Source organism: Kitasatospora kazusensis (assembly GCF_039529945.1).
Taxonomy (GTDB): domain Bacteria; phylum Actinomycetota; class Actinomycetes; order Streptomycetales; family Streptomycetaceae; genus Kitasatospora; species Kitasatospora kazusensis.
The window spans coordinates 170,824-227,354 of the sequence record NZ_BAAANT010000008.1 but is presented as its reverse complement, the minus strand read 5'-3'; the positions used below and the strand labels follow the sequence as shown (position 1 = coordinate 227,354).

Below are 56,531 nucleotides of genomic sequence, written 5' to 3'. Positions count from 1 at the left end.
ACGAGCCGCTGGTCGACTACATCTCACCCACCGGCGGCGGCTACTTCTTCGTCCTGCCCGGCGTCCGGGACGACGCCGACTGGCTCGGCCGCGGGCTGCTGGCGAGCTGACGACACGCCGGTCCGCCCCTCGGACGTCCGAGGGGCGGACCGGGTGGTCAGTTGGGCGAGCCGTCGGTCCCGGTCCGCCAGGCCTCCAGCCCGGCCAGCGATGCGGCCCTGGCCTGGTGCAGCTTGCGGGTCGCCAGCTCGCTGGGCGGGGTGTCCAGCTGCCGTACCCAGCCGCGTCCGGCGGAGGCCAGTGCCGCGCCGACGATCACGGTGCCGGTCAGCCCGATCAGCGCGCCGGCCCCGGTGAGCGCCGCGCCGGCGATGAGCAGGTGTCGGTTGACCTGGAAGCCGCCGATGAAGTTCTGATTGGTCGCCATGCTCCAACCATCGGCGAAGCCTGTTCCGCGCGCACCCGGAGTACTCCGCCGGAGCGGTTCGCGGGGCCCGTCCGGCCCCGGGCGCGCCGAGCGGGCGCACCCGGCGCAAGGGCTCTAAGGTCGCGGGCGAAGGCTCTCTCCAGGAGGACGCCATGACCGGACCAGCGCACCTCGATCTCCGGGCGCTCGCCGACGAACACGCGGCGAAGGCCGCCGCCAGCCCGCACGGCCGCAGCGCGCACCTGCTGCTGCACGACGGCGTACTGCGGCAGACGATCATCGCCCTGACCGCCGGCTCCTCGCTGGACGAGCACAACGCACCGGCCGCCGCGAGCCTCCAGGTGCTGCGCGGACGGGTCTCGCTGACCATCGCGGGCCGGCGCCAGGAGCTGGCGGCCGGTCAACTGCACCCCGTTCCGCAGGAGCGGCACGGGCTGCTCGCGCACGAGGACGCGGTCGTGCTGCTGACCACCGTGACGGTCTGACGCCCCGGGGCCGGGGCGGCCTCGTCCGGGCGGTCCGGGCCCGGGCGGCGTCCGTCACCGGGCAGCACGCGGTCCGCCCCCGGGTTGCGCGGTCCGAGCGGCGTCCGGGTGGTTCAGCCGGACGGGTGGCGGCCGAGTACCCGCTCGGCGGCGAGTTCCAGCCCCCGGAGGAAGTCCGGCCCGCTCGGGGCCCGCTCGGAGTCGAGCAGCCACTGCACGGCGTAGCCGGCCAGCAGGGCCTGGTAGAAGGTGCCGAGCAGCAGCTCCTCCTCGGTGTCGGGGACCTCCCGTACCCCCTGGAACATCGCGGAGACCGCCAGTCCGGCCATCCGCTGGACGCCGCCGAGCGCCTCCTTCAGCTCCGGGGTCCGGTCGATCTGCGCGATCGCCTCGTACTGCGCCGCCCAGAGCCCCCGGAACTCGACGAAGGTCTCGCCCACCCGGTCCCAGGTCGCCGTGAAGCGCTCCTCGGGGGTGGCCGCGTCGTCCGCGTCCCGCTGGACCGCCGCGTCCACCGCCGCGCCCCACTCCCCGGTGGCCTCCATCATCGCCGCGTTGAGCAGCGCCTCCTTGGAGCCGAAGTGGTACCCGATCGCCGCGAGGCTGACGCCTGCGGCGGAGGCGATGTCCCGGGCGGTGGTCCGCCCGTAGCCCTTCTCGAACAGGCAGCGCTTGGCACCGGCCAGCAGGTCTTCACGGTTTCCCATGGGCCGAGCCTAGGACAGGATCTGTACGGATGTCTTGCACGACGGAGTAAGACGTCCGTACAACGCGACGCGGCCCGGGCCGCCGGCCAAGTGGCCAAGGCAACACACCTGTTCATCGCCGGTGCGACTTCTGCTCTTTGACCACCGTTTCCCGGCCGGTGTATACGTTCGGAGCTCGCGCCAGGCATACTGGCCAGGGGCCGGGCAAGCTCGTCCGGCTCTGAAACGGCGAGAATTCCGAAGGGACCGGTGGTCAGGGATGCTGCGGAACGGTCTGGAGCCCTGGCACCTCCTGGTGGTGCTGGCTGTGATCATCCTGCTGTTCGGCTCGAAGAAGCTGCCCGAGATGGCGCGGGGGCTCGGCAAGTCAATGCGCATCCTGAAGGCCGAGACCAAGGCCCTGCGTGAGGACGACGCCCCCGGCGAGGGGAACGGCACCGCCGCCTCCACCCCGGCGGATCAGCCCCGTCCGGCGGTGAGCCCGGTGAACGTCACCAAGGCCGAAGAGCCCAGCAAGTCGGCGACGAACATCTGAGTCGGACACCACACCGACATTCCGAGCCCCTGCCCCGTCAGCTGACGGGGCAGGGGCTCAGGTCGTTTCCGGGGCCGCCGCTGCTGCGGCGCGGGCCCGCTCAGTTGCCGTTGAGCCAGTCCAGGAGGGCGCCCTGGTCGGCCTGGCCCGTGCCGCTCTGGTCCGACTGCCCCTGGGAGGGGGCGGCCTGCGGGTGTGCGTTCAGCAGCGGGTTGAGCTTGCTCAGCCAGTTCTGGGTCGTGGCGGCGTCCACCGCCCGCTTCCTGACGAGGTCGCGGATCAGCCGCTGGGCGTTGCGCAGCGCGGGGTCGGCGTCCTGCGGCTGGTGGTCGGCCAGCGCGGCGGAGGCGTCGTCCAGGTAGCCGAGCAGCTCGCTCTGCTTGTCGCGCTCCTTGGTGAACTGCGCCTGCGCGACGGCGGCGCGGAGCGCGGCGAGCGCGGCGGCCGGGCCCGGCTTGGCGCTGGGCGTCGGGCTCGCGCTGCGGCTCGCCGACGGCGTGGCGGCGGAGGGCTGGGCGGCCGGGGTTACGGCGGCTGGGGCGCTGCCGGCCGGAGCGGCCTTGGCCGTGCTCGTGGCGGGCGAGCCGCCGAAGGCGAAGGCGGCGATCGCCGCCGCGCCCGCCACGACGGCGAGGCCGATCCCCACCGGCAGCAGCGGGCTCCGGCGCGACGCACGTACCCGGTCCGCCGACGGCTCGGACGGCGACCCCGTCGGTGCCATCGGCGGCAGCGGCGGCAGCGGCGGCAGCACCGAGGTGCGCTGCGGATCCTGGTAGGCGGGGAAGCCCCCCGAGGGGGCGCCGTGGGCGGGGAAGGCCTGGGTCGCCGGGAACGGGGCGAACGGGGGTGCCGCCGGGAGTACGACCGGGGGCAGGGCCTGGGTGGGGGCCAGCAGCTCGGCGGTCCGGTCCGGGGTGGCGGCGGCGGGCAGGGCGGCCAGGAGTTCGGCCCGGGCCGCGGCCGCGTCGGCGGGGCGGTCCGCCGGGTTCTTGGCGAGCAGGCGCAGCACGGCGGCGTCCAGGGCCGGCGGCACCTCGGGGCGGCGCAGCGAGACGGGCGCGGGCTGCTCGCTGACGTGCTTGAAGGCGATCGCCACCGGTGCGTCGGCGGTGAACGGCGGTTCCCCGGTGAGCATTTCGACCAGGACGCAGCCCAGGGCGTAGAGGTCGGCGCGGCCGTCCACCTCGGAGGCCGTGGCCTGCTCGGGCGAGAGGTAGGCGGCGGTGCCGAGCACCGTGGCGGTCTGGGTCAGCTGGGAGCTGGACGAACTCGCTCTGGCGATACCGAAGTCGACGACCTTCACCCCGCCGTCGCCGCTGATCATGATGTTGCCGGGCTTGATGTCCCGGTGCACCAGACCGGCGGCGTGCGCGACCTCCAGCGCCTCGCAGACCGCCGCGGCGATGCCGACGGCCCGCTCCAGCGGCAGCCCGCCCCGGGCTGCCTGCTGGTGTCCGGCCGGGCGGCCCTCGGCGAGCAGCTGGCTGAGCGAGTGGCCGTTCACCAGCTCCATCACGATGTACGGCGAACCCTGGTCCACGCCCGAGTCGAAGACCATGACGATGCGCGGGTGCGCGAGCATCGCCGCGTGCTGGGCCTCGCGGCCGAAGCGTTCGGCGAACCGCGGGTCGTCGGCGAGGCCGCCGTTGAGCACCTTGACCGCCACCGGCCTGCCGAGCACCCGGTCGTACCCCCGCCAGACGGTGGCCATGCCGCCGACGCCGAGTATCTCCGTAAGTTCGTAACGCCCGTTCAGCGCGCGTCCGATCACCTGGCACCGCTCCCCTCAGTTCCGCCGGCCGGAGGCTTCGGGTCGCCTCGTGCACCTGTGCACGATAGCCGCCGCACCCGTCGGCCATCGAACGCCCTTGGGAGCTCGGCGAGTACGCCCGGCGCACGCCTCCCGGCCCCGGCCCGGGGGCGTGCCGGGCGGGCGGTGGACACGGGGGAGCCCACCGACCGCCCGGGGTCTTGGGGTCAGCGCAGGGCTGCTCCACCGACGAGGCCGGGCAGCGCGGGCAGGGCGCCGTCCGGCGTGCCCGTCCTGCCGGGCGGGGTGCTCCTGGGCCGCTCGGCGGTGGGGCCGGCGCTCGGCTCGTTGCCCTGGCCGCCGTTGCCCTGGCCGGACCTGGCGATGACGGCCTTGCAGTACGCGTCGACGTGGTCCAGTCCGCCCGAGACCGCGAGCAGCGGCGCGAGCAGCGGCTCGGCGAGCAGCTGCCGGGTCTTGCCGCCGGCCGCCTCCCGGTCGACGAGCGTCTCGCAGAGCCGGACGAGCTGCGCGGTGGTCTGCTCCCGTACCGGGCCGCTCGAACGGCCCGGTGCGTCCGGGCCCGAGCTGTCCTGGCCGGGGCCGGCCGAGGTGCCCGGGTGGTCCGGGTCCGCCGAGGAGCGGTCGGTGCTCTCGTCGGAGGGTTTCGGGGTGCCGGTCGCCCCGGGCCCGTCGGAGGCGCGGCCGGAGCCGGGGCCGTCGGAGCCGGGAGCCGTACCGGTGCCCGAACGGCCCGGCAGGACGCGGGCCGGCGAGGACGTGGTGACCGGGGTCTGCCGGGCGGTCGGCGTGGTGTCGCCGGCGGGGCTCCCGCCCAGCGCGACGGGCAGCGCCCCGGTACCGGCCGCCACCGCCGCCACCGCGACGCCGCCGATCGCGGTGATGGCGAACGCGGCGAGCACGGCCTTCAGGCTGAAGGCGCGGGTCGGCGCGGCGCCGGCCATCGTGCGCCTGCGGGTCTCGTGGGCCGGGGCGCGGCGCGCCTCGCGGAAGGCCGCCATCGCCTGCCGCTCCCCCGGCAGCTCGGCGTCCCCGGTCGGCGGGGCGGCGGCAGCGGCGGCGAGCAGCCCGGCCAGCGCGGAGTGACCGGCGACGGGGGCCTGACCGGCCGACGAGCCGACCACGGCACCGCCGAGCAGCTGCTCGGCGGTGTCTCGGTCGATCCGGCGGGATCGGTTGGTGCTCATCTCATGTCCTTCAGCGTCGCGGCCCGAGGTTGTGTCACACCTTGCGGAGAATTTCCTGAAGAAGCCGGAGAGGTTCCTGAGTGGACGCCGCGCACCGGGCGGGCGGCCTGCGGAGGGACGGCCGGCGGCGCGGCCCCGGCCCGCGCCGGTACCCCGCCGGCGGCCCCGCCGGTCGGCTCCAGCAGCTTCGCGAGCTTGCGCAGGCCCCGGTGGGCCGCCATCCGGACGCTGCCGGAGCGCTTGCCGAGCACCTGGGCCGCGCTCTCCGCGTCCAGCCCCAGCACCACCCTGAGCAGCACCGCCTCGGCCTGGTCCCGGGGCAGCCGGGAGATCAGCGCGAGGGCGTCCGAGGTCGCGACGGCGTCGAGGGCGGTGCCCGCCGTGTCCTCGGCCGCCACCAGTTCGGCCAGGTACTCGAAGGGGAGGTCGGCCGTCGGGCGTCGCCGCACCCGGCGCAGGTGGTCCATCGCACGGTTGCGGGCGATGGTCGCGGCCCAGCCCCGGAAGCCGTCGCCGTCGCCGCTGAAGGTGCCCAGGTCGCGGGCGATCTGCAGCCAGGCCTCGGAGGCGATGTCCTCGGCGTCCTCCGGACCGCCGCCGACCAGCACCCGGAGGTAGCGGAGCAGGCCCGGCTGCACGGTGCGGAACAGCAGCCGGAAGGCCTCCTCGTCACCGTCCTGGGCCGCCCGTACGGCTGCGGCGAGGTCGGCCCGCTCGCCCGGCGAGCCCTTCGCGCCCGGCTCACCGGGCTCGTCCGGATCGTCCGCTTCGTTCATCCCGCCCCTCCCGCCCGGCAGCGGGCCGGCCGGCGGCCGGGCGGGCGGCCCGCCCGCGGGCTCGCCGGGCGGGTACGGAAGGTCCTGCGGTGTCGGCCGCCCCACTGGGGTCGGACGCCCGCGCGATATCGGGCCGCCGACGACATCGTCGGCGCCCGGCCCCGGAGGTTCTGCACTGTGCACCCGCCACATCATGCGGCATCCCGCCCCGCCGTCGGCCCGTCGGGGCGAAGTAGGGACCGGGGAGACACAGGGCCCGGCCTGCGGGGACGAAAGTCCTGACAGAGACTGTCATTCGCCTGCTGCCGCCAGAGGTGCCCCGGTCATACGTTGTAAAGGACGGCAACGCCTCCCCCACCTGCCCCGCCGCTCCGGCCGGCCCGGGCCGTACGGCCCCCGCGCGGACGCCGCCGTCGCCGCCCCGGCGCCCCGCGCCCCCGACACCCCCACCCCTGGACGACGCAATGACGACTGCCCGTGAGCTCTTCGCCGAAGGGATGCGTGAACACTTCGCGCCGGCCCTGCGCGCGATGGGGCTCACCGGCTGGCGGCACTCCTTCAGCCTCCCCGACGACTCGTACTGGGCGGTGCTCGGGATCGAGCTCGGCACCGTGGACGACCGGGTGGTCCGCTACACCGTCAGCCTCGCCCTGACCGCCAAGGACGTCTGGGCGGACCGGGCCGCCTGGTCCGGACGGCCGCTGCGCCCGAACCCCAACGCACCCACCGGGCTGGAGGACTGGCACGCCCGGATCGGCGAACTGCTGCCGGTGGGCGACGAGGTCTGGTGGGAGGTCTCCCCCGGCCCGCGCTGGCTGGTCGCCGTCGAGGACTCCGTCGCCGCCGTCCGCCACTACGGGCTGCCGGAGCTGTCGCGGCGGCTGTCCGCCGCGCACAGCGCGGACTCCGGCGTGGAGACCTACCTCTCGCTGCGCCAGCTGGACGCGGTCAACGCGGCGCTGCTGACCGCCGCCGTGGCCCGGATCCAGCGGGCCGAACTGGCCGACAAGACACTCGTCCTGACCGGTGCCTGGAGCAGGTCCGACCCGGTCTCGCGGGAGGTGCTGGCGGGCGTGGCCGACGGGTTCCTCTCGGTCGGCGACGAGCGCTTCGGCCGGGTCCGCTGCGTCGACACGCTCGGACGCGAGCTCTGGACCTTCTGACCGGCCGGTAACAACCGGGGAACCATCGGCGGTCCCACCGGTGTCGTGACCGGTACGGGGGCGGAGCGCCCCTGTCCGGAAACGGGGGGAACAACGGACATGACGACGGATCCGACGAACCAGGACCGGCAGCTGGTGTGGGACGGCTGCCTCAACGTACGGGAGCTCGGCGGCCTGCCCACCCTGGACGGGCGCCGCACCCGCCGGGGCGCGGTCGTCCGCGCCGACAACCTGGACCGGCTGACCGCCGAAGGCTGGACGGCACTCCAGCAGTACGGCATACGCACCGTGGTCGACCTGCGGGACGCGGCCGACCACCGACCACTGCTGCCCCGGCCCGAGGGCATCGAACTGGTCCGGGTGCCGCTCGACGAACTGGCCGGGTCCGCCTGGTGGGAGCGGTTCGGCGAGCTGGACGGCACCCCGCTCTCCTTCCTCCCGTACCTGGAGCACTGCCCGCAGGCCGTCACCGCCGTGGTCGCGGCCGTCGCCGACGCCGGGCCGGGCGGCGTGGTGGTGCACTGCGGCGCCGGACGGGACCGGACCGGGCTCGCGGCGCTCGTCCTGCTCGCGGCGGCCGGCGTCACGCCCGCGGCGATCGTGTCCGACTACCTGCTCAGCGCACCGAACCTGCGCCCGCTCTGGGCGATGCTCGCCCGGCCCGACCAACAGCTGGCCATCGACGCGGTGCTCGGGCGCGCGGGCACCACGGCGGAGGCGGCGCTGTCGGATGCGCTGCGGGCGTTCTCGCCCGATGCGTATCTTCCTGCGGAGGGGCTGGCTGGTGTGCGGGGGCGGTTGCTGGGGTGAGGGGGCGCTCCGCGGGGATGACCGGGTGCGTTGGCAGCGGAGCTGCGGCGGGAGGCCGGGGGTGGGTGCGGGCGCGTACCTTCCGGGTTCGCGCAGTTCCCCGCGCCCCTGGAGCGGGGGGTCAGAAGCCTGAGGTGGTGGTGCTGACGATCCTGACGCGGCCGTCGGTGCGGGCTTCGAGGGCGGCGGCGAGGCGGAGGGAGCGGCTCGGGCCGAGGAGGGTGAGGGCCTCGTCGGTGGTGACCCAGCGGTAGGTGTCGAGTTCGCCGGCCGGGAGGGTGATGGGGGTGTCGGCCGGGATGGTGCCGAGGTCGAAGAGGAAGTGCACGGCCGGGTGGGCGAGGTCGGCGGAGGGGTGCGTCCAGGCGACCGCGAGCAGTTCGCCGGGCTGCTTGACGATGCCGGTCTCCTCCAGCAGCTCGCGCTCGGCGCACTGCTTCGGGTCCTCCCCCGCGTCGACCGAGCCGCCGACGAACTGCCAGTGCTCGCGGTACCCGGCCTTGACGATCAGCACCCGGCCCTCGGGGTCGCTGATCAGGCAGCCGGCCCCGGCGTAGACCCGGGTCAGCGAGGCGAGCCACTCGTCGCGGCTGGTGAGCGGACTGTCCGTCATGGGGCTCCTTCGAACACGGTGGTGGCCCCACCCTCTCGCACCGCGGCGGGAAACTCCACGGACCCCGGCCGGGCGGCCGGGGTCCGTGGAGTTTCGGGCCGGGTCAGTGGGCGGAGTGCTTCTCCGCTCCACGGTGGCGGTGGCCCGGCAGTTCGGCGTGGTGGGCCGGGCCGGCCAGCGGGGTCACCGAGCCGAAGGCCCGCCGCCCGCCGTGGCTGAAGGCCACGTCACCGGGGTACGGGCCGGTCTGCGCCGTTCTCGGGGCGTCGGCGGGGAGCATGGGGCTGCCCGGTTCGGGGCTGGCGGCCATGCCTCGGCGTTCGAGGATCTCCTGGGTGCCGCGGCGGAGCTTGGTCGTCGGTCGCTTGGTCATCTGTCGGCCTCCCTTCGGCGTCCGTTCACCGGGCCGGAGTGCGCGGTGGTCCGGGCGCATGGGTTGCTATGCCCGGATTCTAGCTGTTTGCGGCGATATCGGAGGGGGGCACGGACAGCCCCCGCCGAGCCTGGCCCTGCGGTACCCAGGACAGGCACGGCCCTGGTTCGCCCGGCCGCCGGCCCGGAGGGTGGTGGCAGAACCCGCCCACCGCACCAGGGAGCACACCATGACGTACCCCGCCCTCGCCGGCCGCACCGCCGTCGTCACCGGAGCCGCCAGCGGCATGGGCGCCGCGACCGCCCGGCTGCTGGCCGCGAGCGGTGCCCGGGTCGCCCTGCTCGCCCGCCGCACCGAACGGCTGGAGCAGCTGGCCGCCGAGATCACCGCCGCCGGCGGGCAGGCCCTCGCCGTCACCGTGGACGTCACCGACCGGGCCGCCGTCGACGCCGCCGCGGAGCGGGTGCACGCGGCGTACGGCCCCGCCGACCTGGTGGTGGCGAACGCCGGGGTGATGCTGCCCAACCCGCTGACGGCCGGGCGGGAGGACGAGTGGAGCCGGATGGTGGACACCAACCTCACCGGCGCGCTGCGGACCGTCCGCGCGTTCACCCCCGACCTGCTCGCGGCCGCCGCGGCGGGCCGCAGCGCCGACCTGGTCACCGTCTCCTCGATCGCCGCGCACGTCGTCTTCCCCGACTACGCCGTGTACGGGGCGACCAAGGCCGCACTGACCCACCTCGCCGCCTCGCTGCGCACCGAACTCGGCCCGCGCGACGTCCGGGTGACCAACATCGAGCCGGGCCTGACCGACACCGAACTCGCCGCGCACATCGACAACCCCGAGCTCGCCGAGCAGCTCGGCGGGATGTTCGCCGCGATCCCCGCGCTGACCTCCGAGGACGTCGCCGACCTGATCGGGTACACGGTGAGCCGCCGCCGTGAGCTGAACCTGCGTCAGGTCGTCGCACTGCCGACCCGCCAGGCGTAGCGCTACGCCGGGCCGCTCAGGGTCGTATGGGAGCATGCGGCGTGGCCACGGTGATACAAGACGAAAGTCCGACCCTGGTACGGGTGGTCCCGGAGAACGGACGGGTCCGGCACCCGGCCGCGCTGATCCGTTGCCTGGTGGGCTTCACCGCCGTCGGCCTCACGCTGCTGCTCGCCGTCGGCGCGCGCGGCATGGCCGACGGCCTGGAGACCGACATGGCCCAGGGCGCCGGTCTGGTGCCGGGGGCGCTCGGACGGTTCGTGGGGGTCGTCTCCGCCGTCGCGCTGCTGCTCCTCCCGCTCGCCTTCACCGTCGAACGGCTGGTCCGCGGCGCCGGACGCCGGCTCACCGACGGCGTGCTCGCCGCCGTCCTCGGGTACGGGCTCGCCTACGGGCTCGACCTCGCGGCCGGCGGCCTCACCGCCCTCACCCACGCCACGCCCGGCGGCGGGCGGACCGACCCGGTGTACGGGTACCTGGCCCCCGTACTCGCCTTCATGGCGGCCACCGGGACGTACGGGCTGCCCCGCTGGCGGACCGCCCTGGGCAGCACGCTGGCGACGGCCTGCCTCTCCGGCCTGGTCACCGGGTACGCGACCCCGCTCTCGCTGGTGCTGTCGCTGCTGGTCGGCTGGGCCTCGGCGCACGCCACCGTGTACGCCCTGGGCAGTCCGACCTGCCGCCCCACGCCCGGACAGCTGCTGCACACCCTCGGCCAGGCCGGGGTCCGCCCGCTGCTGGCCCGCCAGACCGAGCCCGGCCGCTACCTGGTCACCCAGCGCGACGGGCGGCCGGACCTCGACGTCCTGCTGCTGGACCGGCACGCCCAGGCCACCGACCTGTTCGCCCACCTCTGGCGGCTGCTGCGGCTGCGCACCGCACCGCGCCCGCGCGGCCTGCGTCCGCTGCGCACCGGCCTGGAGCACGAGGCCCTGCTCGCGTACGCCGTCACCGCCGCCGGGGTGCGCACCCGGGAGCTGGTCTCGACCGCCGAGTTCGACCCGGGCCGCGCCCTGGTCGCCTACCGCCACCTGCCCGGGCGGGCCCTGCCGGACCTCGCCGACGAGGAACTCACGGACGGGCTGCTCACCGACGCCTGGCGGCAACTGCTCCTGCTGCAACGCCGCCGGATCGCGCACCGGGCCCTCGCCTCGGACTCGCTGCTGGTCGGCCCGGACGGCGCGGTGCACCTGGTGAACCTCGCGGACGGCGAGATCGCCGCCGGGGAGCTGCTGCTGCGCCTGGACATCGCCGGGCTGCTGGCGGCCCTGGCGCTGCGGGTCGGCGCCGAACGCGCCGTCGCCACCGGGATCGCGGTACTCGGGGGCGACGCGGTCCGGGCCGCGCTGCCGCTGCTCCAGCCGATCGCCCTCCCGCAGTGCACCCGCGCGGAGCTGAAGGGCCGGCCCGGAGCGCTCGGCGCCATCCGCGAGGCGGCCCTGCGCGGGCAGCCGGAGCTGCCGGTGCAGCCCGTCCGGCTGGAGCGGCTGCGGCCGCGCACGGTGCTCACCGTGGCCGCCGCGATGCTCGCCGGGTACCTGCTGCTGGAGTTCCTGTTCAGCAGCAACCCGGTCAGCGCCGTCGCGGGCGCGGACCCGCTCTGGCTGGCCCTCGCCGCCGGGGCCGCCGTGCTCAGCTACCCGGCGGCGACGCTCGGCTTCATCGGGTTCGTCCCCGAGCGGCTCCGCTTCCGGCCCGCGCTGGCCGCCCAACTGGCCGGTTCGTTCGCCGGCCTGGTGTCGCCGAGCGGGGTCGGCGGAGTGGCGCTGAACACCCGTTTCCTCCAGTGCAGCGGCGTCCCCACCGCGCAGGCGCTGTCCAGCGTCGGCGCCTCCCAGCTGATCGGGCTGGCACTGCACATGCTGCAGCTGGCGTTCTTCTTCACCCTGCTGGGGCGCGACCCCGGCTCGGCGCTGAACCTGCACCCGGCCGTCCTGGCGACCGGAGCGGCGATCGCCGCCGTGCTGGCCGTGTCCGCCTTCGCCGTCCCCTGGGTGCGCCGCCGGCTGGCGGGCCTGCTCGGCCCGCTGCGGGCCGAGATCCTGCCCCGGCTGCTGGACCTGTTCCAGCAGCCGGGCAAGCTCGCCGCCGGTGTCGCCGGACAGCTGCTGGTCTCGATGACCAAGGTGTTCTGCCTCTACTGCTGCACCCTCGCGGTCAGCCGACGGCCGGGCTTCCCGTCCGTCGCGGTGACCTTCCTGGGCGGCAACGCGGCCGGTTCGGCCCTGCCGACACCGGGCGGGGTGGGCGGCGTCGAGAGCCTCCTGAGCGGGGGCCTGATGCAGTTCGGTCCGATGGACCAGGGCGCGGCGATCGCGGCGGTGCTGCTCTTCCGGCTGCTGACCTTCCTGCTGCCGATCCTGCCCGGCTGGGCCGCGTTCGCCTGGCTCCAGCGGCGGAAGGCCCTCTGAGCCGGGCGGGCGAGGAACCGGGCGGGCGAGGAACCGGGCGGGCGAGGAGGCGACCCGGGCAGCCGCCGCAGCAGTGCCGGCGAACGGTCGGGCCGGGGCGCGGGCCAGGGGCGTAGGCCGGGGGCGCGGGCCGACGTGTCCGGATATGACAGAAACCAGACATTGTGGCCATGGCCGAGGGCAACGAGGATGGCTCCGTGCCCAGTACCCGCCGCGTCGTCATCGCGGTCTTCCCCGACGTCGACCTCCTCGACGTGACCGGCCCGGCCGAGGTCTTCGCGCTGGCCAACCGGGAAACGGGGAGTCAGGCGGCCTACCAGGTACGACTGGTGGGCCGCTCGCGCGGCGAGGTGACCACCTCGGCCGGCGTGCGGCTGGTCGCCGACCTCTCCTTCGCCGAGACCCTCGCCGAGAACGCCGGGGTGCTGGACACGCTGATCGTCCCCGGCGCGGTGGACCCGGGCCCCGGCGGTTCGGTGGCCCGGATCGACCGGGACGTCGTGGAGTGGGTGAAGGCGGTCGCGCCGCAGGCCCGCCGGGTGGCCTCGGTCTGTGCCGGTGCCCACCTGCTGGCGGCGGCCGGGCTGCTGGACGGCAGGACGGCCACCACCCACTGGTCGACGGCCGCCCAGCTGGCCGCCGACCATCCGGCGGTGACGGTGGACCCGGACCCGATCTTCGTCCGCTCCGGGACGGTGTGGACCGGGGCCGGGATCAGCGCCTGCATGGACCTCTCGCTGGCACTGGTGGCGGAGGACCTGGGCGAGGAGGTCGCCCTGGCGGTCGCCCGGCAGCTGGTGATGTACCTGAAACGGCAGGGCGGCCAGAGCCAGTTCTCGGTTCCGCTGAGCCTTCCCCCCGCCGCCCGGAGGGGTATCGACGAACTGCGGATGTTCATCGCCGAGCACCTCGACGGCGATCTGTCCGCAGCCGCGCTGGCCGGACGGATGTGCCTGAGCGAACGGCACTTCGCCCGGGTCTTCCGGCAGGAGACCGGCACCAGCCCGGCCTCCTACGTCGAGGCGACCCGGGTGGAGGCGGCCCGCCGCCTCCTGGAGGGCACCGACCAGGGCCTGGAGCTGGTCGCCGCCGGCTGCGGGTTCGGCTCCGTGGAGACCCTGCACCGGGCACTGCGCAAGCACCTCGGTACCACCCCGGCGGCCTACCGCCGCCGCTTCCGCACCACCGGCCGGCCCGGACAGCCGGCCCACTGACCCGCTGATCCCTCCCGGGCAGGCGGGCACCTGGGCACGCGTACGGCTTCGCGTGTCCGTACCCCTTCCGAAAGGACTTCTCCGATGACCGTCTCCACCAGCCTGCGTGACGTGATCGGGCTCGACAACCAGCTGCCCCGGCTGGCCGACAGCACCCTGATCATGATCGATTTCCAGAACACCTACCGGCGCGGTGTCATGGCGCTCGAAGGCGCCGAGCAGGCCCTCGCGGCCGCCGCCCGCCTGCTGGCCGCCGCCCGCGCCGCCGGCACGCCGGTGATCCACGTCGTCAACGACGGGGGCGAGAACACCCCGTACGACATCCGGGCCGAGATCGGCGCCATCAGCGACGAGGTCGCCCCGGTCGACGGCGAGCCGGTCGTGGTCAAGGAGTTCCCCGACGCCTTCCACCGCACCGATCTGGAGAAGACGCTGCGCGAGCTGGGCGCCGGGACCGACCTGGTCCTGGCCGGCTTCATGACCCACATGTGCGTCACCTTCTCCGCCCAGGGCGCCTTCAACCTCGGCTACCGCCCCACCGTCGTCGCCGAGGCCACCGCCACCCGGAGCCTGGCCGCCCCCGACGGCACCGTCCTGTCCGCCGCCGCCCTCCAGACGGCGGCCCTGACCACCATCAGCGACGTGTTCGGTCCGATAGCGCTCACCGTGGAGGACCTCACCGCCTAGGAGCGCGCCCGCCCCCGGGCCGTGCCCCGGCCCGGTGCACCTTTCCCGGCCGGGGCGCTAGCGGTACTCGTCCTCGTCGAGGTCGACCACCCGGATCTGTTCGGCGGCGTCGGCCTCGTTCACGGCGGCGGCGGAGCCGAGGGAGCGGCGTTCGCGGAGCTGCTCGTACCCGTCGGCCGGGCGGTCGCCGAGTTCGCGCTCCTCGTCGGCCGTCTCCGCCGTCGCCGGGGACTCCTCGGCGAAGTCGTCGTAGTCCTCGGGGAATTCGGGGTTCTCGGGGTTCTGCCGCATGGCGTCCGTCCCTGCTGCTCGGAGCCCCGCCGGGCCCTGGTGACTCCTGGGGCCCCGTTGGGCCCTGGTGGCTCTAGTGCCGCGTCAGGCAACCTTCGCCCCGTCGCGACGCCCGGCACACACTCTCGCCGCACCGGCCGAAAGTCCAAGTACGTCCAGTACGAGGGCTTCCGGCCGGCACGCCGAGAGCACGCACCGGACGCCGCTCCTTGACGGGCAAAGGTTGCCTGACGCGGCACTAGCAGTATCCGACCCGGGCCCCCGCTCGGCGCTCCGTCCCCCGGCCGTCGGCGTGTTGCCGCCGGGTCAGCCCGCCCCGCGGGTGGCCCGGCCCGCCAGGTCGCGCAGGTAGGCGGCCAGCTCCGGCGGCTCGTGCACCTCGAACTCGCAGCCCAGGGTGACCAGTCGGACGGCCAGCCAGTCCAGCCGGTCGGCCCGGGTGTGCAGCCGGCAGCTGCCCGCGTCGATCGGCTCCAGTTCGGCGGCGGCCGCGCCCAGCCGGTCCGCCAGCTGCTCGCGGGGCGCGTGCAGTGTCACCACCGCGCGGAAGGTCGGGGCGAGGTTGGCCAGCTTGCCGGCCACGTACGCGGCGGCGTCCTCGGCGGGGAGTTCGCGCGGGGCCACCCGGGCGCCGGTCTGCCGGGCGTCCTGGATGCGGTCGACCCGGAAGATCCGCCAGTCGTCCCGGTCGTTGTCGAACGCCACCAGGTACCAGCGCCGGCCGGCCGCGACCAGGCGGTGCGGTTCGACCAGGCGCCTGGTCTCGGCGCCGTCGCCCGCCCGGTAGCCGAACCGCACCCGCTCGTGGCCCGCGACGGCCGAGGCGAGCGCCGTCAGCACCTCGGGGTCGACCCGTGGCCCGCCGCCCAGTTGGAGGGGGACGGTCGCCGCGTTCAGCGAGCCGACCCGGTGCCGCAGCCGCGCGGGCAGCACCTGCACCAGCTTGGCGAGCGCCCGGACGGACGCCTCCTCGATCCCCTCCACCGCGTTGCCCGCCGCCGCGCGCAGCCCGACCGCGATGGCGACGGCCTCCTCGTCGTCCAGCAGCAGCGGCGGCATCGCCGCGCCCGCGACCAGCCGGTAACCGCCGATCGATCCCCTGGTCGCCTCGACCGGGTAGCCGAGGTCGCGCAGCCGCTCGACGTCGCGGCGGATCGTGCGGGGGCTCACGGCCAGCCGCTCCGCCAGTTCGCTGCCGGGCCATTCACGCGGGGTCTGCAGGAGCGAGAGCAGGTTCAGCAGGCGTGCCGGGGTGTCCGTCATGCCTCCCAGGATGACGTACCAAGCGGACAGCTTCTGACCTATTGGCGGTCTACCTTCGGGGTGTCCGCACCCCCTGTCCCCCCGGGAGAACCCGATGCAATCCGCGACCACCTCCGATCGCCGGCGCTGGCTCGCGCTCGCCGTGGTGATGACGGCCAGCCTGATGGACCTCGTCGACGTCACGATCGTCAACATCGCGATGCCGAGCATCCAGCGCGACACCGGCGCGAGCTTCAGCGCGCTCCAGTGGATCACCGCCGGGTACGCGCTCGCCTTCGCCGTCGGGCTGATCACCGGCGGGCGGCTCGGCGACATCTTCGGCCGCAAGCGGCTGTTCCTGCTGGGGATAGGCGGGTTCACCGCCGCCTCGGCGCTCTGCGGGCTGGCCTCCGGCCCGGACATGCTGGTCGCCGCCAGGATCCTGCAGGGCGCGACGGCGGCCCTGATGGTGCCGCAGGTGCTCTCGATCATCCACGTCACCTTCCCGGCCCACGAGCGCGGCAAGGTCTTCGGGATGTTCGGCGCGATGGTCGGCCTCGGCGCCACGCTCGGGCCGATGCTCGGCGCGGTGCTCACCGAGGGGAACCTGTTCGGGCTGGGCTGGCGGCCGATCTTCCTGGTCAACCTCCCGATCGGCGTCGCCGGCCTGATCCTCGGCAGCAGGTACGTGACGGAGTCCCGCGCCCCGCAGGCGCTGAAGCTCGACCTGGTCGGCATGGCACTGGCCGCCACCGGACTGCTGATGCTGCTCTACCCGCTCACCGAGGGCCGGGAGTCCGGCTGGCCGCTCTGGGGCTTCCTGTCGATGGCCGGCAGCGTGCCGCTGTTCGTCCTGTTCGTCGCGTACGAGCGGGCCAAGGCCCGGCGGGACGGCTCGCCGCTGGTCGAGCTGTCGCTGTTCCGGGTGAAGAGCTTCGCGGCGGGCATCGGCGTCCAGCTCACCTTCGGCGTCGTCACCGGCATCTTCTTCCTGGTGTGGACCCTGTACATGCAGCTGGGCCTTGGCTGGAGCCCGCTGCGGGCCGGCCTGACCGGCGTGCCGTTCTCGGTCGCCGTCGCGGTGGCGGCGGGCGTCTCGGTGCAGAAGCTGGTGCCCCGGTACGGACGCAAGGTGCTGCAGAGCGGGGCGCTGGTGATGGCGGCCGGCACGCTGGTCTACCTCGCGGAGGCCCACTCCTACGGGATGGCGGTCCACCCGTGGCAGATGGCGCTGCCGCTGGTCGTGATGGGCGCCGGGATGGGGCTGATCGTCGCGCCGCTCACCGACTCCGTGCTCTCCGAGGTGCCGCAGGACCACTCGGGTTCGGCGTCCGGGCTGATCAACACCACCCAGCAGCTGGGGTTCGCGCTCGGCCTCGGCCTCTCCTCGGTCGCCTTCTTCGGTGTGGTGGACGCGGCGCAGCCGGGCCGCCGGGGCGGCGGGCCGGTGTTCGTCGACGCGTTCACGCACTCGCTGTGGTGGGTGGCCGGCGGGCTGCTGGCGGTGTTCGTGCTGATGTACGCGCTGCCCCGGCCGGCGGCCCGGCAGGACGCGGTGGCAGCGGACGGGACGGCGGACGCGGACGCGGCTGCCGGGGCCGGGGAGCGGGCGGCGCGGGTGCCGGTCGGGTGACCACGGGCAGGCCGGGGGTGCGGGAGAGCCCCGCGCGGTCGGAAGGTGCGGCGAAGCCGCCTTCCCGGCCGGCGCGGGGCTCTCCCGCACCCCCGGTCAGTGGGCGACGAGCTGTGGCGGGGCGGTGCCGACCACGACCACGGTGGCGCCGAGGCGCTCGTCGGCCCAGTCGAGGAAGTGCAGGTCGTCGAGGCGGCTGCGCAGCGGGGCGCCGTGGGCCTCGCCGAGCGGGAGGGCGGAGAGGTCCGTGCCGCCCATGGTGTCGAGGGTGACCCGGCCTATCTTGATCAGCGCCTCCTTGCGGACCCACTGCCGCAGGAACGCGTACGCCGGATCGGGGTGGCGCTCCACCTGCCGGCGCTCGGCCTCGGTGAGCACGCGCTGCAGCACCCCCGGGTCGGTGCCGCCGCGCTGCGGCAGCTCGACGTCGACGCCGACCGGGCCGTAGCCGGCGGCGGCGGCCACCGCGCCGCGGGTGTGCGAAAGGCTGATGTGGATGTCGGGGTGCTCCGGCAGGTAGGGCTTGCCGTGGCCGGGCAGCCCGCAGTCGGGGCAGTACTGGGCCAGGGTCATCGGGCCGGGCCGGCCGAGCAGGCGCTCGGCGCAGAGCCGTACCAGCAGGTGCGCGGCGACGAAGTTGCGGCGGTCCTCCTCGTGCCGGAAGCGGGCGGCCCGCTCCGACTCGACGTCGGTGAGCGTGAACCGGTCCGTCTCCGGGTGCCCGAGCACGTCGGCGTTGGCCGCGACCATCACAAGCGGACCACCCCGTCGGTCCGTCATGTCGTCCATTCCCTGCCCTCTCCCAGACACCCGCGCCGGGCCCCGCCCCTGCCTCGGAGCGGTCCTGGACGCGTCGGAAACCCTACCCAACCGGTACGGGCGGCCCCGGGCCGCCCTGAACGATCTCACTCCCCCGGTCGTCGCGCGGCGGTCCGGGGCAGCTTCGTGCCGGCTCCCGCGAGTCGGCCGGGACGGCCCGTCCGGCCGCGGGCGGCGTGGTAAGGGTGCCGGGCCCGTCCGGTGCCGCATTGCGCGGGTCCGGCCCGCCTTCGAATCGAAGGCTTTCGGATCCGCCCGAATTCCACCCCGATGACAGCGGGCTTCCGGTTTACGAAGCGCCGGTATATGGACGATTCGCCCAGGTGGGGCCGGTCGGCCGAGGCGGCACCGAAGGTGCGGATGAGAATACGGAACGTAGTGATTCAGGAGTGTGCACAAGTAGTTGAAGAATCGTATATTCCTACAAATGCGGGGGGGCTCACGTAGTAGCGTTGCCGACTGCTGCCTGACACGCAGTCGTGACATACGCGGGGGAACGGGGAGAGGTATGCATGAGCGCTAGTGAACCTGACGAAGTACGGTTCGAATTCGGCCTGCTGGGTCCGCTGACCGCCACCGCCGGCGGGCAGGAGATAGCGGTGGGAGGGCCTCGCCAGCGCACCATCCTGGCGAGGCTGCTGCTCGCCTGGGGCCAGGTGGTCTCGGTGGACAGCCTGGTCGAGGAGGTCTGGGACGGCCGGCAGCCGAGCACCGCGCGGACCCAGGTGGCGATCTGTGTCGCCGCCCTGCGCAAGGCCTTCAAGGCCGCCGGGCGCGAGGACGGCCTGATCGAGACCGTCCACCCCGGCTACCGGCTCCAGACGGACGGGTGCCGGCTGGACGTCCGGGACTTCGCCGGACTGGCCGAGCGGGCGGCCGCCGCCCGGCAGGGCACCCCGGCCGAGGCCGCCGAGCAGTACGGCCAGGCACTCGCCCTGTGGCGCGGGCCCGCGCTGGCCGGGGTCAACGGACGGGAACTGGAGGAGGAGGCCGCCCGGCTGGAGGAGCAGCGGCTGAGCGTCTACGAGGCGTGGACGGGGATGGAGCTCGTCCTCGGACGGCACCAGGAAATGATCCCCCGGCTGGTGGCGGTGGTCCGGGAGAACCCGCTGCGCGAGCAGCTGCGGCAGAACCTGATGCTGGCCCAGTACCGCTCGGGGCGGCGGGCCGAGGCCACCGAGACCTTCCGCGAGGGCCGCCGCCGGCTGATCGACGAACTCGGGCTGGAGCCGGGCCCCGAGACCCAGCGGCTGCACGCCGCGATCCTGCGGGACGCGCCCGAGCTGACCGCGCCCGCGCCGCCGGCCGCCACCGCCCCGGCGGCGGCCGAGGGCCAGGACGAGCCCGAGGTGCGGGTGGTGGCCGCGCAGCTGCCGCCCAACATCCCCGCCTTCGTCGGCCGGGGCGAGGAGCTGGCGACCCTGGACGGGCTGCTCGCCGACCGGTCCCGGGAGGAACCCCCGGCGCTGGGCTTCGTGACCGGGGTCGCCGGGGTCGGCAAGACCGGCCTGGTGGTGCACTGGGCCCACCGGGCCGCCGACGCCTTCCCCGACGGCCAGCTCTACGCCGACCTGCGCGGGCACGACGAACACCAGGAGCCGGTCACCGCCGGCGCGGTGCTCCGGCGCTTCCTGCGCTCGCTCGGCGTGCCCGGCGAGCAGATCCCGGCCGACCAGGGCGAGCGGGCCGCGATGTACCGGAGCATCCTGGCCGACCGCCGGGTGCTGGTGGTGCTGGACGACGCCCGCACCTTCGGCCAGATCCGCGACCTGCTGCCGGGCAACGGCCGGTGCTGCGTCCTGGTCACCAGCCGGGAGCAGCAGGACCACCTGGCGGTCGGTCACGGCGGCGTCCGGGTCAACCTCGGGGTGCTGCCCGAGCTGGAGTCGCTGGAACTGCTCGGACGGATCGCCGGGCCGGAGCGGATCGCCCGGGACGAGGCGGGCGCCCGCAAGCTCGGCTGGCTCTGCGACCACCTGCCGCTCGCGCTGCGGATCGCGGCCGCCCGGCTGGCCTCCAAGCCGCACTGGACGGTCCGCCACCTGGTGACCCGGCTGGCCGACGAACGCCGCCGGCTGGACGAGCTGAGCGCGGGCGAACTGGAGGTCCGGGCCAGCTTCGGGCTGAGCTACCGCTACCTGCCCGCCGACGCGGCGCAGCTGTACCGGCGCCTCGGCCTGCTCGACGTGCCCGACTTCAGCGCCTGGGTCGGCGCCGCCGTGCTGGACATCCCGCTGCTGGACGCCGAGGACCTGATGGAGCAGCTGGTCGAGGCCCAGCTGCTGGAGGCGGTGAGCATCAGCGCGACGGGGGTGCTGCGGTACCGGTTCCAGAACCTGCTGCGCCTCTACGCGCGCGAGCGGGCCGGTACGGAGGAGTCCGGCACCGACCAGCGGGACTCGCTCGACCGGGCCTTCCGGGGCTGGCTGACGCTGACCGAGCAGGCGCACCGCCGCGAGTACGGCGGCGACTTCTCGATCATCCACGGCACCGCCGAACGGCTCCACCTGGACGAGGACCTGGTCGACGAACTGCTGACCGTCCCGCTGGACTGGCTGGAGGCCGAACGGCCCGCGCTGGTCGCGGCGATCGGCCAGGCCTGCAAGCAGGACATGGACGAGATCGCCTGGGACCTGACGACGTCGAGCCTGATCCTGTTCGAGACCCGGAGCTACCACGAGGACTGGCAGCTCTGCAGCGAACGGGCGCTGGAGGCCACCCGGCGGGCCGGCAACCGGCGCGGTGAGGCGGCGATGTGCGCCGAGCTGGCGGCGCTGAAGATGTACCAGCGGCGCTTCGACCAGGCGGCTCCGCTGTTCACCACCGCGATCGAGCTGTTCGAGGAGGTCGGCGAGCCGCACGGGCGGGCACTGGCGCTGCGCAACATGGCGATCATCGACCGGCTCCGGGGGGATCTGGGGCTGGCGATGGAGCGGCTGGAGGAGGCCCGTCCGGCCCTGCGGGCGGCCGGTGACACCTCGGTCGAGGCGCACGCGCTGAACCAGATGGCCCAGATCGAGCTGGAGCTCGGGCGGCAGGACTCCGCCGTCCGGCTCTCGCTGGAGGCCGTCCGGCTGGCCGAGACCATCGGCGAAACCCGTGGGAAGGCCCAGACGCTCAACCGGCTGGCCGGTGCCTACCTCAGCCAGGAGCGCTTCGAACTCGCGGAGGAGACCTACCGCGAGGTGCTGCGGATCGTGCGCGAGAAGCGGGACAGCCGCGGCGAGGTGCACGCGCTGCTCGGGCTGGGCGAGACCCAGCTGGGCAGCGGGCTCGCGGACCGGGCGGAGGTGACCCTGCTGGAGTCGCTGGCGCTGGTGCAGCGGCTGGACGACCCGATGGTGGAGGGCCGGGTCAACCTGGCGCTCGGCCGCAGCCTCCAGCGGCTGGCCCGTCCGGGGCAGGCCCGGCGGTCGCTGGAGACGGCCCGGGAGATCTTCCGGCAGGTCGGCTCGCCGCTCTGGGAGCAGCAGGTCGACGCGGAACTGGCCGTCACCGGGAGCACGTCGGACGATCCGTCAGATCCGGATCCGGTGGATCCGGAAATGGAGGAAAACCCCCACCCCGAGTGGGAGTTAACCCACATTGTGCGGACCGCCCCCACTGCGTAGCGTCAAGGCCGAGCCGCCGTGAACGGGCGGTGGGACAGCCGAGAGAGGACGACCACCGTGGGCGAGGCCGCCAGCGCGATCATTGCCAGCGCCGTGATGCTGAGCAGCACCATCCTGGTGGTCTTCGGACTGCTCTGGCACTCCACCACCCGCTCGCGCGGCGAGCTGGCCGGGCAGCCGGTGCCGCTGGCGCAGTTGGCGCCGCCGCACCAGCCCTGTGAGCGGGCCGCCGCCGGCCAGGAGCAGCTGCGGGCCGAGCCGCTGGTGTCCCGGCTGCGGACGTACCGGGCGGGGTCGCTCAGCGCTCGCCGAGCATCCGGTGCACCAGGCGGGTGTGCACCTTGGTGAGCGCGACCACCAGCCACGGGAAGAGCAGCGCGGCGGCGACGCCGGCCGCGAAGTGCACGGCCACGGCGCCGACCGGAGTCGGGCCGCCCCAGTCGGGGTCGGGGTAGGGGCGCCAGCCCCAGATCGGGTAGCTGAGATTGCGGCCGCCGATGATGGCCGTCCCCAGCACCAGGACGAACGCCAGCCCGCTCACCGCCATGTTGGTGAAGAAGAAGCCGATCCGGCGGCCGATCCCGGTGCCGCCCTGGGCGGGCGCCACCCGGTGCCCCAGGAACCAGCGAACCCGGGCCAGTTCGAACCACGGACCGAACCAGACGGCCAGCGCCCCGAGGCCCAGCACGGCCAGCAGGGCCGGCAGCCCGGCGTTGTGCTTGTGGCCGGCACCCATCGCACTGATCGAGGCGAACATCCAGAGCAGCCCCAGCGGCGCGACGAGCGCGTGCAGCATCCGCCGCCAGGTGTCGGCCCGGAACGGGGTGAGCAGGAACCGCTTCACCCGGCCGCCGACGCCGGTCACCTGCGCCGCCTCAGCACTGAGCCGAGCAGGGGCCTGGTGGCCCTGCTCGGCGCGGTCGGCCTGCTCGGCTCGTTGAAATGTCTGCACCACGGTTGTGTACCTCCTGGTTTCCGGGCCGAACCGTCTGCCGGCCCCGCGTTTCGGTCTTTCGGTGTCGGCCCGACCGAGAGGGCCCACCCAGAGGCGCGGGGACTGCGCGAATCCGGTGGGTACGACGCGGCACCACCGCCTCGCGCAGCCCCCGCGCCGCTGGTCCGACGCGACGGGGTCTCAGGCCGCTGCCGACTCCAGTACGGCTGCCAGCACGGCCAGTTGCGGGTGACCCGGTCCGGCGGAGACCGTCTCGGGCAGCTCGTTCGGGTGCCGGATCCGCTCGATGGGGGCGTGGCCGTGCGGCACCGAAGGCGAACGCCCCGATCACTGGGTGCAGCCCGATCAGCTGGGTCAGCGCCGCGTACCCGAGCGCCCCGGCCAGCAGGATCGGCGGCAGCAGCAGCTCGCCGCCCGGGCGCTGCCCGGTCCGGCTCACCAGCCGGGCGAGGGCCGACCGGACGCACAGCACCGTGGCGGACGGTGCTGAAGGTGGCTTCGCCGACACCGATGCTCGAAACGCGGTTCGACTCGACGAGCGTGACGTCGATCCGGTCTCCGAACGCGGCCTTGAGGTAGGTGGCACTCATCCAACCGGAGGTACCACCACCGACGATGACAACCGACTTGATCACTGTGGGTCTCCTGCGACTCGGGTGTTGGGGCACTGGCTCTGGCGACGGGATGCACGGCCTGGTGCTCCGCCCGCTGCTGTCGATCCGTGAGACAGAAATTAGCCAGGCCCGTTTTCCCTTCGTTATCGGCGGCGTTCCGGCCCGGCGCGGCCGTTTCGTGGGGCCCTGCGAAGGGGCCCTGCGAGGGGCGCGAGAGGGGGCGCGGAAGGGGGCGCGGAAGGGGCGTGGGAGTGGCTGGGCCGCTGATCAGTGAGTGGGCGGGCTCCCGTACGCTCTGCGGTGCCAACGCGGAGCGGTACAGGGGGAGACAGCGATGAGCAGTGACGAGATAGGCCCGCAGCCGGAGCCCGTCTGGGCGGAAGCCCCGGCCCCGGCCCCGGCCCCCGGGCCGGCCGGCCGACAGGCACCGCCGTGGCCGGGCTGGGGCTACCAGCCCCCGCCGCCGCCCAAGCCCGGCGTGGTGCCGCTGGCCCCGCTCGGTATCGCCGAGATCCTGCGCGGCGTCTTCGACACCCTCAGGCACAACCTCGCGGCGCTCTACCTCCCGCTGCTCGGCGTGGTGCTGGGCGCGCTGGTGCTGCTGGGCGGCTACGGGGTCGTCGGCTACCTCTCGCTGCAGGGCCTCATCGACGATCTCCGGGCCCAGCCGGACTACCAACCGACCGACGCGCAGCGCCTCACCATCGTGGCGCTGCTGGCCGGCGGCCTGCTCCTGCTGGCCCTCTGCTCCCTCGCGCTCTCCACCGTGGCGGCCACCACCAGCACCGGGGTGCTGCGGCACGCCACGCTCGGCCGGCGGGTGACGGCGCGCCAGATCCGTACCGAGTCGGCGCGCTACCTCTGGCGCGTGCTGGGCGGGCAACTGCTGGTCGGCGCGGGCGGCCTGGGGATCCTGGTGGTCTCGCTGCTGCCCGCGGTACTGCTGGCCGGGTTCGACGCGGGCCCCGCCCTCATCCTGGTGTCCCTGCTCCTCGTGGTGCCCGCCGCGCTGGTCGGCACCTACGTGCAGGTACGGCTGGCACTGGTGGTCCCGGTGATCGTGCTGGAGGACAGCCGGCCGGTCGCGGCGATCCGGCGGGCCTGGCGCCTCAACCACGGTGCCTGGTGGCGCAGTCTGGGCATTCCGTACCTCGTCAACATGATCGCCTCGTTCGCCGGCCAGCTGGTCGCCACGCCGTTCGTGGTGATCGGCGCGGTGGGCATGTTCAGCACCGCGTCCACCACCACCGACGTCGACGGAGCCGTGTCGACCGGTGCGCCCAGCGGCGGCGGCATCGTCTTCTTCGTCGCCTGCATCCTGGTCGGCTCCGCACTGACGAGCACCCTCACCCTGCCGCTCGCCCCGCTGACCCACGGCCTGCTCTACCTGGACCGCCGGATCCGCCGCGAGAACCTCGCGCCCGCCCTCGCCACCGCCGCCGGCCTGCCCGGCTGGGCCCCGGCCGGCCCCCCGGCCGGCCCCTCTGCCGACACCCCGGCCCCGGGGGCCGGCCCCACCGAGGGGTGACCACCGGGGCCGGACGGCGGCCGGGGCGCGGCCGGTGGCGGAGTTCAGCCGCCGCTCCCCGCCCCGGCGACGGACGGCGCGACGGGACGCCGGGCGGGCGTGCGGGCGGCCCGGCGCAGTCCGAGCTGCCGGGACGGCCACCAGCTCGCCTCGCCCAGCAGGGTCAGCAGCGCGGGCAGGACCATGATCCGGATGACGAAGGCGTCCACCAGGACGGCCACCGCGAGGCTGAACCCGATCTGCCGCATCTCGGCCAGGTGGAGGAAGACGAAGCTGGCGAAGACCGTCACCATGACCACCGCCGCGCTGGTCACCACCCGGGCCGACTCCGCCGTGCCCGTCAGGACGGCCTCGCGGGTGGGGAGGCCGAGCACGGCGGCCTCCCTGATCCGGCTGACCACGAAGACCTGGTAGTCCATCGACAGCCCGAAGAGGATCACGAAGAGGAAGAGCGGCACGCGCGAGCCGATCGACCCGGTGGCCTGGTGGCCCAGCAGGCCCTGCGCCCAGCCGCCCTGGAAGACCAGGACGAGCAGGCCGAGCGCGGCGGACGCCGACAGCAGGTTGAGCACGACCCCGGCCAGCCCGATCACCACCGAGCGGAACGCGACGACCGTCATCAGGAAGGTCACCAGCAGCAGGAAGCCGATCACCAGCGGCAGTTTCGCGTCCTGGTGGGCGAGGTAGTCGGCGTCGCGCGGGACGTCCCCGGTCACGGCCACCTCGGCGCCCGGCAGCGCGCCGACCGTGGCCGGTATCAGGTCGTGCCGCAGGTCGGCCAGGGACCGCCGGGCCTGCTCGGAGCTCGGTGCGAACGGGACGGAGAGCACGAGTTGGCTGATCCGGCCGTCCGCGGAGACCTGCGGTTGCGCCACCTGCCGGCTGAACAGCGGGTCGGCCTGGGTACGTCGGCCCAGCTCGCGCAGGGCCGCCGCCACGGCGCCGGCGGCGGCCGGCTCGGCGCGCACCACGACCTGGTGCTGCACCCGCAGGTCGGGGAAGGCGGCGGTCAGCCGGTCGTCGGTGCGCATCGCCGGGATGCCGCGGGAGAAGGTGTCCTTGCCCAGCACGCTCAGCTTCAGGTCGAGCACGGGCGCCGCCAGGCCGAGCAGGACGAGTGACGAGACGAGCAGCGTGACCAGCGGGTGGCGGCTCGCGGGCCGGAGCACGGCCCGCCACACCCGGCCTTCACCGGCGGCCCCGGTGCGCCTGCGCCTCGGCGGCTCGGGCAGCAGCATCCGGCCGCGGCGGGCGAGCCGGCGCACGGCCCGGCGCTCGGCCCGGTCGGCGAGCTTGGCCAGCAGCGCGGGCAGCACGGTCAGCGAGGAGGTCATCGCGACCAGGACGACGATGACCGTCCCGGTGGCCAGCGAGGAGAAGATGACGTCCGTGGCCAGGTACAGGGAGGCCGTGGAGACGACCACGGCGAGTCCGGAGACCACGATCGCGTGGCCGGCCGTCGCCGCGGCGGCCTCCACCACGGCCTGCGGGCCGAACCGGCCGCCGGAGCGGGCCCGCTCCTCCCGTTCGCGCTTGAGGTAGAAGAGCGAGTAGTCCACGCCGACCGCCATGCCGATCAGCAGGATGACGTTGTTGCCGACCCCGGCGTCCGGCAGGACGTGCGAGGCCACCATCGCCAGCCCCATCGAGGCCGCGATCGAGGAGAGCGCGAGCAGCAGCGGCACACCTGCGGCGAGGACCGAGCCGAAGACCACCAGCAGGGTGACCAGCGTGATCGGCAGGGTGATCGCCTCGGAGAGTGCGAGGTCGCCGCTGCGCTGCCGGTCGACACCCTTGCTGATGGAGGGGCTGCCGGTCTCCTCGACCCGCAGTCCGGGGTGGTGCTGCTGGACGGCGGCGGTCTGCGCGACCAGCGGCGCGACGTGCAGGCGGCCGTCCAGCTCCGGGCCCCGCATGGTCACGGTGACCAGCAGGGTCCCGCCGTCGGCGGAGCGGACGGGCGGGTCCACCCGCTCGACCTCGGGCAGCCGCCGCATCCGGTCGGTGACGTCCTCGGCGGCGCCCGCCGCCGAAGCGGAGTCGAGCGGACCGGACCAGGCGCTGATCAGGACGTGCTCCACCGGCTTGCGCTGCAACTGCCCGGCCGTCGCCATCGCCTCGGCGCGGCCGGCCTCGCCCACCCGGTAGTCCTCGGTGGTGGCGTTGTGGGTGCCGACCGCGCTGCCGACGCCGAGGCAGAGCACCACGAAGACCAGCCATCCGGTGATCGCCCGCCAGGGGTGCGAGGCACTCCAGCCGGCCGCCCTCACCGTGATCGAACGCTTCTCCGTCATCGCTGCCCCCTCGGTCCGTCCAGCCGCACCGTCGTCATGTCCGACTGATACCTGTCAGTGGAGAATTACAGGTGTAGGTCGAATCCGTCAACCGAAGGAAACGACCGGGAGAAGCGAGTCCGGCCCGCGCTTGACCGGCCTTCCCTTCATGTGAAAGTCTCGACTGACAGGTGCTGTGACCTGGCGTCGGAGGAGGTGCACCATCAACAGCGAGGAGCTCTTGGCCCTGCTGGCCGCGGTGGGGCACGCGCAACGCCTCCGGATCATCGCCGAGCTCGCCGAGGGCCGGATGTACGTCAGCGAGCTGGCCCGGCGGCTGGGGATCTCCCGCCCGCTGCTCTACATGCACCTGGAGCGACTGGAGAGCGCCGGCCTGGTGGTGGGGCGGCTGGAACTCTCCGAGGACGGCAAGGCGCTGAAGTACTTCGAGTCGGCCCCGTTCGACCTCCACCTCGACGTCGCCACGATCCTCGCGGCCGTCCGGCAGGACGAGGAGGACCGGGCGGCGCAGGCGGCACCGGGCCAGGACAGCCAGAACAAATGAGGGGGACCCGGACATGACCGGTGCCATAGTCGCCATCGTCATCGTCTTCATCGTCGTCGGCGGCATCACCACCGGCGTGGTGGCGCACTTCCGCCTGCAACGGCACCGCGCCGACGCTCTCGCGATGGCCGGATACCGCAAGCTCGCCGAGGAGGCGGTCGCCCACCAGCAGGCCCTGCACGACCGGCTGGCCGAGCTGAACGCCCGGGTGGGGGCCGTCGAGCAGCTGCTCCGGAGCGTGGAGTGACCTCCGCCGCGTCCCGGCCCGGGACGGGACGGGCGCCCACCCGGCCGGGCCCCCTGCGGACCTGGCGGGCGGCCGAGCCCTGGCGCGCGGCCGGCTACCTGGCGAGCTACCTGGTGACGGGCCCCGCCCTGTTCGCGGCCTCGGCGGCGGCCCTGCTGCTGGGCGCCGTCCTCAGCCTCTTCACCTTCGGACTGCCGCTGCTGGTCGCGGCCGCCCTCACCGTCCGGGGCTGCGCCCAGGTCGAGCGGGGCCGGGCCGGCCTGCTCGGCGCGCCGATCCCCGCCGCCTACCGGGACGCCACCGGGCCCGGCCTGGCCGCCCGGATCCGGGCCCGCTGCACCGACCCGGCCGCCCTGCGCGACTGCGCCTACCTGGTGCTGCTCTTCCCGCCGCTGCTCGTCCTGGACGTGCTCGCGCTGGCGCTCGTACTGGTCCCGCTCGCGGGCGTCACCCTGCCGCTCTGGTACCCGTCCGCCGGCGCGTTCTGGCCCCGGATCGACACCCTGCCCGGCGCACTGGGCACCGCCGCCGCCTGCCTCGTCCTGCTGCCCTTCACCTGCTACCCGCTGGTGGCCGCGGCCCGCCTCCACCTGGCCGTCGCCGGGGCCGTCCTGCGCCCGCCCGCCGACCCGCTGGCCGAGGTCAGGCGCGTCCTGGCCGAACCCGGCCCGCTGGCCCGCGTCGGCGCCCCCGCCGACCCCGCCGACCCCGCCGACCGCTGAGACCGGCCCGGCCGTTCGCGCCGGTCATCCCGAACCCCGGTTCGTGTTTCGTGAACCCTCCTTTTCCGCCGACCGCCGGCGGGCAACCATGGGAACCGTTCAAGCCGCCCAGCGCTTGAAAGCGACCACGGAACCAAAAGGCCAGGGGAATCGAATGAGCAGGGAAATCCGCAAGAAACGCATCGTCCTGTCCACCGTGTCCTCGGATTCCCACACCTGGAATCTGGTGTTCCTCCAGCTGCTCCTGGAAGAACTGGGTTACGAGGTGGTGAATTTAGGATCCTGCGTGCCGGACGAGGTCCTCGTCGAGGCGGTCCGCACGCACGCACCGGACTCAGTGGTCATCTCCTCCGTCAACGGGCACGGACACATCGACGGCCTCCGGGTGATCACCGCACTGCGGGCCGACCGGAATCCGGCGGTGGCCGGGGTGCCGGTGATGATCGGGGGCAAGCTCGGCATCCGGGGAGCGGCCGACAGCGGCCTGGCGGACGAGCTGCTCGCCGCCGGTTTCAACGCGGTCTTCACCGAGGGTGCGGACCCGGACGAGTTCACCCGGGAGCTGGCACGGCTGGCCTCGGCCGACGGGCTCGCCCTCAGCGAGGGGATCGCGGCATGACCGGCGCGATCGGCACCACCGGCCCGGCCGGGCGGCAGCCCGACTTCCAGACCTACGTGGAGCAGGCGGCGGCCGCGGCGCAGCTGGTCGTACAGCCGAGGATGGGCATGTCCGGCCCGGCGGAGATGGCGGCGGGCCTGAGCGCCGTCGCAGCCTCGCGCGCCCGCACCGCCGGCACGATCACCATCGACTCCTACACCCGGGTCGAGGACATGCGGAGCGCCGGGGCGGCACTCGCCGCCGGAAAGCCGCTGAACGGATTCCCGATCGTCAACCACGGCCCGCACACCACCGCGCGGGTGGTGGATTCCACCGGCCACCGAATACCGGTACAGGTCCGGCACGGATCCGCCCGGCCCGGTCACATCTTCGAGGCGATGGTGGCGGCCGGCCTTTCCGCCTCCGAGGGCGGCCCGGTCTCCTACTGCCTGCCCTATTCCCGGATTCCGCTGGCGGAGGCCGTTCCCGCCTGGGTGGACGCTTCGCAGCAATTCGCCGAAACCGCCTCGGCCCGGGGTATGCGGGCCCATCTGGAGACGTTCGGCGGCTGCATGCTCGGGCAGCTGTGCCCGCCCTCGCTGCTGGTGGCGATCAGCGTGCTGGAGGCGGTGTTCTTCGCCCGCTGCGGCCTCACCTCGGTCTCGCTCTCGTACGCGCAGCAGACGCACGCGATCCAGGACATCGAGGCGCTCGCGGCGCTGCGCCGGCTCGCGCAGGAGTACCTGCCCGAGGAGGTCGCCCGGCACGTGGTGCTCTACACCTACATGGGCGTCTACCCGAGCACGGACAGCGGGGCGCAGCTGCTGCTGGACATGTCCGCGCAGATCGCGGTGCGCGGCGGGGCCGAGCGGCTGATCGTCAAGACCGCCGCCGAGGCGCACCGGATCCCCACCGTCGCGGAGAACATCACCGCCCTGGAGCGCGTGGCGGACCTGGGCCGGCACGCCCGCTCGGACGAGTGCGCCCTCCCGTGGGCCCGGCAGGTGGACTACGGCACCGTCTACACCGAGGCGTCCGCCCTGATCCAGGCCGTGCTGGCCGGCGACCCGGACCCGGGTACCGCGCTGCGGAAGGCCTTCGCCGCCGGGGTGCTGGACGTGCCGTTCTGCCTGCACCGCGACAACGCGGGGGCCGCGCAGGGCGCCATCGACGAGGACGGCAGGCTGGTATGGGCGAAGACCGGCGCGATGCCGCTGCCCGCCCGGGCCGCCGCCCGGCCGGCGGTCACCTCCACCCGCCTGCTGGGGATGCTGCGCCACACCGCCGAGGCCCACGACCGGGCCGGCGCCCTCGCCCGGGGCGGGAGCCCGTACCGGATCGCGGTGGTCGGCTCGGGCCCGCGCGGTCTCGCCGTGGCCGAGCGGCTGTCGGCCCGGCTGGCCGCCGAACAGCCCGAGCGTGCGGTCGAGATCAGCGTCATCGACAAGGCGGAGGTCGGCGCCGGGCGGATCTGGCGCACCGACCAGGACGGCTCGTTCCTGATGAACACGGCCTGCGGGGAGGTGACGATGTTCTCCGGCCCCTCGGACGACGGCCCCGCCCGGGCCGGCGCCGGACCCTCGCTGGGCGAGTGGTGGGCGAGCACCGATCCCGACTACCCCGGCCCGAACTCGTACGCCCCGCGCGCGCTCTACGGGCGCTACCTGGGCTTCTACCTGGACGCGGTGGAGTCCTCGCTGCCCGGCAACGCGACGCTGCGCCGGGTCGCGGACGAGGTCACCGCGGTGGAGTGGGAGGACCAGGGCTGGCGGCTCACGCTCGCCGGGGGCGGGGCCCTGCGGACGGACCGGGTGGTGCTGGCCACCGGCCACCCGGTGACCGAACTCTCCGGTGAGCAGGCCGAACTGGCGGCCTTCGGCGCGGCGCACCCCGGCGCCCGCTACATCCGCGGCGACAGTGCGGCCGACATGCCGCTGGAGACGATCGCGCCCGGCAGCCGGGTCGCCGTCCTGGGCCTCGGGCTCTCCTTCTACGACGTCGTCGCCGCGCTCACCACCGGCCGCGGCGGGCGCTTCGAGGCGGACGGGCGCGGCGGTCTGCGCTACCTGCCCTCCGGCCGGGAGCCCGAGCTGGTCGCGGGGTCCCGGTCCGGGGTGCCGATGCCCGCCCGCGGGCTCAACCAGAAGCGGCCCGACTGGCGCTACCGGGCCCGGCTGTTCACCCCCGAGCGGATCACCGCGCTGCGCCGGGGCGGCCCGCTGGACTTCCGCGACGACGTCTGGCCGTGGTTGAACGCCGAAGTCCAGCTGGTGTACTACGCCACCGCCGTCCGGGCCCGCTACGGCGGCGAGGCCGAGCAGCGCTGTCTCGACGCGGCCACCGCGCAGATCCTCGCCGAGGGCGCCACCGACGCCGAGCGGATCGCCCGCGACACGGCCGCGCGGTTCGGCGTGGCGGAGCCGGACCGGCTGGACGTCGACCGGCTGGCCCGTCCCTTCGCCGGCCTGGACTTCACCGGGCCCGAGGAGTTCACCGCCCGGCTGACCGGGCTGCTGGCGGCGGACATCGCCCAGGCCCGGCTGGGCAACCGGCACGGTCCGCTCAAGGCCGCCCTGGACGTGCTGCGCGACGTGCGGGGGACGATCCGGCTCGCGGTGGACTACGGCGGCCTCACCGCCCGGTCGCACCGGCGCGACTTCCTCGGCCGGTTCGCTCCGCTGAGCTCCTTCCTGGCCGCCGGGCCGCCGGTGGAGCGGCTGGAGCAGCTGCTGGCCCTGATGGCCGCCGGGGTCCTGGACGTCGTCGGCCCCTCGGCCCGGTTCGCGGCCGACCCGGCCACCGGGGCGTTCACGGTGGACTCCCCGCAGGTGGCGGAGAGTCTGCGGGTGTGCGGCACGCTGATCGACGCCCGCATCCCCGGGACGGACCTCGGCCGCGACCCCGCGCCGCTGACCCGCCAGCTCACCGCGGCCGGGATCTGGGTGCCCGCCGTCGATCCGGCAGACGACGGGCCGTCCGGTGCCGGCGGGGTGGCGGTCACCACCGCGCCGTACCGCCCGGTCGACCTGGCCGGCTCCCCCGTGGACGGGCTGTACGTGCTGGGCATCCCCACCGAGGGGCGGCGCTGGTTCATGCAGGTCGGCTCCACCCGGCCGGGCCCGTGGACGCAGTTCACCTCGGACGCCGACGCCATCGCCGCGGACGCCCTCGCCGGGGCGGCCGACCGCTCGCGGCTCCCCGCCCTGGAAGGAGAACGCCGATGACCCCCCGACCCGAGGCCCGGTGGCGGCTGCGCCGCACCGAGGCCCACCAGGCCTTCGCCCGCCAGCGCGACCTGCTGCTGGAGCTGCGCACCGACCTGGACGCGGCGCGGGCGGCGTTCGCCTGGCCCCGGCCGGCGGCCTTCAACTGGGCGCTGGAGTGGTTCGACGTCATCGCGGACGGCAACCCGCAGCCCGCCCTGGAACTGCTCCGGGACGACGGCTCGGCCGACCGGGTCTCGTACCAGGAGCTGTCGGCCCGCTCCGACCGGCTGGCGAACTGGCTGACCGGGCTCGGGGTCCGCCGGGGCGAGCGGGTGATGGTCGTGCTCGGCCAGCAGGCCGAGCTCTGGGAGACCGTCCTGGCCTGCCTGAAGATCGGCGCTGTCGTCATCCCCGTCTACACCTCGCTGACCCGCGCCGAGGCGGCCGACCGCCTCGGCCGCGGCGGCGTGCGGCACCTGGTCGCCCGCAGTGACACCACCGCCCTGTTCGACGGCGCCGAGCTGAGCACCCGGATCGCGGTCGGCCCGCCGGTGGCCGGCTGGCTCGACCACCGCGCCTCGCGGCAGGCACCCGGCCCGTTCCTGCCGGTGGCCGCGACACCGTCCACCGACCCGGCCTTCGGGTACTTCACCTCCGGCACCACCTCGGCGCCCAAGCTCGTCCTGCACACGCACGCCTCGTACCCCGTCGGGCACCTGTCGTCGATGTACTTCAACGGGCTGCTGCCCGGCGACCGGCACCTGAACTTCTCCGCGCCCGGCTGGGCGAAGCACTCCTGGTCCAGCTTCTTCGTACCGTTCGCGGCGGCGGCCACCCTGGTGGTACCCCCGGAGGGCGGCATCGCCCCCGCGCGGCTGCCCGGGCTGCTGGCGGCGCGCGAGGTGACCAGCCTCTGCGCCCCGCCCTCGTACTGGGCGCAGCTGGTCGACCACCTGGGCGCCGCCGCCCCACGGCTGCGCGAGGCCACCAGCGCGGGCGAACCGCTGCCGGCCGAGGTCGCCGACGCGGTCGAGGCCGCCTGGCGGGTGACCGTGCGGGACGGGTACGGGCAGACCGAGACCACCGCGCTGATCGGCACCACCCCCGGGATGCGGCGCAGGCCGGGATGGCTGGGCAGGCCGCTGCCCGGCTGGGACGTCGTGGTCGAGGACGGCGCCATCTGCGTGGACCTGAGCGGCGCGCCGGTCGGCCTGATGGCCGGCTACGACGGCGACGAGGAGCGCACCCGGCGGGCGGTCAGCGGCGGGCGGTACCGCACCGGGGACGTCGGCGAGGTCGGGCCGGACGGCTACCTGCGGGTGCTGGGCCGCTCGGACGACGTGTTCAAGTCGGGCGGCCACCGGATCTCGCCGTACGAGCTGGAGGCCGTGCTGCGCTCGCACCCGGCGGTGCGCGAGGCCGCGGTCGTGCCCACCGCGCATCCCACCCTGGGCCAGGCCCCGCACGCCGTGGTGGAGACCGTGCCCGGCCGGACGGTGAGCGCCGCCGACCTGTTGCGCCACGTCGACGCCCGGGTCAGCCCGGCGCTGCGGGTGCACAGCGTGGCGTTCACCGACCGGTTGCAGCGCACCGCCTCCGGCAAGGTCCGCCGCGCCGCGCTGACGGCCTGAGGTCCGCCGGGCCGGGGCCCGGGGTGCAAGCCCGGCGAGGTCCGGTCGCAAGACCGGTTCACGATTCCCGAACACCGTTGCCGTCCGCCGACGGAGGGGTTGCGCCGGCGGCGGACGGCCGCCACGCTCTATGTAATGACTCTGACGTATTACACACCTGCCCAGAGGTAAGAGTTCTGACCTCTTACTCACGAAGGAGCGCCATGTCCCCCTCAGTACCGGCCCACACCCCCCAGCGGCGTGAGGTCGAGGTGCTCACCGACCTGTTCGGCGACGGCCTCACGGACGGCCGGATCAGCTGGCAGCCCTACGTCCAGCCCGGCCGCGAGGCCGTCGACGTCCACTGGCTCTACAGCGGCCGGGAGACCGGGCCCGACGGCGCGGAGGCGTACATCGCGCACTTCCGCCCGGGCGCCCACGGCGACCTGCACCGCCACCTCGGCTTCGAACTGATGCTGGTCCTGGACGGCGAGCTGGTCAACGACAACGGCGACCGCTACCGGCCGGGCACGCTCGTGGTCGAACGCCCGGACAGCGTGCACCGGGTCACCAGCCCGGACGGCTGCCGGCTCCTGGTGGTCCGCGAGAAGCGCACCGTCGCACTGCTCCCGGGCGAGTCCCCCGACGCGGACCTGGCCCTGACCGGCGCGCCGACCCGGCCCTGAACCGGCCCCGCCCTGGCCCGGCCCCGCCCCGCCCCGTGCCCTGACGCCTCAAGGAGGCCCCCGTGTCCGAACAAGTCACCACCCAGCCCCGTACGCAACCCGCCGCCGCCGGCGCCACGGCCACCGGTCCGCTCGTCGGGCAGTCCGGCAAGGCGCACTCGCCGAACTACAAGTGGGGCATCCTCGGCATCGGGATCCTCGCCCAGGCGGCCTTCAGCGCCGCCTTCCAGGGCATCCCGACCTCGGGTTCGCAGCTCCAGTCCGCTTACCACCTGTCCGCCTCGCAGTTAGGACTCGTCCTGGCGGCCGTCACCTGCGGCGCGTTCATCACCGACGTGTTCTGGGGGATCATGTCGGACCGGGTCGGCGAGCGGAAGGTGCTGATCACCGGCCTGACCGGCACCACGCTCGCCCTCGCCGCCGTGACCGCGTTCCTCGTCCCCGACCACGGCAGGGTCCCGTCCTACCTGGTGCTGGCCGTGATGCTGTTCCTGACCGGCGCACTGGGCGGCAGCGTCAACGGGGCCTCCGGCCGGGCCGTGATGGGCTGGTTCCCGGTCGAGAAGCGGGGATTCGCCATCAGCCTGCGGGTCGCCGCCGTTCCGGCGGGCGGGGCGATCGGCGCGGCCGTGCTCCCGCCGCTCGCCATGGGCGGCGGATTCCGCTGGGTCTTCGGCTTCCTCACGGCCTTCTCCCTGCTCGCCACGCTCGCCGTGATCCGCTGGCTGGACGAGCCCCCGCTCGCGAAGACCCCCTCCGGGAGCCGGGCCGCCGCACTGCCGCGCAGCCCGCTGAAGCGCTGGGACATCTGGCGGATCGCCATCACCGCCTTCCTGCTCGACCTGCCGCAGTTCACCGTGCTGACCTTCGGCTCGGTGTTCCTGCACACCGTCAAGCACGTGCCGCTGGGCACCATCGCCGTCCTGCTGGTGATCGTCCAGGTGCTGAGCGCGGTCTCCCGGGTGTGGGGCGGGCGCTGGACCGACCGGCGCGGCGGACGCAACCGCCGCACCCTGGTCACGGTCTACAGCTGGGTGATCGCCGCCGGGTTCACCGGCATCGCGCTCTTCGAGTCCGCCCCGAGCTGGGTGGTCGCCGGGCTGCTCGTGGTCTCCGGCATCCTGGCCTGCGGCTGGCACGGGGTCCACTACGCCGAGATCGCCACCATGGCCGGCCCGGAGCGGGCCGGAACCGCGCTCGGCCTGGAGAACACCCTGGTGTTCGGCGGGGCCTTCGTCACCCCGCTGCTGATCCCGCTGGTGCTCTCCGGCTCCTCCTGGCCGATGGTCATGCTGCTGATCGGAGCACTGCCGGCGGTGGCCTCCGCGCTGATCATGCCGCGCGAGCCGAAGGCCGCCTGACCCGCGCCGACCGGCGTCCGGGGGGAGCGGTACGCTCCGGCCGCTCCCCCCGGACGCCGCCGGTGTGCCACCATCGGCACCCTCGGACTGCCGTCGCTCCCGGAAGGAGAAACCCCGTGTCCACCAGCACCGACCTGCGGTTCGACACCGGCCGCGTCTGCCTCGACCTGCTCGCCACGATGGGGGGCAACCTCGGACCGGACCCGGTGGAACGGCTGGACAGCCCGGAGCGGCTGGCCGCCTGGCTGCACGGCACCGGCATCGTCCCGGCGGACGAACCGCTGACGGTCGACGCGACCACGCTGGCCGCGTTCGTCGCACTGCGCGCCTGCCTGCACCGCGTCATCCACCGCGAACTGGCCGGCGAACCGGCGGCCGGCCACGACCTCGACCGGCTCAACCGGATCACGCAGGCCGGCCCGCCCAGATCCCGGCTGGTCAGATCCGACAGCGGCGCGCTGCACCGCCGGCTGGCCGCACCGCCCCACCTGGAGGAGCTGCTCGCGGCGGTCGGCGAGGACGCCGTCCGCCTGCTCGCCTCCCCCGAACGCGGACTGCTGCGCGAGTGCGAGGGAGCCGTCTGCGACCTCGTCTACCTGGACGCGTCCCGGGGGCACCGGCGCCGCTGGTGCTCGCCCGCGACCTGCGGCAACCGGCACAACGTCGCGGCGCACCGCGCCCGGAAGACCGAGCCGCACTGACCGGCCGTCAGCTCGCCGCCAGTTCCGCGGTGGCGCCGAGGCGCCGCAGATGCTCGGTGACGAACCCGGGACACGTCCGGCGGTTCCACACCACCTCGGTGACCACCTTGCGCTCGGTCCGCAACGGCAGCTCCACCAGCTGGCCGCCGGCCAGCCACGGCTGGACGGCCGCCACCGGCAGCAACCCGACGCCGAGGCCGGCCAGCACCGACGACTTCACCCCGTCCAGACTGCCCACCTGTACGGGCTCCACCCCGGGGAGCCGGCCCAGGAAGTCGGCGTCGGTGATCTCGCGGTACACGCAGCCGGGCCGCGTCAGCAGGACCCGCTTCGGGCGGGCCGCCGCGGCCGGGATCCCGACCATGCAGACGTCCTCCTCCCACAGCACCCGGCTGGAGACGAGTGCGGGGTCGGCCGCCTCGGAGCCGAGCCGGTCGTGCGTCCCGTTGACCAGGACGACGCTCGGACGGCCGGTGAGCACCTGCTCGCACAGCCGGGAGACCGTCGCCGTCTCCACCTCGACACTCAGGTCGGGGATGAACCGGCCCATCATCCGCAGGAAGACCGGCAGCCGGTAGGAGGTGACCGACTCGGTGGCCCCGAGCTGGAGCGGAGCGCTGCGGCCCTCCTCCGCCTCGACCACGGCGGCGCGGGCCCGCTTCATGCTGTCGAGGATGTTCTCCGCGTGCTCCAGCAGGGCCACCCCCGACAGGGTGAGCGGCTGGCCCTGCGACCGGCGGTCCAACAGCTTCGCCCCCAGGGCGCGTTCGAGGCTCTGGATGTGACCCGTCACCGTGGAGCGGGCGTAGGCGAGCCGTTCGGCCGCAGCGCTCATGCTCCCGGCCCGGGCCGCCACGACGAACGTCTCCAGCCAGCGTGTCTCCATGGTGTGTGCCCCCGTCGTCGACCGCCCCGGAACCCCTGACCGAAACAACCCCACCGGGAATAGAGCGTATTCCCACCAAGTCCGCCACTGGTCTCGACCAGAGCCCAACCCGACGCACCGTCAGCACCCTTGCGGCACCGACCGGCCGGGCCGAAACCACCACCCTCCGGCCACCCGCGACACCCTCCCACCTGCCGCCTTGCCCCACGCCCCCACGACCCCCCGGCCGACGGGCCGGCGGCCGCCACCACTGCCGGCGCCACGTCACTCTGTGACCGACCACACTCCACACCGGCCCCGGGAGCCCGCCCCCGCAACATCCCCGGCCGGCCGCCGGCACCCGGTCCAACCGGACAGTCCCACCAGCACCCCGAAACCCCGGGAGTCCGGGAGTCCGGAACTCGCGCGGACCAGCCCACAGGACGACGAAAGGCCCAGGTCAGAGATTCTGACCTGGGCCTTATCGGAGCCGCCTTCGGGATTCGAACCCGAGACCTACGCATTACGAGTGCGTTGCTCTGGCCAACTGAGCTAAGGCGGCACCGCTGCCTGCTGGAGCCATGACCCTGGGGTCGGACACCGCGTCGGCAACGGGCGCCAGTCTACACACTTTTCGGCGGTGATCCGTACGGGGTTCAGGCGGAGGAGACCAGGAGCTTCGCGGCGAAACCGGCGAACAGGACGGCTACACCGCTGGTCAGGCCCGCGGAGAGGCGCTTGCGGCGGCGGAAGGCGGTGGCGAGGGTGGTGCCCGCGAAGATCAGGGTGGAGAGGTAGAGCACGCTGAAGGTCTGCAGGATGCCGCCGAGCAGGCCGAAGGAGAGGGCCGGCTGACCGTAGGAGCGGTCGACGAACTGGGTGAAGAAGGAGAGCAGGAAGAGGATGGCCTTCGGGTTGAGCAGGCTGATCACCAGTGCCCGCCGGAAGGGGTGCTCCACCGTCTCCGCGGGGGCCGCGGCCGGCTCGGCCGCCGCGCCGGGCCGGTGCTCGCGCCAGAGCTGCCGGGCGGCCCGCAGCATGCCGAAGCCGATCCAGAGCAGGTACGCCGCGCCGCCGAACTTCACCACCGCGAACACCGCCGGGTTGGCCTTGAGCAGCGAGGCCGCGCCGAGCGAGGTCAGGCTTATCAGCGTGAGGTCGCCGACGAAGACCCCCGCGGCGGCCCGGTAGCCGGTACGGACGCCCTTGCGGGCGGCCACCGAGAGGACGTAGAGCGAGTTGGGGCCGGGCAGCAGGACGATGACCAGGGCACCGAGTACGTACGTTGCCAGGTCGTGGACTCCGAGCACGGTGCGACTCCTCGTACTAGCGCTGGGTGGGCGCATCATCGTACGTCGCGGTGGCGGCGGCTCCGCCAGTAGGTTTCGGCGGAGCGGGCCCGCCCGGGTGCTACTTGGCGCAGCGCGTCCCCGCGGCCGGCGCGTCGCCGCCCAGCAGATAGCGGTTGACCGCGTCGTCCACGCAGCTGTTGTGGCGCCCGTAGGCGGTGTGCCCGTCCCCGTCGTACGTCAGCAGGCGGCCCGACTCCAGCTGGCCGGCCAGCGACTGCGCCCAGGCGTACGGCGTGGCCGGGTCGCGGGTGGTGCCGACCACCACGATCGGGCCGGAGCCCGCCGCCTTGACGGTGTGCGCCGCGCCGGTGGCCTTGACCGGCCAGTACGCGCAGGACAGCGCCATCCAGGCCATGTCCTGCCCGAAGTGCGGCGACACCGCCTCGAAGGCGGGCACCGCGCTGCGGACCGCGTCCGGACCGGCGAACGGCGCGGGCAAGTCGAGGCAGTTGACGGCCATGTTGGCGAACATCAGGTTCGGGTAGCCGCCGTCCGGCGAGCGCTCGTAGTAGTCGTCGGAGAGCTGGAGCAGCTTGGTGCCGCTCCCCGACTTCGCATCGGCGAGCGCGCTGCGCAGCTGCGGCCAGAGGGCCTCGGCGTACATCGCCTGGATCACACCGGTGGTGGCCTGGGACTCCGACAGCGTGCGGCCGGAGTCGGTGGGCAGCGGCTGGGCGGAGAGCTGCTTGAACAGCGCGTCGAGCTGCTGGCCGGCCTGCTGCTCCGTCCCGCCGATCGGGCAGTCCTCGTGCGTGACGCAGTCCTTGGCGAAGGCCGACCAGGCGGTCTCGAAGCCGCCGGCCTGCGCCTTGTTCCCGGCGACGGCGTCGAGCGAGGGGTCCATCGCACCGTCCAGCACCATCCGGCCGACCCGGCCGGGGAACAGTCCGGCGTAGGTGGCGCCGAGGAAGGTGCCGTACGACTTGCCGAGGTAGTGCAGCTTGTCGTCGCCCAGCAGGGCACGCAGCACGTCCAGGTCCCGGGCCGACTCGACGGTGCTGACGTGGCCGAGCAGAGCCCCGGACTTCTGCTGGCAGGCCGCCGCGAACTCCTTGTCGGCCGCCACCAGGGCGTCCGTCCTGGCCTGGTCCTCGGGGGTGATGTCGACCGCCGTGTAGGCGTCCATCCGGTCGTTGGCGAGACAGGTCACCGGGCTGCTGCGGCCGACCCCGCGCGGGTCGAGGCCGACCAGGTCGTACGCGGCCCGCACCCCGGAGTCGTAGCCGTTGGCGACGGACTCCAGGTAGTCGACCGCGGAGCCGCCCGGGCCGCCGGGGTTGAGCAGCAGGGAGCCGAGCCGGGTGGCGGTGCCGGAGGCGGGCTTGCGGGCGGCCGTGAGCGTGAGGTCGCCCCCGGTGCCGGGGTGGTCGTAGTCGAGCGGGACCTTGAAGGTGGTGCACTCGAAATCGGTGTCACAGGGCTGCCAGCTGAGCTTCTGCGCGTAGTACGGGGCCAGCGCCGCCGGGACGGCAGCGGGCAGCGGAGCCAGCGGCGTGGCGGCGGGCATGCCGTCCGAGGAGGACGGCGAGCTCGCGGAGGTACCCGGGGGCCGGGGTTCGGCGACGTGGGCCGAGGAGGTGCAGCCCGCCAGGAGCAGCGCTGCGGCGGCCGTCACGGCGGGCAGGACACGGTTCTGCCGGACAGCTCGCATGGTGGATCTCTCTCCCCTCGGACGCCGGTCGGCGACCGGCTGGACTTGAGCGTAACGGCCTGCGGTCGATCACCACGGGCAGCCGTGCCAGGACGGCCCCGTCGGGGCAGCCGGACAGGACAGCCCCGTCAGGACAACCGAGTAGGACAGCCGGGTAGGACAACCGGGTAGGACAGCCGGGCAGCGGCATCCGCGCCGGCACTGCCGCACCGGGCCGAATCGAATGCGGCAGCGCGACCCTGCCGGGCAACCCGTCAGGACGGCCGCGCCAGGGTCGACGCGAGGTACTGCACCGCGATCCGGACCAGCCGCAACCGCTCCCGGTCGGGCGCGTAGTCCTGCACCACGTCGGAGATCTTCACGTCGGCGCGGGCGGCGCCGCCCTTCCCGTCGTGCAGGGCGCTCTGCAGCTTGCGGGCGGCGTCCTGCCCCTCGGCGTCGTCCTTGGCGGCGGCGAGCAGCAGCCGCGCGGCGCCGCTGCCCGGGGCGTCGGCGCCGGTCTGGGCGAGCGCGGCCGTGTCGTAACGGCCGGAGACCGCGGCCGCCGCTCCGTACAGGTCAGGACGGGTCAGCCCGGCGGCGACGGCACAGGGAGCGCCGCCCTCGATGCCGAGCACGCCCCAGCCGCTCGGCCCGGCCGGCAGCGTACGGAAGGCCGCGGCGACGGCCCCGCGCAGCGCGATGTCGTCGGCGACGGCCTGCGGGGCGGCGGCGATCAGCTCGCACGGACGGGCCGTCCCGGTCGGCGACTCGGGCGCGACCACCACGAACGGGCGGGCCCGGCCGAGCTTCACGGCGGAGGCGATCCCGTCGAAGACGTCCGGCAGCTCGCCGTCGGCGGTCTTGTGTGCCGTCCCGGAGTGCAGCACGATCACCGGGAAGCGGGCCTTCTTGTCGTCGCTGTACTGGGCCGGTACCCAGACCCGTACCACCCGGGGCCGACCGTCCGGCGCGGCGACGGCGCCCTCCAGCAGTTCGCCCTCGGCCGGGTGCCCGATCGACCGGAACTGCGTCAGCACGGGCGGCAGCTGCGCCGCGGCGGCGGGCACGGCGGACGCCGGCGCCGGCGGGGCGGGCCGGGACGCCTGGGAGGCGGCGGGCAGCGGCTCGGGGGCGGCCAGTGCGCGGGCCTCCTGGAGGCTCGGCAGCCCCCGGCCGTCCAGCGTCAGCGCGACCGTCAACGCCGTGGCGCACATGCCGCAGAGCACCGCCCCTCCCGCCCGCAGCAGCAACGGCCGCTGCTCGGAGCTCAGTTCGTACGTCTGCGCGGACTTCAGGTCACGCCACCGGCGGAGCGCGGACCGGGCCAGCCACAGCCCGACGACGACTGACGCCAGCAAAGGTACGACGAGGAGCGGACGGGACATGGGACGCACCACCTCGGGAGAACCGGACCGGGCGGCCCCGGCGACCAGCGCCCGGAGCCACGGCGTACTCGGTCCACAGGGTGCAAGACGATCGGCCCACCGGGAGGCGGGGCTCCCGGGAGGCGGCCGACGTTCACTCGAACGAGGGATCGTGCGGTACGTCAACCGGTCTGACCGATTGTCAGCCTGCCGCGCGACGCCGCGCGGCCGTCCTCACCGCCGCCGGGTCCCGGGGTCAGCGCCACCGGGTCACCGCCCGGCCGCCGCCCGGCCGCTTCCGGGGCTCCTGCCGGGCCGTCGTCAGCCCGCGCGCAGCGCCACCGTCATCGCCTCGACGGCGAGCAGCGGGTCCACGTTCCGGTCCATCGCGCGGCGGCAGGCCAGCACGGCCTCCATCCGGCGCAGCGTGTTCTCCGGCGTGCCCGAGGCCGCGACCCGGCCGAGCGCCGGGCGCTGGTCCTCGTTGGCGAGCGCGCCGGTCGAGCCGAGCTGGACGGCCAGCACGTCGCGGTAGAAGCCGAGCAGGTCGAGCAGGGCGACGCCGAGGGTCTCCCGGCGGGTGCGGGTGGCCCGGCTCTTCTGGCGCTTCTCCAGTTCCTTGGCCGCGCCCGCCATCCCGCGCGGGGCCCGGCTGCCCTCGACCGCGCCGTAGGCGGCCTTCAGGTCGTCGCTCTCCTTGGCGTCCTGGGTCTCGGCGAGCGCCTCGGCGTCGGCCTTCGCGGTGTCGACCAGCCGCTGCGCGGCGGCCAGGCAGCCACCGATGTCGGCGACCTCCAGCGGGATCCGCAGCACATCCAGCCGGCGGGCGCGGGCCTGCTCGTCCACGGCGAGCCGCCGGGCCCGCTCGACGTCGCCCTGCCCGGCGAGCGCGGCGATCCGGGCCGTCTCCGGCTCGACGCCGTCGCGGCGGACCAGCATGTCGGCGACCGCCTCGGCGGCGGGCGTGCGCAGCACCAGCAGGCGGCAGCGCGAGCGGATGGTGGGCAGCACGTCCTGCACGGAGGGTGCGCAGAGCAGCCAGACCGTCCGCGGGGACGGCTCCTCGACACCCTTGAGCAGCGCGTTCGCGGCGGCCTCGGTGAGCCGGTGGGCGGCGTCGACCAGGATCACCGACCAGCGCCCGCCGGTCGGGTAGCTGGCGGCCCGCAGGACGAGGGCGCGCATGTCGCCGACACCGATCGACAGACCGTCGGTGCGGACGTACTTCACGTCGGCGTGGCTGCCGGACAGCACGGTGTGGCAGCCGTCGCAGAAGCCGCAGCCGGGCACCCCGCCCAGGTCGAGATCGGGGCTGGTGCACTGGAGCGCGGCGGCGAAGGCCCGGGCGGCGGTGGTCTGACCGGCCCCGGGCGGGCCCGTGAACAGCCAGGCGTGCGTCATCAGCGAGGCGTTGACCCCGGGCTCGGCGGCATAGGCCCCCGTGCTCGTACGGCCTGCGGCCACGGTGGCCCGCGCGGCCCGGGCCGCGGTCGTCAGCTGCTCGACCACCCGCTCCTGGCCGACCAGGTCGTCCCAGACACTCACGCCATACTCCCTGCAGTTCGCCCGCGTCCCGGTCGAGCCTAACGCGATGCGACGACAGCCCCGGGCGGGCCGCCGCGCGGCGGGAAATATGGGACAGACCCTAGTCCCGGCCGCCCCGGCGCTTGCGGCCCTTGCCGCTGCCCGGCTCCTCCGGCCCCTCGCCCTGCCACTGCGACCACTCGTCGCGGGAGCCGAGCAGGGTGTCGGTCAGGCTCGGCAGGTCGTCCATCGGCGTCTCCTCGGCCCAGGACGGCCGCGGGCGCGGCTCGACGGCCGGCATCTCGCGGGTGTCGCCGGCCGACGGCTTGTCGACCGAGGGCTTGTCGAACGGCGGCTTCGCGGCCGACGGCTTCTCGTCCCGGAACAGACCGCGCGGGAGGCGGTCCTCCGACACCTTGGGGAGGACCGCGGTCTCGTCCGCCGCAGGAATCCTCGGCAGCACCGCGGTCTCGTCCGCCGCGGGGATCCGGGGCAGCACCGCGGTCTCGTCGGGCGTGGGCCGCAGTGCCTCGGCGGCCTTGACGGCGGCCTGGCGGTCGCGCTCGGAGATCTCCTGGGTGGGCTGCTCGACCTCGCCGACCTGCGGCAGCTCCACCGTCGTGGTGGCGCTGTCGCGGTCGGTCGTGCCGGCAGCGGCACGGTCAGCGGCGGCTGCTGCTGCTGCTTCTGCTGCCGATGCGGCCAGCCGGGCCTCCTCCGCCCGCTGGAGCGCCTCCTCCGCACGGCGGCGCTGTTCGGCCCGCTGGAGGTCGCGCTGCCGCTGGAGTTCGGCCTGCGCGGCGGCCTCCGCCGCCAGCCGCTCCCGCTCGGCGGCCTCGGCCTGCTGCCGGGCCTCCTCCTCAGCCCGGCGTACGGCTTCCTCCTCGGCCCGCTTCGCCGCCTCGGCCTCGGCCTTGGCCCTGGCCTCCTCGGCCGCCTTGCGCGCAGCCTCCTCGGCGGCCCGCGCGGCCTCCAGCTCGGCGAGCCGGTCCTTCTCGGCCTGTTCGGCGCGCAGCTCCTCCAGCAGTTCGAGCCGCTTGCGCTCGGCCGCCTCGGCCTCAGCCCGCTGCCGGGCCTCCTCGGCGGCGCGGCGCTCGGCCGCCTCCCGGGCCAGCCGCTCCTGCTCGGCCTGCGCGGCCCGCTCCTGGGCGGAGAGCGGCAGCTCCCGGTCGAGCCGGTGGCGGATCGCGGTGGTGACGGAGGAGGGCTGCCGGCTGCCGTCGACGACCAGGTAGCGCGCCGGGTCGGCGGCGGCCAGCGCCAGGAAGCCGGAGCGGACCCGGGTGTGGAACTCGGTGGGCTCGGACTCCAGGCGGTCCAGCGCCTCGGTGAACCGCTCCCGCGCCGCGGTCGGGTCGACGTCCAGCACGACGGTCAGGTCGGGCACCAGCCCGCCGGTGGCCCAGCGCGAGATCCGGGCCACCTCGGTCGCGGCCAGGTCGCGGCCGGCGCCCTGGTAGGCGATCGAGGAGTCCATGTACCGGTCGGTGATCACCACCGCGCCGCGCTCCAGCGCGGGACGGATCACGTTCTCCACGTGCTCGGCGCGGTCGGCGGCGTAGATCAGCGCCTCGGCCCGGTGCGAGAGGCCGGTGTTGCCCACGTCCAGGACGAGCGCGCGCAGCCGCTGCCCGATCGGGCTGCCGCCCGGCTCACGGGTGAGCACCACCTCGTGGCCCTTGCTGCGGATCCACTCGGCGAGCGCGTTCGCCTGGGTGGACTTCCCGGCGCCGTCGCCGCCCTCCAGGGCGATGAAGAAGCCGGTACCGGTGGTCCGGTGCGGGGCGAGCGGGGCGCCGCCGCGCAGCGAGCGGACCAGCTCGCGGCCGAGCGGGAGGGTGCCGCGCTGGTCGTCGGTCTTCAGCAGCACCACCGCCGCGAGCACCATGGTGAGCAGTCCGGCGGTGGCGATGGCGAGCGCCGCACCGCCGTGGATGAAGGTGAACCCGCCTGGCTTGATCTCGCCGTACCGGACCTCGCCGTAAGCGGCGGCGATCAGCGGGACGGCCACCAGCGCGGCACCCACCACGACCCGCAGCACCGCGTACAGGTGCTCGGTGACCTTGGGCAGCCGGAGCTCCTCGACCTCCTGGGCCAGCAGCGTGCGGCCGGTGGCGATGACGATCCCGGCGGCCAGGCCGGCCAGCGCGGTGAGCAGCAGGACGAGGACGAAGTCGAAGACCAGCCCGGCCAGGATCAGCGAGACCCCGGCCGTGAGCAGCGCCAGCGCGAGCAGCCGGCGGCGGGAGAGCGCGGGCAGCACGGCCTTGCTGAGCCGGATGCCGACCGCCGGTGCCCCGGCGGCGGCGAGCACCAGCAGCGCGAAACCGATCGGTCCGGCCCGGTGGTCGACGGCGGTGAGCAGCCCGAGCGAGGCGACGCCCGCCATCGAGGCGTACGCGGCGGCGACGGCGAAGGTGAAGTACGGGGCGGAGCCGGTACGGCCCTTGGTCAGGGCCGGTCCGGGGGTCGCGTCGGTGGGGGCGCGCAGGCCCTGCAACGGGGAGCGCGGAGCGGCGGACGCGCCGCTGGGCAGCTCCTGCGGGTAGATCAGCACGGCGGCCACGACGGACAGCGCGGCCGCGCCGAGCCCGGCGACGGTGACCTGGTTCGCCCGCAGCCAGTCCGAGCCGAGCGCCGCGCAGACGTTGTTGACCAGCGTCAGCGCGATCAGCGCGACGGCGGCGAGCGGGACGGTGGCCCAGCCGGTCCGCAGGTCCAGCCGGCGGACGGTGTCCAGCTCGGCGGCGGACGGCCGCTGCTCCGCCGCCGGGGCGTACGGGTCGGCAGGGGGGAGCAGGCCGGGCACCGCCGCGCCCTTGGTGACCGACCAGACCCGCTCGGCGGCACCGGTCAGAAACGCCGTGCCGAGCAGCAGGTAGACCGCCGAACCGTGCGTCCAGGTGAGCCACCACGGCGCGACACCGATCAATACCGCCCGCAGGACGTCGGCCCCGAGCAGCGTCCAGCGGCGGTCCAGCCTGCCGCCGACCAGCCGGTGCAGCGGGCCGAGCAGCGCGGCGCCGAACAGCCCGGAGGCGAGCAGCCGGGCCGCGAGGACGGCCGCGACCGCGAACGCCTCACCCCGGTAGCCGTGTCCGAACGGCCCCTGGGCGGCCGCGGCCGCCCAGCCGAGGACGAGCAGCACGAGCAGGCTCAGCCGGTCCGCCGTACCGCTCACCAGTTGGGCCGTCCAGAGCCGCCGGTACGGGCGCAGCCGGAGCAGCGCGCGGGCCCGTTCGCCGGGAGTGCCGGCCGGGGCCACCTCGGGCAGATCGGGTGCACCGGTGCGCGTGGGGGTGGGCTGCGCCTCGCTCGTCATACCGTCAGGGTAGCGGTCGGGGCCTGCCGCCCATGGGGGGAAGGCCCCCCGGCGCCGCGTCATGACAGGGTTGTGACGCACGACGGGCCCGCACCTCCCGGTACGGGCCCGCCGTGCACAGCACCGGTCAGCTCTCGTCGGCCGCCGCTGCCGTCTTCGCTGCGGCGGTCTTCGCCACGGCCTTCTTGGCCGGCGCCTTCTTCGCGGTGGCGGTCTTGGCGGTGGCGGTCTTCTTGGCCGCCGTCTTCTTCACGGCGGTCTTCTTCGCCGCCGTCTCCTTCGTCGCGGCCGCCTTCTTGGCGGGGGCCTTCTTGGCCGGCGCCTTCTTCGCGGTCTTCTTCACCGGCCCGCGCGCCCGCTTCTCGGCGAGCAGCTCGAAGCCGCGCTCCGGCGTGATGGTCTCGACCTCGTCGTCCTTGCGGAGCGTCGCGTTGGTCTCGCCGTCGGTCACGTACGGGCCGAAGCGGCCGTCCTTGACCACCACCGGACGCTCGCTGACCGGGTCGTTGCCGAGCTCCTTGAGCGGCGGCGCGGCGGCGGCCCGGCCGCGCTGCTTGGGCTGGGCGTAGATGGCCAGAGCCTCTTCGAGGGTGACCGTGAACATCTGCTCCTCGTCCGTGAGCGAACGGGAGTCGGTGCCCTTCTTCAGGTACGGACCGTAGCGGCCGTTCTGCGCGGTGATCTCCACGCCCTCGGCGTCCACCCCGACCACCCGGGGCAGCGAGAGCAGCCGCAGCGCGTCCGCCAGCGTGACGGTGTCCAGCGACATCGTCTTGAGCAGCGACGCGGTGCGCGGCTTGACGGCGTTCTTGCCCGTCTTCGGGGTCCCCTCGGGGAGGATCTCGGTGACGTACGGGCCGTAGCGGCCGTCCTTGGCGACCAGCGGGTTCCCGCTGACCGGGTCGGTGCCCAGCTCGAAGTCGCCGCTCGGCTTGGCCAGCAGCTCCTCGGCCAGCTCGACGGTCAGCTCGTCCGGCGGCATCTCGTCGGGAACGTCGGCACGCTGGCCGGGCTCGCCCTCCACCGGGGACGCCTTCTCCACGTACGGGCCGTAGCGGCCGACCCGCAGGGTGATCTCGCTGTTCAGCGGGAAGGAGCTGATCTCGCGGGCGTCGATCGCCCCGAGGTCGGTGACGAGCTCCTTCAGACCGCCGAGGTGGTCGCCGTCGCCGTTGCCCGCGTCGGCGGCGCCGCCGACGGCTGCGCCCTCGCCCTCACCGGTCGCGCCGAAGTAGAAGCGCTTCAGCCACGGCACGGACTGCGCCTCGCCGTTGGCGATCCGGTCGAGGTCGTCCTCCATGCGGGCGGTGAAGTCGTAGTCGACGAGCCGTCCGAAGTGCTTCTCCAGCAGGTTGACGACCGCGAAGGAGAGGAAGGACGGGACGAGCGCCGTGCCCTTCTTGAAGACGTACTTCCGGTTGATGATCGTGTCGATGATCGACGCGTACGTCGACGGACGGCCGATCTCCCGGTCCTCCAGCTCCTTGACCAGCGAGGCCTCGGTGAAGCGGGCCGGCGGCTTGGTGGCGTGGCCCTCGGGGTTCAGCTGCTCGGCGGCCAGCGGGTCGCCCTCGGTGACCTGGGGCAGCCGGCGCTCGCGGTCGTCCAGCTCGGCGTTCGGGTCGTCCGCGCCCTCGACGTAGGCCTTGAGGAAGCCGTGGAAGGTGATGATCTTGCCGGAGGCGGAGAACTCCACCGCCCGGCCGTCCGAGGAGGTCCCGCCGACCTTGACCGTGACGGACTGCCCGACGGCGTCCTTCATCTGCGAAGCGACGGTGCGCATCCAGATCAGCTCGTACAGCCGGAACTCGTCGCTGCTCAAACCCGTCTCGGCGGGCGTACGGAAGCGGTCACCCGAGGGGCGGATCGCCTCGTGCGCCTCCTGGGCGTTCTTGACCTTGCTGGCGTACGTACGCGGCGCGTCGGGGAGGTAGTCCGCCCCGTACAGCTGGGTGACCTGCGCCCGGGCCGCGTTGATCGCGGTGTCCGAGAGGGTGGTCGAGTCGGTACGCATATAGGTGATGAAGCCGTTCTCGTACAGCTTCTGGGCCACCTGCATGGTCCGCTTCGCGCCGAAGCCCAGCTTGCGGCTGGCCTCCTGCTGGAGCGTCGTGGTGCGGAACGGCGCGTACGGCGAGCGACGGTACGGCTTGGACTCGACGCTGCGGACGCTGAACGGGGTCTGCTCCAGGGCGGCGGCCAGCGCGCGGGCGGAGGTCTCGTCCAGGTGCAGGGTGTTGGCGCTCTTGATCTGCCCGTCGGAGCCGAAGTCACGGCCGGAGGCGATCCGCTTGCCGTCGATCGTCGAGAGCCGGGCCCCGAAGGTCTCCGGGTTCGCGGCGTCCACGGCCGTGCGACCGGTACCGAAAGTGGCCGTCAGGTCCCAGTACGAGGCGGTCCGGAACGCGATCCGCTCGCGCTCGCGCTCCACCACGAGCCGGGTCGCCACCGACTGGACGCGGCCCGCCGAGAGCTTCGGCATGACCTTCTTCCACAGGACCGGCGAGACCTCGTAGCCGTAGAGGCGGTCGAGGATGCGACGGGTCTCCTGGGCGTCGACCAGGCGCTGGTTCAGCTCGCGCGGGTTGGCGACGGCCTCCTGGATCGCGGCCTTGGTGATCTCGTGGAAGACCATCCGCTTGACCGGGACCTTGGGCTTGAGCACCTCCTGCAGGTGCCAGGCGATGGCCTCGCCCTCGCGGTCCTCATCGGTGGCGAGGAAGAGTTCGTCGGACTCCTTGAGCAGCGCCTTGAGCTTGGAGACCTGCGACTTCTTGTCCGCGTTGACCACGTAGATGGGGGCGAAGTCGTGGTCGACGTCGACGCCGAGGCGGCGCACCTCACCGGTGTACTGGTCCGGGACCTCCGCCGCGGTGCCGGGAAGGTCGCGGATGTGCCCGACGCTGGCCTCGACGATGTAGCCGGGGCCAAGGTAGCCCTTGATCGTCTTCGCCTTGGCCGGCGACTCGACAATGACGAGTCGCTTGCCGTGCGCGGTCTCGCTGCTCGGGGACACCTTCGCTCTTCTCTCCCGGTCGTTACGTCTGACGGCGGCGCGGCCGGCAAGGACGGGATCCACCCGGCCCACCGCCGACCGGGGCTGCCGCTGCGCGACGGCCCCACCAGCGGAGTGTGACCGTACCCTGGCCACCCTTGTCAAACGGACGGATCCCGTAATTTCACCGGCAAGGCCGCCTCACGCCACTCGAACGGTAACCCGATGCCGCGCCTTTTCGCTGCGCGGACGGGGTCCCGGTGCCGTACGGAGGGGTCGGCGGCGCCTTTGAAAGGCGAGATCCGGACGAAGCCGAGGGGCCGGCCCCCTGCCGGTCCGACGCGGGTTCGAGGTCGGTCCGCCGCCGGTTCGGTGCTGGGGGATGCGGGCTAGGTTGCTGCTCAGTGCCGGTGGGGCGCGGGCTCGGTGCTGAGCTCAGTGCCGGATTCAGTGCCGGATTCAGTGCCGGGTTCAGTGCCGGGTTCAGTGCCGGGTTCAGTGCCGCTGGAGCGCGGGTCCGGTGCCGGTGGGTGCCGGGCTGCGGCCGGGCCGGCCGGTTCTCATCCGGTCACGACGGCGGCCAGCAGGCTCAGTCCGCCGGCCATCGCGCTGGTTCCGAGCAGGGCCCAGAAGATGTCGCTGGGCAGCGCGGGCACGGTCTGGCCCACCGCGAGCACCACCCGGCTCGGCCGCCGGGCGTCGTACGCGACCCGGACGGTCGCCCCGGGCGTCAGCCCGGCCGGGCGGCGCAGCGGGGTGATCCCCCGGGGCCGGGCCAGCACCGACTCCGCACGGCCCGCCTCACCCCGGCCTGCCTCGCCACGGGCCGACACCAGGCCGACCGACGGCAGGGTGGAGTAGGCGAGCAGCGGGGCACTGTCGAGTTCGCCGTACGGATCGCCGTAGGGCTCGCCGTAAGGATCCCCGTCGGCGACGACCCGCGCGGTGACCGAGACGCCGTGGCGGCGCAGGTGGTGGCGAAGGCGCACTTCGAGGGCGCACCAGAACAGGAGCACGCTGCCGAAGAGGGTCAGGACGACTCCCGCTCCCATTGCCGTCGGCGTCTCCACCGTTCGCCTCCCTCGCTCGCCTGTCCACAGCCTTGTGGACGGAGCGTGACAGCCTGTGGACAACCCGGGGCCGACGTTCGGGGTACTTCAGGGGTCACCGAGTTGGCGGACGGGTGAACTGGCGCGGATGTCACCTTCTGCCGACGCCGCGTCACGACCGGGCAGCGGCCGCAACCCCGCCCCGTCCTCCGCCGTGCAGAGATCTGCCGGACGTCACGTGCACACGGTCTCACCAGCTGGACGCACCTCAGGGGGAACACACCATGCCCGCACCTCGCCTGCTCGCCACCGCCGCGCTCGGCCTCGTCGCCTGCGGCCGCCTCCGCGACGGCGGCGTCCGCCCCCTCGACGGCGGCCTACCACCCGTGAGCCGGTGAGGCCCTGATCCCCCGCACCCCGGCCCGGCCGCCGTCGGCCGGGCCGTCGTCTCATCCTCCGAGACGTCGCCCGAGGCGGGCAGGCGCCCGGACAGTCGTCACGACCGTCGCGGCTGTCACAACCGCCACGACTCTCGCGACCGTCACGACACCGGGGTCACGAAGCCCTGCTCGGTGAGCATCCGCAGCGACTCCGGCACCCGGTCACGGAGCACCACGCGGTCCTCGCCCAGCAGCTGGGCGATCGCGTCGACGATCTCACCGGCCGCGAGCGTCCCGTCGCAGACCCCGACGAAGCCCGCGCCGACCGTGTCCACCTTGGTCGCGCGCCGCATGCCACGATTGTGACGGAGGATCACATGCTCCGGATCCTCCGCACCCGGCGCGCCGATCTGCTCCTGCACCACCTCGTCGGCGAGCACGTAGCGCGCGGCCAGCAGAGCGGCGTCGTCGTGCGTCCGCAGGAAGTCCTGCCGGTCGAACCAGCTCTCGATGTGCGGGCCGAGCGGCTGCTCGACCGAGTGCGGCCACTCCTCGACCCGTACGGTCGGCCGGTCCGCGCCGCTCGCCCGCAGGGTGATCCAGCCGAAGCCGATCCCCTCGACCCGCGCCGCCTCGAAGGCGTCCAACCAGTCGTTGTAACGGGCCTGGTAGTCGCTGCCGGGGCCTCGGTGGTCGCCGCCGTCACGCAGCCACAGCTCGACGTACTGCGCGACGTCCTGGACGTCCCGCTGCACCACCCAGGCGTCCAGCCCGGTGCCCGCGACCCAGCCGGACAACCGGTCCTGCCAGTCCTCGCCCTTGACGTGCTGCCAGTTCGCCAGCAACTGGCAGTAGCCGCCGGGCTCCAGGTGCCCGGCCGCACCCCGGACCAGGCTGCGGGACAGGTCGTCGCCGGCCATGCCCCCGTCGCGGTAGACGAAACGGCTGCCGGGCGAGATCACGAACGGCGGGTTGGAGACGATCAGGTCGAACTTCCGGTCGGCCACCGGCTCGAAGAGGCTGCCCTCGACGGCCTCGGTGTGCTCGAAACCCGAGAGCGCGAGCGTCAGCCGGGTGAAGTGCAGGGCACGCGGGTTGAGGTCGGTCGCGGTGACCCGCTGCGCGTGGCGCGCGGCGTGCAGGGCCTGCACGCCGGAGCCCGACCCGAGGTCGAGCGCCGCCCGGACCGGCCGCCGCACGGTGAGGCCCGCCAGCGTCGTCGACGCGCCGCCCACCCCGAGCACCAGGTCCTTGCGCGCCACCCCCTGAGCCGTCTCCCCCGACCCGATGCCACCGGCGCCGCCGACGGCACACCCGAGGTCCGACACCACCCACGCGTCCGCACTGGGCAGCCCGGCCACCTCGTTGGCGTACGGGCGCACGTCCACGGTCGCCCGTACGTCGTCCCCGTCCCTGCTCAGCCACCCGTCCGCCAGGCAGTCGTCCACCGGCAGCGCGGCCGCGGCGGCGGCGTACCGGACGGGCTGCTGGAGCAGGAAGAGCCGCACCAGCGTCTCCAACGGAGTCCCGCCACGCGTCGCCCGCAGCGCGGGCACCGCCTCGCTGCGGGCCAACGCGGCGTACCCGGTGGGCCCGAGCAGGTCGAGGCAGCCGTCGGCGGTGAACGCGGCGGCGAGCAACGCCTCGCGGAACTTCGTAAGGCGGGCGGGGTCAAGAACAGGGCTACTGGTCACCGGCCCATTGTCTCGCGCGGCGACCCGGTCCTGCGCCCGCAGCCCGGCCGGGCTGGCCGGGCTGGCCGGGCTGGCCGGGCTGGCCGGGCTGGCCGGGTGCGGGTGCGGGTGCGGGTGCGGTTTCGTTCCGGTGGGCCTAGCTCTGGGACGGCGACGGCGAGGAGGGCGTCTGGAGCTGGGAGGACCCCGGGGACGACGCCGGCTGAGACTGCGGCTGCGACGGGGACTGGGGCGGCGCCGCAGGGGCCGAAGCCGCGCCACTGGCGGCGGGGGTACCGGGAGTTCCGGGCGTGCCGGGAGTGCCTGCGGAACTCGCGCCGGCAGCGGGGGCGGAGGCCGGCGCCGACGTACCGGTGCCGGCGCTGCCACCGGCCTTGCAGCCCGGCTGCTTCGCCATCGCCGTGGCGAGGTCACCGCTCTGGAGCTTGTTCAGCGCGTCCGTCGACTGCAGAGCCAGTCGCTGGACCTGGTCACCGACGCTGCGCAGCCCGTCCGCGAACTTGGCCTGATCGCCACTGGGCAGCCCGGTCAGCTTCTTCTGGACATCCTGGTACCCCTGAGCCGTCTGCCTCAGCTCGGTAACCGCGTCCTGCTGGAGTTTCGCGCCCTGGTCCACCTTCGGCGCGCCGACCTTGTCTATGGTGTCGGCCAGCTGCTGATCGGTCTTCGCCAGCGCCCCGAGGTCGGTCGCCAACCGCCTCTGCAGGTCGGCCGGTGCCTCGCCCGGCTTGACCGTGCCGGTGTCGGCGAGGGCCGTCCGGGACTGGGCGATCGGATCCTGAGCCGCGTCGCAGATGTTCTTCGCCCAGGTGTTCAGCTGCGCGGTGTTGTCGGTGCTGCACGCCACGGCGCCGAATGCCAGCAGCGCGCCCAGCGCGGGTACGGTCAGCAGTCGCTTCTTCACCGGCGAGCCCTTTCGGTTTCGGTCATCAGGTTCGGTCGTGCGGTTCGGTCGTGCGGTTCCGTCGTACGGTTCCGTCCTGCGGTTCCGTCGTACGGTCCGGTCCTCAGGCGCGGTCTTCGGTCCCGGTGACCTGGTTCCGGCCACCTGGTCCGCTCGTCGGTTTCCGCACCGACCCCACGCACCCGCACCGCACACCCGCACCGCTCACCGATCCGGCCCGTGAATCCGGCCCATCGACCTGCGAACCTACACGGCCGAGCCCGGGTGCCACCGCCGCGCGGCACCCGAGCCCCGTCACACCGGCCTCCCGACCCCGGATCAGGCCCGTTCGACCCTGATCGAGTCGCCGCTGCGGACCGTACGCAGGACCTGGGCATCGCCGTCCAGCACGCCCAGGATGTTGCAGGGGCTGGCCAGGCGGCATTCCTCCCCGCGCGAGATCGGCGTCGGACCGTACGGAAGCGCCAGGCTGTCGCCGTCGGTCCAGAACGCCACCGTGCCCGGCTCCACGACCTGCTGGGCGTCGTCCTCCCGCGCCACGCTGACCGGCGTCTCGAAGTAGACCTCTTCGCCCCAGGTGCCGGCCGACGACTCGATCGGCAGTGCCGCCCAGAGCTCGTCGCTGGTGGGCGTGGCCCGAAGCGTGGCAGTCGTCTGCCCGGCCGGCCACAGGATGCGTATCCGCATGGGGTCTCCCTCTCTCGCACCGAACCGATCGCGCCAGAGAGCAGGGAACCGCCATATTCAACATTTTGTCAACCAGCTGCCGATGAGCCGTTCCGCTGCCGGCCACAGGCCATCGGGCCTGATTCAGACCGCCACGGACTCCGTCGAGACCGGCCAACTCATCCGGATCAGCCCGCCTTCGGCGCCGCTGGTGACCTCCAGGTCCTCGACCAGCCCGGTGATCACCGCAAGGCCGAGTGCGTCCTCATCGGCCTCGTCGCCCTCCGCCTGCCCGGCGACGGGCAGACCGATCGGACCGGCCTCGTCCTCGACCTCGATGAGGAAACGCTTCTCCTGATCGGTCAGCGCAACCCGTACCGCGCCCTCCACCCCGACCCGCTGATGCAGACTCACCGCGCGCGAGCAGGCCTCGCCGACCGCCAGCCGCACCTCGTCGAGCACCGACTCATCGACCCCGGCGCGCCGCGCCACCGCAGCGGCCACCAGCCGCGCCGTCCGGACATGCTCCGGAAGCGCACTGAATCGAAGTTCGACGGTTGCCATGTCTCCCCCTCCGGGGTAGCTCCCCCACGCCTCGCAGGCTCGCGCAGACGCTGGGGCGATGCCGAGCCCCTGCCGGCCGACGGGCCGGGAGGCCCGAATCGGTCGCGCCGAAGCCGACGTGTTGAAAATCCTGAAATCGGCGTGCCGACAAGGGCACTGGAAACCGACCTGTCACCGTTTCGGGCTCACCGATTGGGGCCCACCGTTCCGGGCTCACCGTTTCGGCGCGCCCCGGAGGCCCGGGGCCGGTCGCCCGGCCCCGGCCCACCCCAGCGGTCTCCGCCGCCGCGATCGGACGGCGCGGACCGGACCGGACGCTCCCGGCCAGGGGGTCGAGCGGTCTCAGTCGGTCGCCTGGACGGCGTCCTCCACCGAGGTGTGGATCGGGAAGACCTTGGTCAGGCCCGTGATCCGGAACATCTTCAGAATCCGCTCCTGGTTGCACACCAGACGGAGCGAACCCTCGTGCGCACGGACTCGCTTGAGTCCGCCCACCAGGACGCCGAGACCCGTCGAGTCGAGGAAGTCCACGCCCTCCATGTCGACTACCAGGTGGTAGCTACCGTCATTGACGAGCTCGACCAGCTGCTCGCGCAGCTTGGGGGCGGTGTACACATCGATCTCGCCGCCAACCTCGACGACCGTACGGTCACCGATAGTGCGGGTCGACAGGGACAGGTCCACGGAACCTCCAGCACCTTGCCTTGCTACGTCATTGCGATCTTCGGCCGGATGGCCGTCACCGCTGGGTCGCAGGCCGCGCGTGGCACACCGCTGCGTGGTGAGCCTCGACGTTGCGACCCTCGGCCATGCGGCCGTCACGGCTTCATTCAACCACCTGCGACCATGCCCGCACGATGGCTTGGGGCGATTCCCCGCCACTCCGGTGACAGACTGGGTCCCCATGCCGCCCCGCCACCACTCCTCCGAGGCCCTGCTCGCCGCGCTCTCAGCCGACCGAGGGCGCTCCGACCGGCTCACTCATACGGAGCATCTACCGGCGCGCGAAGCCCGATACGCCCCCTGGCCCGGCGGGGTCCGACCGGAGGTCATCGCCGCCGCCCAGGCCCTGGGAGCCGAGCTGCCGTGGGCGCACCAGGCCGAAGCCATGGAATTGGCCAAATCCGGCCAAACCATGGTGATTGCCACAGGTACCGCCTCGGGGAAGTCACTGGGCTACCTGGCACCTGTCCTCAGCGATCTGCTGGACGGCACCGAGGCACCCAACGGGCGTGGCGCCACAGCGCTCTACCTCGCGCCGACCAAGGCCCTCGCCGCAGACCAGCGCCGCCGCGCCGCCGAACTCGCACCCGGCAGGGTCCGCGCCGCCCTCTACGACGGCGACACCCCGGCCGAGGAACGCGAATGGGTCCGCCAGTACGCCTCCTACGTGCTCACCAACCCGGA

General features: G+C 74.1%; 48 protein-coding genes, 1 tRNA gene and 1 pseudogene (1 of these 50 running past the window's edge). 22 read left to right on the top strand and 28 right to left on the bottom strand.

The window, feature by feature from the left end; translation table 11 throughout:
- Positions 1 to 157: 157 nt before the first annotated feature.
- A complete protein-coding gene (locus ABD330_RS10070; protein ID WP_344463098.1) occupies positions 158 to 427 on the bottom strand; it encodes a hypothetical protein in 270 nt (89 codons plus the stop codon).
- 152 nt (positions 428 to 579) lie between these two features.
- Between ABD330_RS10070 and ABD330_RS10065 the strand changes: the two genes are divergently transcribed.
- Positions 580 to 912: a cupin domain-containing protein gene (locus ABD330_RS10065; RefSeq protein WP_344463096.1), complete on the top strand. Its 333-nt coding sequence runs from the start codon at positions 580 to 582 to the stop codon at positions 910 to 912.
- Between the two features lie 113 nt (positions 913 to 1,025).
- On the opposite strand, the gene ABD330_RS10060 is transcribed toward ABD330_RS10065, so the two are convergent.
- On the bottom strand, positions 1,026 to 1,619 hold the full coding sequence (locus tag ABD330_RS10060; protein WP_344463094.1) for a TetR/AcrR family transcriptional regulator: 594 nt from the start codon (positions 1,617 to 1,619) through the stop codon (positions 1,026 to 1,028).
- 259 nt (positions 1,620 to 1,878) lie between these two features.
- Between ABD330_RS10060 and tatA the strand changes: the two genes are divergently transcribed.
- Positions 1,879 to 2,154 (top strand): Sec-independent protein translocase subunit TatA, encoded by a 276-nt coding sequence (gene tatA / locus ABD330_RS10055; protein ID WP_344463092.1) that lies wholly within the window; start codon positions 1,879 to 1,881, stop codon positions 2,152 to 2,154.
- 100 nt (positions 2,155 to 2,254) lie between these two features.
- Here tatA and ABD330_RS10050 read toward each other — a convergent pair whose 3' ends face one another.
- The 3 genes from ABD330_RS10050 to ABD330_RS10040 form a co-directional block, all read right to left on the bottom strand.
- A complete protein-coding gene (locus tag ABD330_RS10050; RefSeq protein ID WP_344463090.1) occupies positions 2,255 to 3,925 on the bottom strand; it encodes a protein kinase domain-containing protein in 1,671 nt (556 codons plus the stop codon).
- A 206-nt stretch (positions 3,926 to 4,131) separates the two neighbouring features.
- Positions 4,132 to 5,112 (bottom strand): hypothetical protein, encoded by a 981-nt coding sequence (locus tag ABD330_RS10045; protein ID WP_344463088.1) that lies wholly within the window; start codon positions 5,110 to 5,112, stop codon positions 4,132 to 4,134.
- Positions 5,109 to 5,888: an RNA polymerase sigma factor gene (locus ABD330_RS10040; RefSeq protein ID WP_344463086.1), complete on the bottom strand. Its 780-nt coding sequence runs from the start codon at positions 5,886 to 5,888 to the stop codon at positions 5,109 to 5,111. The genes ABD330_RS10045 and ABD330_RS10040 overlap by 4 nt, the downstream gene beginning before the upstream one ends.
- 464 nt (positions 5,889 to 6,352) lie before the next feature.
- Here ABD330_RS10040 and ABD330_RS10035 point away from each other — a divergent pair, with 464 nt between their 5' ends.
- Positions 6,353 to 7,051: a hypothetical protein gene (locus tag ABD330_RS10035; RefSeq protein ID WP_344463084.1), complete on the top strand. Its 699-nt coding sequence runs from the start codon at positions 6,353 to 6,355 to the stop codon at positions 7,049 to 7,051.
- Positions 7,052 to 7,150: 99 nt separating this feature from the next.
- Positions 7,151 to 7,861, top strand: a complete 711-nt coding sequence (locus ABD330_RS10030) for a tyrosine-protein phosphatase (RefSeq protein ID WP_344463082.1) — start codon at positions 7,151 to 7,153, stop codon at positions 7,859 to 7,861.
- A gap of 121 nt (positions 7,862 to 7,982) precedes the next feature.
- Here the strand turns inward: ABD330_RS10030 and ABD330_RS10025 are convergent, their stop codons facing one another.
- A complete protein-coding gene (locus tag ABD330_RS10025; RefSeq protein ID WP_344463080.1) occupies positions 7,983 to 8,474 on the bottom strand; it encodes an NUDIX domain-containing protein in 492 nt (163 codons plus the stop codon).
- A gap of 103 nt (positions 8,475 to 8,577) precedes the next feature.
- Entirely contained in the window at positions 8,578 to 8,847 is a 270-nt protein-coding gene (locus tag ABD330_RS10020) for a hypothetical protein (RefSeq protein ID WP_344463077.1), read from the bottom strand.
- A gap of 229 nt (positions 8,848 to 9,076) precedes the next feature.
- Between ABD330_RS10020 and ABD330_RS10015 the strand changes: the two genes are divergently transcribed.
- The 4 genes from ABD330_RS10015 to ABD330_RS10000 all read left to right on the top strand — a co-directional run bounded on the left by ABD330_RS10015 (position 9,077) and on the right by ABD330_RS10000 (position 14,150).
- On the top strand, positions 9,077 to 9,838 hold the full coding sequence (locus ABD330_RS10015; RefSeq protein WP_344463075.1) for an SDR family oxidoreductase: 762 nt from the start codon (positions 9,077 to 9,079) through the stop codon (positions 9,836 to 9,838).
- A 41-nt stretch (positions 9,839 to 9,879) separates the two neighbouring features.
- On the top strand, positions 9,880 to 12,249 hold the full coding sequence (locus ABD330_RS10010) for a lysylphosphatidylglycerol synthase transmembrane domain-containing protein (protein ID WP_344463073.1): 2,370 nt from the start codon (positions 9,880 to 9,882) through the stop codon (positions 12,247 to 12,249).
- Between the two features lie 197 nt (positions 12,250 to 12,446).
- Positions 12,447 to 13,463, top strand: a complete 1,017-nt coding sequence (locus ABD330_RS10005) for a GlxA family transcriptional regulator (protein ID WP_344463071.1) — start codon at positions 12,447 to 12,449, stop codon at positions 13,461 to 13,463.
- Positions 13,464 to 13,547: 84 nt separating this feature from the next.
- A complete protein-coding gene (locus ABD330_RS10000) occupies positions 13,548 to 14,150 on the top strand; it encodes an isochorismatase family protein (RefSeq protein ID WP_344463069.1) in 603 nt (200 codons plus the stop codon).
- 57 nt (positions 14,151 to 14,207) lie between these two features.
- Here ABD330_RS10000 and ABD330_RS09995 read toward each other — a convergent pair whose 3' ends face one another.
- Together ABD330_RS09995 and ABD330_RS09990 are read right to left on the bottom strand one after the other, a co-directional pair.
- Positions 14,208 to 14,441: a hypothetical protein gene (locus ABD330_RS09995; protein ID WP_344463067.1), complete on the bottom strand. Its 234-nt coding sequence runs from the start codon at positions 14,439 to 14,441 to the stop codon at positions 14,208 to 14,210.
- Positions 14,442 to 14,747: 306 nt separating this feature from the next.
- Positions 14,748 to 15,704, bottom strand: coding sequence for a helix-turn-helix transcriptional regulator (locus ABD330_RS09990; protein ID WP_344463065.1), 957 nt, complete (start codon positions 15,702 to 15,704; stop codon positions 14,748 to 14,750).
- Between the two features lie 94 nt (positions 15,705 to 15,798).
- Between ABD330_RS09990 and ABD330_RS09985 the strand changes: the two genes are divergently transcribed.
- Positions 15,799 to 17,316: an MFS transporter gene (locus tag ABD330_RS09985; RefSeq protein ID WP_344463063.1), complete on the top strand. Its 1,518-nt coding sequence runs from the start codon at positions 15,799 to 15,801 to the stop codon at positions 17,314 to 17,316.
- A gap of 96 nt (positions 17,317 to 17,412) precedes the next feature.
- Here the strand turns inward: ABD330_RS09985 and ABD330_RS09980 are convergent, their stop codons facing one another.
- Entirely contained in the window at positions 17,413 to 18,096 is a 684-nt protein-coding gene (locus ABD330_RS09980; RefSeq protein WP_344463061.1) for a 4'-phosphopantetheinyl transferase family protein, read from the bottom strand.
- Between the two features lie 551 nt (positions 18,097 to 18,647).
- Here ABD330_RS09980 and ABD330_RS09975 point away from each other — a divergent pair.
- Positions 18,648 to 21,746: an AfsR/SARP family transcriptional regulator gene (locus ABD330_RS09975; protein WP_344463059.1), complete on the top strand. Its 3,099-nt coding sequence runs from the start codon at positions 18,648 to 18,650 to the stop codon at positions 21,744 to 21,746.
- Positions 21,747 to 21,803: 57 nt separating this feature from the next.
- Complete coding sequence (locus ABD330_RS09970) at positions 21,804 to 22,094, top strand: hypothetical protein (RefSeq protein ID WP_344463057.1); 291 nt, start codon at positions 21,804 to 21,806, stop codon at positions 22,092 to 22,094.
- Here the strand turns inward: ABD330_RS09970 and ABD330_RS09965 are convergent.
- The 3 genes and pseudogenes from ABD330_RS09965 to ABD330_RS09955 form a co-directional block, all read right to left on the bottom strand.
- A complete protein-coding gene (locus ABD330_RS09965; RefSeq protein ID WP_344463120.1) occupies positions 22,045 to 22,701 on the bottom strand; it encodes a hypothetical protein in 657 nt (218 codons plus the stop codon). The genes ABD330_RS09970 and ABD330_RS09965 overlap by 50 nt on opposite strands.
- Before the next feature lie 180 nt (positions 22,702 to 22,881).
- Positions 22,882 to 23,010 (bottom strand): hypothetical protein, encoded by a 129-nt coding sequence (locus ABD330_RS09960; protein WP_344463118.1) that lies wholly within the window; start codon positions 23,008 to 23,010, stop codon positions 22,882 to 22,884.
- Positions 23,011 to 23,174: 164 nt separating this feature from the next.
- A pseudogene (locus ABD330_RS09955) lies at positions 23,175 to 23,336 on the bottom strand (tryptophan 7-halogenase); the annotation flags it as partial.
- A gap of 313 nt (positions 23,337 to 23,649) precedes the next feature.
- Here ABD330_RS09955 and ABD330_RS09950 point away from each other — a divergent pair.
- Complete coding sequence (locus tag ABD330_RS09950; protein WP_344463055.1) at positions 23,650 to 24,843, top strand: DUF7544 domain-containing protein; 1,194 nt, start codon at positions 23,650 to 23,652, stop codon at positions 24,841 to 24,843.
- Positions 24,844 to 24,887: 44 nt separating this feature from the next.
- Here ABD330_RS09950 and ABD330_RS09945 read toward each other — a convergent pair whose 3' ends face one another.
- Positions 24,888 to 27,137 carry an MMPL family transporter gene (locus tag ABD330_RS09945; protein ID WP_344463053.1) on the bottom strand — a complete coding sequence of 750 codons (2,250 nt, stop codon included), beginning with the start codon at positions 27,135 to 27,137 and terminating at the stop codon, positions 24,888 to 24,890.
- 220 nt (positions 27,138 to 27,357) lie between these two features.
- Here ABD330_RS09945 and ABD330_RS09940 point away from each other — a divergent pair, with 220 nt between their 5' ends.
- From ABD330_RS09940 to ABD330_RS09900, 9 genes are all read left to right on the top strand, one after another.
- Positions 27,358 to 27,681: an ArsR/SmtB family transcription factor gene (locus ABD330_RS09940; RefSeq protein WP_425555493.1), complete on the top strand. Its 324-nt coding sequence runs from the start codon at positions 27,358 to 27,360 to the stop codon at positions 27,679 to 27,681.
- A 13-nt stretch (positions 27,682 to 27,694) separates the two neighbouring features.
- Positions 27,695 to 27,928: a hypothetical protein gene (locus tag ABD330_RS09935; protein WP_344463051.1), complete on the top strand. Its 234-nt coding sequence runs from the start codon at positions 27,695 to 27,697 to the stop codon at positions 27,926 to 27,928.
- A complete protein-coding gene (locus ABD330_RS09930; protein WP_344463049.1) occupies positions 27,925 to 28,650 on the top strand; it encodes a sensor domain-containing protein in 726 nt (241 codons plus the stop codon). The genes ABD330_RS09935 and ABD330_RS09930 overlap by 4 nt, the downstream gene beginning before the upstream one ends.
- Positions 28,651 to 28,804: 154 nt before the next feature.
- Positions 28,805 to 29,269, top strand: a complete 465-nt coding sequence (locus ABD330_RS09925; RefSeq protein ID WP_344463047.1) for a cobalamin B12-binding domain-containing protein — start codon at positions 28,805 to 28,807, stop codon at positions 29,267 to 29,269.
- A complete protein-coding gene (locus tag ABD330_RS09920; protein WP_344463045.1) occupies positions 29,266 to 32,472 on the top strand; it encodes an FAD/NAD(P)-binding protein in 3,207 nt (1,068 codons plus the stop codon). The genes ABD330_RS09925 and ABD330_RS09920 overlap by 4 nt, the downstream gene beginning before the upstream one ends.
- Complete coding sequence (locus ABD330_RS09915) at positions 32,469 to 34,085, top strand: acetate--CoA ligase (RefSeq protein ID WP_344463043.1); 1,617 nt, start codon at positions 32,469 to 32,471, stop codon at positions 34,083 to 34,085. Before ABD330_RS09920 ends, ABD330_RS09915 begins: the two co-directional genes overlap by 4 nt.
- A 203-nt stretch (positions 34,086 to 34,288) precedes the next feature.
- Entirely contained in the window at positions 34,289 to 34,750 is a 462-nt protein-coding gene (locus tag ABD330_RS09910; RefSeq protein ID WP_344463041.1) for a cupin domain-containing protein, read from the top strand.
- Positions 34,751 to 34,812: 62 nt separating this feature from the next.
- The gene (locus tag ABD330_RS09905; protein ID WP_344463039.1) at positions 34,813 to 36,111 is read left to right on the top strand and encodes an MFS transporter; all 1,299 of its coding nucleotides are present in this window, start codon (positions 34,813 to 34,815) and stop codon (positions 36,109 to 36,111) included.
- Positions 36,112 to 36,227: 116 nt separating this feature from the next.
- On the top strand, positions 36,228 to 36,812 hold the full coding sequence (locus ABD330_RS09900) for a CGNR zinc finger domain-containing protein (RefSeq protein ID WP_344463037.1): 585 nt from the start codon (positions 36,228 to 36,230) through the stop codon (positions 36,810 to 36,812).
- A 7-nt stretch (positions 36,813 to 36,819) separates the two neighbouring features.
- On the opposite strand, the gene ABD330_RS09895 is transcribed toward ABD330_RS09900, so the two are convergent.
- The 14 genes from ABD330_RS09895 to bldG form a co-directional block, all read right to left on the bottom strand.
- On the bottom strand, positions 36,820 to 37,698 hold the full coding sequence (locus ABD330_RS09895; protein WP_344463034.1) for a LysR family transcriptional regulator: 879 nt from the start codon (positions 37,696 to 37,698) through the stop codon (positions 36,820 to 36,822).
- 467 nt (positions 37,699 to 38,165) lie between these two features.
- Positions 38,166 to 38,239: transfer RNA gene (locus tag ABD330_RS09890), tRNA-Thr, on the bottom strand.
- A 94-nt stretch (positions 38,240 to 38,333) separates the two neighbouring features.
- Positions 38,334 to 38,987 (bottom strand): leucine efflux protein LeuE, encoded by a 654-nt coding sequence (gene leuE / locus ABD330_RS09885; RefSeq protein ID WP_344463032.1) that lies wholly within the window; start codon positions 38,985 to 38,987, stop codon positions 38,334 to 38,336.
- 100 nt (positions 38,988 to 39,087) lie between these two features.
- Positions 39,088 to 40,680, bottom strand: coding sequence for an alpha/beta hydrolase (locus ABD330_RS09880; RefSeq protein ID WP_344463030.1), 1,593 nt, complete (start codon positions 40,678 to 40,680; stop codon positions 39,088 to 39,090).
- Between the two features lie 254 nt (positions 40,681 to 40,934).
- Positions 40,935 to 42,047, bottom strand: a complete 1,113-nt coding sequence (locus tag ABD330_RS09875; RefSeq protein ID WP_344463028.1) for an alpha/beta hydrolase — start codon at positions 42,045 to 42,047, stop codon at positions 40,935 to 40,937.
- Positions 42,048 to 42,347: 300 nt separating this feature from the next.
- The gene (locus ABD330_RS09870) at positions 42,348 to 43,571 is read right to left on the bottom strand and encodes a DNA polymerase III subunit delta' (RefSeq protein WP_344463026.1); all 1,224 of its coding nucleotides are present in this window, start codon (positions 43,569 to 43,571) and stop codon (positions 42,348 to 42,350) included.
- Between the two features lie 100 nt (positions 43,572 to 43,671).
- Positions 43,672 to 46,872 (bottom strand): dTMP kinase, encoded by a 3,201-nt coding sequence (gene tmk / locus ABD330_RS09865; protein ID WP_344463024.1) that lies wholly within the window; start codon positions 46,870 to 46,872, stop codon positions 43,672 to 43,674.
- A gap of 127 nt (positions 46,873 to 46,999) precedes the next feature.
- On the bottom strand, positions 47,000 to 49,888 hold the full coding sequence (gene topA, locus ABD330_RS09860) for a type I DNA topoisomerase (protein ID WP_344463022.1): 2,889 nt from the start codon (positions 49,886 to 49,888) through the stop codon (positions 47,000 to 47,002).
- Positions 49,889 to 50,427: 539 nt separating this feature from the next.
- The gene (locus ABD330_RS09855) at positions 50,428 to 50,937 is read right to left on the bottom strand and encodes a DUF3592 domain-containing protein (protein ID WP_344463020.1); all 510 of its coding nucleotides are present in this window, start codon (positions 50,935 to 50,937) and stop codon (positions 50,428 to 50,430) included.
- Between the two features lie 520 nt (positions 50,938 to 51,457).
- Positions 51,458 to 52,990 (bottom strand): DUF7059 domain-containing protein, encoded by a 1,533-nt coding sequence (locus ABD330_RS09850; RefSeq protein WP_344463018.1) that lies wholly within the window; start codon positions 52,988 to 52,990, stop codon positions 51,458 to 51,460.
- Positions 52,991 to 53,126: 136 nt separating this feature from the next.
- Positions 53,127 to 53,894, bottom strand: coding sequence for a small secreted protein (locus ABD330_RS09845; protein ID WP_344463016.1), 768 nt, complete (start codon positions 53,892 to 53,894; stop codon positions 53,127 to 53,129).
- A gap of 318 nt (positions 53,895 to 54,212) precedes the next feature.
- Positions 54,213 to 54,581, bottom strand: coding sequence for a cyclophilin-like fold protein (locus ABD330_RS09840; RefSeq protein WP_344463014.1), 369 nt, complete (start codon positions 54,579 to 54,581; stop codon positions 54,213 to 54,215).
- Between the two features lie 123 nt (positions 54,582 to 54,704).
- Complete coding sequence (locus tag ABD330_RS09835) at positions 54,705 to 55,124, bottom strand: ATP-binding protein (protein WP_344463012.1); 420 nt, start codon at positions 55,122 to 55,124, stop codon at positions 54,705 to 54,707.
- A gap of 342 nt (positions 55,125 to 55,466) precedes the next feature.
- Positions 55,467 to 55,808: an anti-sigma factor antagonist BldG gene (bldG, locus tag ABD330_RS09830; protein ID WP_344463010.1), complete on the bottom strand. Its 342-nt coding sequence runs from the start codon at positions 55,806 to 55,808 to the stop codon at positions 55,467 to 55,469.
- A gap of 220 nt (positions 55,809 to 56,028) precedes the next feature.
- On the opposite strand from bldG, the gene ABD330_RS09825 reads away from it, so the two are divergent.
- Positions 56,029 to 56,531, top strand: partial view of a DEAD/DEAH box helicase gene (locus ABD330_RS09825; protein ID WP_344463008.1) — the 5' portion only. Its footprint extends 1,993 nt past the window's final position; the window shows 503 of its 2,496 coding nt (coding positions 1-503); it begins with the start codon at positions 56,029 to 56,031; its stop codon lies beyond the right edge, outside the window.

Coding starts and splice junctions, on each gene's coding strand:
- ABD330_RS10070 (WP_344463098.1), bottom strand. CDS start 427: ATGGCGACCAATCAGAACTTCATCGGCGGCTTCCAGGTCAACCGACAC.
- ABD330_RS10065 (WP_344463096.1), top strand. CDS start 580: ATGACCGGACCAGCGCACCTCGATCTCCGGGCGCTCGCCGACGAACAC.
- ABD330_RS10060 (WP_344463094.1), bottom strand. CDS start 1,619: ATGGGAAACCGTGAAGACCTGCTGGCCGGTGCCAAGCGCTGCCTGTTC.
- tatA (WP_344463092.1), top strand. CDS start 1,879: ATGCTGCGGAACGGTCTGGAGCCCTGGCACCTCCTGGTGGTGCTGGCT.
- ABD330_RS10045 (WP_344463088.1), bottom strand. CDS start 5,112: ATGAGCACCAACCGATCCCGCCGGATCGACCGAGACACCGCCGAGCAG.
- ABD330_RS10040 (WP_344463086.1), bottom strand. CDS start 5,888: ATGAACGAAGCGGACGATCCGGACGAGCCCGGTGAGCCGGGCGCGAAG.
- ABD330_RS10035 (WP_344463084.1), top strand. CDS start 6,353: ATGACGACTGCCCGTGAGCTCTTCGCCGAAGGGATGCGTGAACACTTC.
- ABD330_RS10030 (WP_344463082.1), top strand. CDS start 7,151: ATGACGACGGATCCGACGAACCAGGACCGGCAGCTGGTGTGGGACGGC.
- ABD330_RS10025 (WP_344463080.1), bottom strand. CDS start 8,474: ATGACGGACAGTCCGCTCACCAGCCGCGACGAGTGGCTCGCCTCGCTG.
- ABD330_RS10020 (WP_344463077.1), bottom strand. CDS start 8,847: ATGACCAAGCGACCGACGACCAAGCTCCGCCGCGGCACCCAGGAGATC.
- ABD330_RS10015 (WP_344463075.1), top strand. CDS start 9,077: ATGACGTACCCCGCCCTCGCCGGCCGCACCGCCGTCGTCACCGGAGCC.
- ABD330_RS10000 (WP_344463069.1), top strand. CDS start 13,548: ATGACCGTCTCCACCAGCCTGCGTGACGTGATCGGGCTCGACAACCAG.
- ABD330_RS09995 (WP_344463067.1), bottom strand. CDS start 14,441: ATGCGGCAGAACCCCGAGAACCCCGAATTCCCCGAGGACTACGACGAC.
- ABD330_RS09990 (WP_344463065.1), bottom strand. CDS start 15,704: ATGACGGACACCCCGGCACGCCTGCTGAACCTGCTCTCGCTCCTGCAG.
- ABD330_RS09985 (WP_344463063.1), top strand. CDS start 15,799: ATGCAATCCGCGACCACCTCCGATCGCCGGCGCTGGCTCGCGCTCGCC.
- ABD330_RS09980 (WP_344463061.1), bottom strand. CDS start 18,096: ATGACGGACCGACGGGGTGGTCCGCTTGTGATGGTCGCGGCCAACGCC.
- ABD330_RS09975 (WP_344463059.1), top strand. CDS start 18,648: ATGAGCGCTAGTGAACCTGACGAAGTACGGTTCGAATTCGGCCTGCTG.
- ABD330_RS09950 (WP_344463055.1), top strand. CDS start 23,650: ATGAGCAGTGACGAGATAGGCCCGCAGCCGGAGCCCGTCTGGGCGGAA.
- ABD330_RS09945 (WP_344463053.1), bottom strand. CDS start 27,137: ATGACGGAGAAGCGTTCGATCACGGTGAGGGCGGCCGGCTGGAGTGCC.
- ABD330_RS09935 (WP_344463051.1), top strand. CDS start 27,695: ATGACCGGTGCCATAGTCGCCATCGTCATCGTCTTCATCGTCGTCGGC.
- ABD330_RS09925 (WP_344463047.1), top strand. CDS start 28,805: ATGAGCAGGGAAATCCGCAAGAAACGCATCGTCCTGTCCACCGTGTCC.
- ABD330_RS09920 (WP_344463045.1), top strand. CDS start 29,266: ATGACCGGCGCGATCGGCACCACCGGCCCGGCCGGGCGGCAGCCCGAC.
- ABD330_RS09915 (WP_344463043.1), top strand. CDS start 32,469: ATGACCCCCCGACCCGAGGCCCGGTGGCGGCTGCGCCGCACCGAGGCC.
- ABD330_RS09910 (WP_344463041.1), top strand. CDS start 34,289: ATGTCCCCCTCAGTACCGGCCCACACCCCCCAGCGGCGTGAGGTCGAG.
- ABD330_RS09895 (WP_344463034.1), bottom strand. CDS start 37,698: ATGGAGACACGCTGGCTGGAGACGTTCGTCGTGGCGGCCCGGGCCGGG.
- ABD330_RS09880 (WP_344463030.1), bottom strand. CDS start 40,680: ATGCGAGCTGTCCGGCAGAACCGTGTCCTGCCCGCCGTGACGGCCGCC.
- ABD330_RS09875 (WP_344463028.1), bottom strand. CDS start 42,047: ATGTCCCGTCCGCTCCTCGTCGTACCTTTGCTGGCGTCAGTCGTCGTC.
- tmk (WP_344463024.1), bottom strand. CDS start 46,872: ATGACGAGCGAGGCGCAGCCCACCCCCACGCGCACCGGTGCACCCGAT.
- ABD330_RS09840 (WP_344463014.1), bottom strand. CDS start 54,581: ATGCGGATACGCATCCTGTGGCCGGCCGGGCAGACGACTGCCACGCTT.
- ABD330_RS09835 (WP_344463012.1), bottom strand. CDS start 55,124: ATGGCAACCGTCGAACTTCGATTCAGTGCGCTTCCGGAGCATGTCCGG.